The following is a 57671-nucleotide window of genomic DNA, read 5'->3' as shown; positions in this document are numbered from 1 at the left end:
GTGGTGGACGCACCGAGTTTGGTTGACTCGCGGGGTTGGGTGGTTCAGGCCGCGTGTGCGGGCCTTTTGACCGTCTCAATGCGATCGGTGTGAGTCGGCCGAGGCGTCGTTGGCGTCGTCGGCGGTGGTAGGTCCGTTCGATCCGGGTGGTCCAGCGTTGCCGCTCCAGGACGTCGCGTTGCGGCAGGGCGGAGAACGACTCCATCGCGGCGTTGTCACCGCAGGTGCCGCCGCGGCCCATCGAGCCGACCAGGCCGTTACGCCCCAACGCTTTGACGTACTTTGCGGGACCGGAATCGACTGCCCCTGTCGGAGTGCACGGTCATGCCGGCAGGGGAGCCGACAGCAGCGGCTGACATCACTCGTTGACATCAACGATGGCGGCCGGAGCTCGCCCGAGTCGTCCCCCCGTCGCCGACGATGCTCTCCATCCGGCGAGCGCTGTCCCTCATATGTAACGCCGGCCAGACCGACGACGCCGGATGAGTGGAGCCAGTTGATCTCCAGGGCGTCCCTTGCCCTTCGCGAGGGTCGTCACCTGCGACCTGAGGAACCTATGCGACCTCGTTCCCTGTCCCGCTCGATTCGACGTACCTTCTCCAGCTCGCTCACCGCCCTCGCCCTTGTCGGGGGCGCGGCGGTGCTCGCTCCGGCCGACGCGGTGGCGGCCGGGAAACTGCAGCCCGATCTGGCCGTCGACCTCATGATGACCGACGTGCTGAACCCTGCGGAGGGCGAGACCTTCAACGCAGAGATCGACGTCCGGAACTACGGCGCTGGCGGGTCGGACCCGGTCAGCGTCACTGTCTCGGTGCCCTCGGGGCTACGGACGACGAGCCCTTCCGGCACTGACAGCGGCTGGGCCTGCGCGGTGGCGAGCACGACGAGCTACACGTGCGCGTACCCGGAACTGGCGGCTGGCGGTCGGGCCATCCGGCTGCACGTGCCGTTCGTCGTGGCCGGCGCGACGCCGGGCAGCGCTGTGCCGATCACCACGACCATCGTCCCGCAGAGGCGGGAGGCGAACACCGACAACAACACCGGCTCCGTCACGGTTGCGATCTCCGGCACCTGCGTTATCCGCGGCACGGTCTGGTACGACCTGGACCGGGACGGGCAGCGCGAGGAGGGTGAGCCGGCGATAGCCGGAGGCCCGGACGGCGTGTTGAACGTGCGTCTGGGCGTTCGGCAGGGGCGGGCCGTCGGCGGCGGCTCTGCCGCCGTCAACCCGGACGGAACGTGGTCGATTACCGCCCGCACTGAGCTTCTGTACTCGGTCTGGCTGGAAGCGTCCGGCGCGTACGGCCGGACCGTCGCCGACGTCGGTGACGACGCCACCGACTCGGACATGGTGACGTCGTACCAGTTCGAGCCCACCCTGCTCGTCGCCAGCGGCGAGTTCGAGGCCGTGCACGGCGGGGAGTACGTGGTCGACGCCGGCCTGGTTCCCCAGAGCTGAGCGGGTAGCCACCCGCCCGGGGCACCTCGGGCTGGCGATGGTCCGTGCGATCCAGCGGCCGGCCCCCAGACAACTTCGCGGCAAGAGCCACCCCTCAGTCGCGGTCGCCTTCCGGCCGCACGAGCGGGGGCTGGCGGACATCAAGAACCATTGGAGGAGTAGGAATGCCAACGCCGTTCAGGCGGGTAGGGTCCGGTGCCATCGCGGTGGCGCTGCTCGGCGGGCTCGGACTCACGTCCTGCGCAAGTCCGGACCGGACCGACACGGTGGACGCCGGGTCGACTCCGGCCGATATCTCGGTGACCGCCGCCCCGAACCGACTGACTCCGCAAGTCCCTCCTCATCGCCGTCGGCTAGCCGGTCCCCGTCGCCTTCGGCGAGTCGGTCCACGAAACCGTCTCTCAGCCGGTCGCCGTCGCACGTCCCGACGAGCAAGGCCGCGACGCCGGCCGCAGAGAGCAACATCGCCTCCCGGCTACACACCATTCCGGCCAGCACCCGCCAGCTCATCGTCGTCCACAGCAGCGGCTACGGCACGAGCGTCGCGTCCCTCGAGACGTTCGAGAAGGTGAACGGCGAGTGGCGGCCGAAGCTCGGGGTGATGAGCGCGCGGATCGGCACCAAGGGATTCAGCGACAGCCACGTGGAGGGCGTCCCGACGACGCCCACAGGCGTCTACGGCTTCGGCTCCACCATGTACGGCGTGCACGCCAACCCCGGCGTCAAGTACAGCTACCACCAGCTTGAGACGAACGACTACTGGGATGAGAATCCCAGCTCGTCCACGTACAACAGCTTTGTGCATGGCACGAACCCGGGCGGTTACAGCGAGGCGTTGTGGCAGACCGTGCCGCAGTACAACTACTTCGCGGTCATCAACTACAACATTCCGGTGAGGGCAGCCACCCCGGCCCGCGGCAGCGGCATCTTCCTGCACGTCATGGGGAGCGGCGGTACCGCTGGCTGTGTGTCGTTGGCGCAGTCCAACCTGCTCCGGGTACTGGAGTGGCTCGATCCGGACGCCTCTCCACGCATCGTGATGGCGCCCAGCCAGAACCTCGGCCGTTACTGACCGCCCCGAGGCTGGTAGGCGTTACGGCTCTGGCGTCGTGGGCATGTCGGCGAGGTTGCGCTCCAGCCCGCGTTGCAGGAGCTGCCAGGTCGTGTAGGTCCTGGTGTCGAATGTTGGGTCGCCTGGACGGGCGATGGTGCTTCCAGCCCGTTCCAGCCCGGCGTCGTCGTAGTTGACCCGGTTGTTGACGGCAACGCGCCAGCTGGCGAACGCCCAGGACGGCAGTTGCCGTCCGTCGAGCCGGAATGGCGTTTCGGGCTGGTCAGCGAGGCCGTCGAGGTCGGGTTGGGGCGGCATGCGACTGCCGGTGAAGTCGAGGGCGACGAGGACGGGTGCGACGGAGTGCCGGTCGTCGTCGACACGGGCTACTCGCAGAAGAACCAGGCTGCCGTTGGCGGCGCGGTAGCTGAGCACGTCGCCCGGTTGCAGGTCGGTGACGTGTCGGCGGGGCCGGCGCACCTTCTTGCGCTGCGGCTGCGGGCCGGCCAGCTGCGCGCGGACCTTCTCGAGGACGTCCCGGCGCTTGGCGGCAAGGCGAGGGTTGTCCGACCATCTCGCCAGGTCGGCTGAGCTGTCGATGACGGCGATGGCGCGGTCGCGAATCGTGGCGTCGAGGCGGCCGAGCTTGGACTGGGTGACGGCTAATGGCAGCCAGATTGATGTCGCCTCGTCCGGGTCGCCGAGCACCTCAGCGTATGAGTCGAGGATGCGTCGGGTGGCCTCGTGGTCGTCCAAGCCGTCTTCGAGCATTTCGCGGTACTCGTCACGCACATCGCATGCCGTGTCGTCAGAGAACAGGCCAGGGCCCCAGGCGCCCATGGTCACCCTCCCCGAACGTCGAGGTTTCCACGCCTCGCCACCCTGCCACACGTTTTGCCGTCCGTCAGCCTGGGCGACGGGCGAGGTCGAGGTCCTGCGGACCGGTCTGCCGCAACAGCGTCACGGCCTCCAACGGTCGGCGCGGGCCGGAGCGGAATAGGCTTCAGCCATGAGTGGCCTGCTTGGTGGTGCCCGAAACGCGGTGAATCCCCTTCGCCAGCTCACGATCGACCAGCTCCGCCAGCGGACGAGCCTCAAGTGGCGGGAGTACCCCGACGACGTGCTGCCGCTCTGGGTGGCGGAGATGGACGTGCCGCTGGCCGAGCCGGTCGCGCGGGCGATCACCGACGCCGTCGCGCGCGGCGACACCGGCTACACCGCCGGCACGGCGTACCCGCAGGCCCTGGCGGAGTTCGCCCGGCGGCGGTGGGGTTGGGACGGGCTGGCCGTGGAGCGCACCGCGCTGGTGCCCGACGTGATGCACGGCGTCATCGAGGCGCTGCGGGTGGTGACCGAGCCGGGGGACGCGGTGGTCGTCAACTGCCCGGTCTACCCGCCGTTCTACGAGTTCGTGGCGCACGCCGGCCGCCGGATCGTGGAGGCGCCGCTCGGCGAGGACCTGCGGATCGACCTCGGCGCACTGGAGGACGCGTTCCGGCAGGCGCGGGCCGGTGGGCGGCCAGCGGCGTACCTGCTGTGCAACCCGCACAACCCGACAGGGGTCCTGCACACCGCGGACGAGTTGGCCGCCGTCGCCAGTCTGGCCGAGCGGCACGGGGTGCGGGTGGTCGCCGACGAGATCCACGCTCCGGTGGTGGTTGGGGGAGGGCGGTTCGTGCCGTACCTCTCGGTGCCCGGCGCGGAGAACGGCCTGTCGCTGATGTCCGCCTCCAAGGGGTGGAACCTGGCGGGCCTGCGCGGTGCGCTCCTCATCGCCGGCCCGGCCGCGGCCGGGGACCTCGCCCGCGTTCCCGTCGACGTCAGCGTCAGCACCAGCCACCTCGGCGTGATCGCCCACACCGCAGCCTTCCGCGACGGCGGCGAGTGGCTCGACGCCTTGTTGACCGGCCTGGACGACAACCGTCGGCTCCTCGCCGCGCTGCTCGCCGAGCACCTGCCGGCTATCCGTTACCGTCCCGGTCAGGCCACCTATCTCGCCTGGCTCGACTGCCGCGCCCTGGGCCTCGGCGACGACCCCGCCACCGTGTTCCTCGACCGTGGCCAGGTGGCGCTCAACTCCGGTTTGGCGTTCGGCACCGGCGGCGGCGGCCACGTCCGGCTGAATTTGGCTACCGCACCGGAGTTGATCACCGAGGCGGTACGCCGGATGGCCACCGCCGTCGCCTGAGAAGCCACTTCGGCCGCGTACCCATGTCGGTCAATCGGTCCTCACGCCCCCTTGCCCGATCCAGCGGCGCGGATCTACGCCTCTGGTTCAGTGGATCTGGCGGCGGACCCGGTGGAGGGTGACGAACATGGCCAGCCAGCTTAGGTGTTGACGGGCGGGACGGTCGGAGGGCGCCGACAATGGGAAGAGTGGCACGGGCCTTCGTCTTGCACCACCACCGCAAACCACGACCGCACTTTGACCTGCGGCTGGAGGAGAATGGTGTGCTGCGCTCCTGGGCGGTTCCTCGTGGCCTGCCGGACAGTCCCAGCGACAACCGGCTCGCGATCGCCGTGCCGGATCACCACCTCGACCACCTCACCTATGAGGACGCCGACAAGTCGATCGCCGACATTGGCACGTGGGAGGAGCACGACCGTACCGACCGCCGGATGCTGTTCACGTTGCAGGGCCGTACCGGCCGCAGGCGGTACGCGCTCATCCGCACCGGCGAGGGGTGGCTGCTCCACCTGACGAAAGAGCAGCCGCCGGACGAGCGCAGTTAGAAGTCTCCCGAGGTCCGTCCGTCCCGACCAATTGTTCACGGGCATCACCAGAGTGCCGCCGTTGCCCTCGCGGTGGGAGTCGGCATCGTCGCCGCAGAGTCCGAGGCCGGGCAACGGCTCCGCGATCTGACCTGCACCCGGCGTGGATCGCCGCGCGGACGGGCCGGTGCGAACACAGCGTATCGGGCTGTCAGCCGTCGGCAGGGCGGCGACTGCGCAACGCGGCGTCCCTGGGGTCGTTGACTATCGGGAGGCTGGCGGGGATGTCGGACGTGTGGGCGGGGCGACTGCTGCGAAATCCCCGTGGGTCACACCGGGCGGCGTTCCTTGAGCTCTTCTTCGATCTGGTCTTCGTCTTCGCTCTCACTCAGGTCGCGCAAGGGCTGATCACGGAGGTGACCGCGGCCGAACCCGAGCGCGACGTGCTGCGGGGTGCGGCCGAGACGTTGTTCTTCTTCCTGGTGCTCTGGCTGATCTGGATGTTGGCGGCCTGGGTGACCAGCCTGTACGACCCCGAGCAGACGTTGGTCCAGGTGTTGGTGATCGTCGTCATGTTCGGCACCCTGGTGCTGGCCATAACGATGCCCGACGCGTCCGGGCATCGAGCCGTCGTCTTCGCCGGCGCCTATGTGACGATCCAGCTTGGCCGCCCACTCGCGCTCACCCTGGCGTTACGCGACCATCCGCGACGCAAGGTGACCACCCGGATCACGATCTGGTCGGCGGTCGCCGCACTGCCGTGGCTTGTCGGTGCTGTGGTGAGCCAACCAGTCCGTCTCGTCCTCTGGGCAGGCGCGTTGGGTATCGAATACGTGGGGTTTGCCGCCGGCTGGCCGATACCCTGGCTCGGAGCCTCCCGGGTGAACCAGTGGGTGATCAGCGGAGAGCATCTGGTGGAGCGCTACCAGCAGGTGTTCCTGATCGCCCTCGGCGAAGCGGTCCTGGTCATCGGCTTGACCGCCAGCACCAGGCAGCTCACCCCCGGCGAGGTCGCCTCCTTCACGACCGCATTCGCGGTTACCGTGCTGCTCTGGCGGATCTACTTTCACCGCGCGGGCCGCATGTTGCCCGAGGCGATCCGTGACGCGCGGTCCCCGGCCCGACTCGGTGAGTCGGCGACCTACACACATCTGGTGACGGTGGCCGCGGTGATGACCACCGCGGTCGGATTCGAGCTGGTCATCGCGCACCCCACCGACCGGAGCGAACTGCCCTTGGTGGTCATCATGCTCGGCGGACCGGCGCTGTTCCTCCTCGCACGCAGCTGGGCGGAGTACGAGGTTTTCGCGCGGCTGCCCGTCCCCCATCTGGTCGGGACGCTGGTGCTGACAGCGATGATCCCGATCGCGTCCGTGCTGCCGCAACTGGCGGTACTGGTCACGGCCGCAGTGGTGCTCGTCCTCATCGCCCTGACCGATACGCTCCGAACCCGCGGCCGCCCCGCCGAGCAGCCCTCGTCGCCGCTGTAGCGACCGACTGTCAGCGGCCCGTGGTGCCCCGTCGGATACCGCGCCGGGCTGGCGGGCTCAGGCAACTGGCCGATCGTTCGGTCCGCTGGCTCAGATTGCCCGGTAACGAGACGCGAGTTGCGGGCTCTGGGCCGCAAACGCGGCGAGGTCCGCACTGAACACGGTCTCGAGGAGGCTGTAATCCTCGACGCTGGGGGCACTGACGACTTCGCCGAGTTCGATGCCAGCCAGAGCAGCGGCAACGACGTCCTCCGCGGACATCCGGGGCACAGCAGAAAGGTCCATCCCCTGGACCTCGTGGAATTCGGTGGCCACGACGCCGGGACAGACGACATGCACATTCACACCGGTACCCTCCAGCTCGGCGTGCAGGGTCTGCGACATGGCGACCGTGTGGGCCAGCGTTCCGGCATAGACGGCACGACGTGGCATCTGGGACGCCGGTGCGGGTCCCGAAAAGGCGATCATGCCGGCGACGTTCACAATCGTTCCTACGCCGCGTGTGACCATGCCGGGCAGCGCCGCGCGGGTCAGCATGGTCGGCGCGACGACCTTGACGTGGACCAGCTCCCGCGCCTTCTCGGCGGGCAGCTCCGTCATCGGCATGTAGTGCGCGACGCCGGCGTTGTTGACAAGCATCGTCAGCGGCTCGCTTGCGCACAGCCCAGCCACCTCGTCGATACCGTCATCGGTGGACAAGTCGCTGGCAACGATGCGCACCTCGACGTCAGGCAGTGCAGCCGCGAGTGCTTCCAGCCGATCCCGCCGCCTCCCGACGACGACCAGGTCGTAGCCGTCGGCGGCCAGACGCTCAGCGAACGCTTTGCCGATTCCTGAGGACGCACCGGTGACGAGTGCGAGTGAAGACACGGGTCACCTTCCCTGGACGAGAGCGCGCTGCTGGGCCGTTTGTTCCCACTGATCATGATGATGGGACATGTGCAATCCCTGTGTCTGCCTGTTGAGCCGATGACCATGCTGCGGCGGCGACCACCTCCGCCGGCCGCCACGAACTCGTCACCGCCGAGCAGGTGGGCATCCCCGTTCTGGGCTACGGCGGGCGCCGTCCGAGAGTACGCCTCGGGTGGTCCGGTTTCGCCGGCGCAGCACATCGACGAGCCTGCCGCCTCACGGTCCGATGCATTCCTCGACAAAGGCCGTCAGCTCATGCCGACGTCCGTGGGCGGTGCGCCTGGCCGCTCTACTGGCGGCGCCGGGCGTCGGCCTCGACGTCGAGCAGGTCGTTCAGCGCCAGTGCCGAGTTGATCAGGGAGAGGTGGCTGAACGCCTGTGGGTAGTTGCCGATCTGCTCACCGGTCGCGGCGATCTCCTCGGCGTAGAGGCCGAGGTGGTTGCTGAAGGTGAACATCTTCTCGAAGGTGAGTCGGGCGTCGTCCAGGCGACCGGTGCGGGCCAGCGCCTCGACGTACCAGAACGTGCACATGTTGAAGGTGCCCTCGTGCCCGGGAAGGCCGTCGGGGGAGTGGACCGGGTCGTACCGGTGCACCAGGCTGTCGGAGACCAGTTCGCGCTCGATCGCGTTCAAGGTGGACCGCCAGAGGGGGTCGCTCGGGGTCACGAAGCCGACCGCCGGCATGGCGAGCAGCGCCGCGTCCAGCACGTTCTCGTCGTACGCCTGCACGAAGCTGCCGCGTCCATGGTGGTATCCGCGGGCCATGACCTGGTTGTAGATCTGGTTGCGTTGCTCGGTCCAGCAGGTGATGTCGCCGGGGCGGCCGGTGCGGGTGGCCAGGCGGATGGCCCGGTCCAGCGCGACCCAGGACATCACCCGGCCGAAGGTGTAGTTGCGGGGGTGGTGGCGGCTCTCCCAGATGCCGGCGTCGGCCTGGTCCCAGTGGTGGCAGAGCCAGTCGACGAGTCGCACGGTGCTCTTCCACACCTGGTGCGAGACGCGGATGCCCTGTTCGTCGGCGAGATGCATGGCGTAGAGGGCCTCGCCGTGGATGTCGAGTTGGAGCTGGTCGGCGGCGCCGTTGCCGATCCGCACCGGGCGGGAGCCGCGGTAGCCCTCCAGGTGGTCGAGAATCTCCTCGTGCAGGTCGGAGGAGCCGTCCACCCGATACATGATCTTCAGTGGGTCCTGGTGGTCACCGGCCTCGCGGATCCGCTCGTCCAGCCAGTCCATGTATCGGCTGACCTCCTCGGTGAAGCCGAGGCCGAGCAGCGCGTGCACCGAGAACGACGTGTCGCGTACCCAGGTGTAGCGGTAGTCCCAGTTGCGGGTGCCGCCGACCAGCTCGGGTAGCGCGGCGGTGGGCGCGGCGATCATCGCGCCGGTCGGCGCGTACGTCATGAGCTTCAGCGTGATGGCCGACCGCTCGACCATCTCCCGCCACCGCCCGGTGTAGCGGGAGCGCTCGAGCCAGCGCCGCCAGTAGTCGCGGGTCCACTCGAACATCCCCTGCACCTCTGCCGCCGGGATGATCCGTGGCTCCGTGCCAACCGTCTCCAGGACCACCCCGCCGGTGTCACCCTCGTTCAGGGTGCCGTACGCGACCAGGTCGCCGTCCTCCAGGCGGACGTCGCCTCCCTGCGACATCAGTTGCCGCACCGGGTCGACCGGGTGGAAGGTGAGCGCCGCTGACCGGCTGCGGAAGACGTACCCGTTGCGGTGGCGCTCCAGTTCGTGCTTCTCCCGGGCGTAGTCGAACCGGGGCCGGCACTCCACCCGGAACCGCATGCTGCCCCGGACCATGTTGACGATGCGGACCAGGCGGTGGACATCAGTGGCCCGTTCGCCGGTGACCGGCATGAAGTCCATCACCTCGGCGACGCCGTCCGCGCTGATGAACCGGGTGATCAGGATCGGAGTGCCGGGCAGGTAGAGCTGCTTGGTGACGTACCGGACGTCGTGCGGGGCGATGCGAAAGTAGCCGCCCCGCTCGCGGTCCAGCACTGCGGCGAAGATGCTCGGCGAGTCGAAGCGCGGCGCGCAGAACCAGTCGATCGTTCCGTCGCACGTCACCAGCGCGGCGGTCTGCAGGTCGCCGATGAGCCCGTGATCCTCGATCGCCGGATAGCTCTCCACGTCGCCTCCCGGTCTCGACAGCCTCCTGCGCAGTAACCTAAGGGACGAATTGTCGAGTTCGGCTCGATTCGTGGTCAGCCACCCTGTCGCGCGCCCTGGCGCGCCTCGGGGCTGACTGCGCTACTGCCAGGTCCGGTCGATGATGCGGGACACGTCGTGGGTCGTGGGTGGCGAGGGAAGACGGCCATCCGCGTATCTGGCGGTAGGGTCCCCGGCGTGCTGCGGCGATGGACTCTGACGATCCTGATGGCGGCGTGCGGTGTGCTGGTGGCGGTGGCGCAACTGGCCGACGGTCTGCCCGCCGTCGGCGCCGCCGAACTGCTGATCTTCTTGGCGCTGGCGCTGCTGCTGTCGCCGTGGGCCTTCCCCCGCTCGGTGGACGCCGCCGGAGCGCAGCGGGCCAGCGCGGCGGACGGCCGGCCAATCGTGTACTGGCGCCCCGGCTGTCGCTACTGCCTCCAGCTCCGGTTCTCCCTTGGCCGGCTCGCCCGGCGGGCGCACTGGGTGGACATCTGGCACGACCCGGCGGGTGCTGCCGCCGTCCGGGCGGTGGCCGGCGGCAACGAGACCGTGCCCACCGTCGTGCTCGGCGGTCAGGCTGTCGTGAACCCTGAACGGGCCTGGCTCCGCGAACAGCTCCGCTCGTCCTGAGCACGCACGTCACCCGGCGTGGGTCGTCGGATTGTGCCGCCGTACCCGGAGCTTGACCACGACGGCACCGCCCAGGCGCCACTGCCTCGGTCGGGCGTCCCAGTCGCTGTCGAGGTGGTGGGTGCTGGCGTCCCGGAGTCGGGTGATCAGCCTTGTCGGGTCAGCGGGCGGGTGGGGGGACGGGCGGCGGTCGGCGCTGGCCCGGCGGCGCGGCCCCGCCGCGCGTCCAGGGCGAGCAGCGTGAGGGCGAGCAGCGTCAGCAGCCCGCCGACGAGTGCCAGCGGGCGTGCCCCCGAGGTGGGCAGGAGGGCACCGCCGAGCAGCGATCCGCCGGCGATGCCGGCGTTGAAGGCGGTGCTGACGCCGGCCGACGCGATGTCGGTGCTGCCCGGAGCCAGGTGCAGCATCCGGTTCTGCACGGCGGAGCCGAACGCCGCGTAGGCGAGGCCGACCCCGGCGAGGAGTGCGACCGCGCCGGGCCGGAGCGCGCCGAGCGCGTACAGGCCGAACAGCGAGGCTGTGCCGATGCTCAGCGGCGCCAGCAGGGAAGCGATCGGCCGGGTGTCCAGGGTCCGGACTGCGGCCAGGGTGCCAACGACGCCGGCCAAGCCGGAGACGAACAGCAGCGGCGCCAGCACCGCGTCGGCGAAGCCGCTGACGTCGAGCAGGAACGGTGTGACGTAGGTCTGCAGGGTCATGAAGCCGCCGATGCCGAGGGCGGTCGCGATCAGCAGCAGGCCGAAACGGCGCCCGTTCGGTGCGGTGCCCCGGGCGGCGCCACCAGCGGCCGGGGGATAGGAGGGAAGGAGGACGAGCACCGCGGCGGCGATCGCCAGACCGACCCCGGCCAGCACCGCGAACGCCACGCGCCAACCAGCCTGCTGCCCGAGCCAGGTGCCGAGGGGTACGCCGAGCACCGGGGCGAGCGTCGCCCCGGTCGAGAACAGCGCCACCACCCGGCCGCGCACCGCGACCGGGAAGGGCCCGGTCACGGTCGCCGTGGCGATGGACCAGAACAACGCCTGGGCGAGGGCGGTCACGACGCGGGAGCCGGCCAGCACGGCGTACGTCGGCGCGAACGCGGCGGTGGCGTTCGCGGCGGTGAACAGGAGCATCGTGACGCCGAGCAGTTGACGCCGGGGTATCCGCTGGGTCAGCCGGGCCAGCGGCACGGACGCCAGCACGACCACGACGGCGTACCCGCTGACCAGCAGGCCCACCTGCGAGCGGGACCGGTCGAGATCGGGTGCGATGTGGGTCAGCAGGCCGACGGGCAGCAGCTCGGTCGTGATGAACGCGAACGCGGCGAGGGACAGCGCGACGAGCACAGCCCTGGCCCTTCGCGGCGACACCTCCGGCGCCATGGCCCACCCCCCATTCACGGTCACCGTAATCGAGGGGCCGACCCCCGCTCAGAGCGGGTCTCAGCCGACCGTCGACCAGATCCGGGGCAGTCCCTTGGTGTCGTGCCTCCAGCGCGGTAGTTGCCCGCCGTCGCATGGCTTGCGGTGGTTGGGGGTCAGCGCGGGCCTGACAGTGGAGGTCAGTCGCCGTGTTGGCGGCCGGTGGAGTGGAGTGACCGGCGAGAGCTCTCCTGATCCGGCTCGCTGTCCGCCACCGGCTTGCCCAGCCGGGTCACCCAGTCGACGAACTCCGCGTCCTGCCTCGGCAGCGGCTCGCCGTCCGCGGGGGTGCCCGCGCCGTCACCGTCGGCCCGCGACCTGTTGCGCCGGAACAGGCCCAGCCGGCCGCTGGCCTGCCGGCTGGCCCGTCCCGCCTCGACCACGGATGCCGGGGCGGCCGGCGCGGCGTCGGTCGTGAGCGGGCGCGCCGCGCGTTGGGCGGTCGCGAGAGCGTCCCAGTTCGCGGCCTGGTTCAGGTTGGGCAGGGGCGGCCGGTGCCGAGGTGGGAGCGCCGGTTCGAGCCTCTCCTGCGTGCCGGCCGAGTGGGTCGCCTCGGCGCCCGGAGCGGGCTCGGTCGAGGGCGGCACCCGCCGCGCCGGAACGACCAGCCAGGAAGCCTGAACCGGCGTCCGGTCAGTTTTCGGCGGCTGGTACATCCGGCGGGTCCCTGGGGCGACGAGTGCCCCGTCGTGCGGTGTCGCGTCGAATTCGGTGTTGTCGGCCTCCGCCTCCGCCGTCCCGGAGCCGTCCCCGCCGGGTCCCGCGGGAAGGTGGGCCGCCGTCGCGCAGGCCGGTTCCGATGTCTCCGGGCTGTCGTCGAGGTCGGCCGCTGCGTCGCTGTCGGCGGGTGCGGCGAGGTCGGCGGGTGCGGCCGATGCGACGGTCTCGGCCAGCGCGGCGGTCCGCGTCGCGGGCTGGGCCGGTACGACGCTGGCGTCCCGGTCGCCAGCCGGCGCACCGAAGCCCAGCGGTTCGGCTGCGGTCGGGAGGATCGCCGCGGTCGCGCCGGCGACCAGCCCCGTGCCGGCCAGGTCGACGAGCTGCGGCTCGTCGGTCGTACCACCAGCGGCCGGCGTCATGGCCTGCGGCACGGCGGGGCCGGCGGACAGCGGACGGACGATGTCGGTCGGCTCGACGACCCGCGCTTCGGCGGCGCGCCGCAGGAGCGGCAAGCGGAACAACGCGGCGGCGGCCGAGCCGAGCACACCGGCGGCGACGGCGAGCAGCGCGGCGTAGTACGGCGTGATCTGGTACCGGTCGACGGCGTCGCCGGGACCGGCGGCCAGGTAGGTGAACGCGACCAGCACCGTGCCGGCCATGCCGGTCGCGCCGTTGACCAGCGGCGGATGCCCGCGCCAGCGGGCCAGCCCGCCGGTCGCCGCGCCGATGAGCAGGGCCACCGCCGGCAGAATCAGGATCGCCTGCCGGTGTGCCGCGTCGGCGTCGAACCCGGCCGGCTCCAGCACACCGAGCCGTACGGCGGGCAATGGCCCGGCGGTTGCGAGCGACGGGACGACCGAGACGAGCGCCAGCAGCCAGACCACGCCACCCACCGCCGCCATGTTCCAGCCGAGCGGGGGCTTCACCAGCGCGGCGATCGCGGCACCCGCGCCGACCAGCGCGCCGAGGGTCGCGCAGATGCCGACGGCCCAGATCGGGTCCACAGAGAAGCGCTCGGCGGCCTGGGCCGGGCGGACGCAGAGCGGCGCCACGACAGTGGCGCCCAGCGCGGCGGCGGCGCCGACGGCCACCAAACTGCCCGTGCTCCCCAGCACCCCGTACCGGCGGGCCAGGCGTGCGGTGACGACGGTGCCGGCTACGGCGGCGTGTGCCGCGAACCAGCCCACCCAGACGAGCTGGGCAGGCCACTGGTTGACGGCGGCGTCGGTGGAGGCGCCGGTGAGCTGGATGATGCCGAAGCTGAACGCAATGCCGAGCTGACCGGCGCCGGCGAGCACGCCCATCCCGAGCGCTGTGAGCAACAAGTTACGCCAGGTGCGAAAGAGCATGTCCGGCACGTTACGCACCTAATGCGCCGGTTTTTACGAGATTGCCGGATTTATCGTCGGGCCGCCGTGCCAGCGGACGTCAGGTTCGACCGGGCGCTGCGATGACGAAGGCGTCGTAGGTTGCTGTCCATGTCAGTTGCCCTTTGCGGCGCGGCCGAGGCGGAAGGCCGAGATGAGGAAGAAGATGCCGCCGGGGATGGCGTAGCCGGCCGCGTTGGTCAGCGTGGGGTCGTCCGCGCCGGCCATCACGACGAACGAACCGCCGGCAAGTACGGAGATGGCGCCGCTGATGATCATCGGCCACTGTCCGCCCATCTCGCGACGGGTGACACCCACGATGAGCTGGACCAGCCCCGCCACGATCGCCCAAGCGCCCCACACGCGCAGGACCGACGGGATACCGGACGTGCTGGCGATGGCCACGCCGATGGCGGTGAGCAGGCTGACCGCGATGTTCACGTACAAGAGGACAGGCGACCCGGTGCCACGCGACGAGCGAGCGTCGATGACCGCGGCCGCCACGTCGAACAGCGGGTACAGCACGAGCAGTGTGACGGCGAGCGGACCGAGCTCCGAGGCGGTGGTGAGCATCACGAGGGCCCAGACGATGGCGAAGGCGAAGCGGACGAAGTACAGCCGCCGCAGGGCGGACGCCGTCGTCGAGAAGATGCCGGGTGCAGCAAGGGTGGTCACGATGGTCCTTAGGTAGAACGAACGTTCTGTCGCGGTCACGATGACAGTACCCGTTGAACTTGTCAAGACCGAACGTTCTATCCGCTAGACTGGTCACCATGGTGCGCAGCGAATCCGAGAGCCGACCGTCCGAAGCGCGGTCGCGGCTGCTCAACACGGCGATAAGGGTCTTCTACGCGGAGGGGATCCACTCCGTAGGCATCGACCGGATCGTCGCGGAAGCGCAAGTGACCCGGGCCACTCTCTACAGGCACTTTCCCGGCAAAGAAGAACTCGTCGTCGCCTACCTGCGCCAGGTCGACGAAGCCATGCGCGGCCAGGCGAACGACGCTGTCGCCGCCGGCCTGCCGGCGGCCGACACCCTCCGGGCCCTCAGCAGGTCCATCGCCGAAAGTATCCAGTCCCCGGGCTTCCGCGGATGCGCCTTCCTCAACGCCGTCGCCGAGTATCCCGACCCCGGTCACCCGGTGCACCAGGCGGTGCTCGCCCACCGCCAATGGTTCCTGGACACCGTCACAGAACTGCTGGCGCACGTCGGGGAAGCGCCCGCCGAGCCCGCCGCCCGGCACTTCGTCATGCTGCGCGACGGCGCCATGGCCGCCGGCTGCCTGTTCGACCCGGTGCTGGTAACCGACACCTTCCTGCGCGGAGTCGAGGGGCTCCTGCAGGCTCACTCCGCGTCCGCCCACATCGGACGGGCGGAGGCCTGACCGAGCCGTTGCTACCGCCCAGTGTTCGGTGACGACGGCGTGCGGTGACGACCCAGGCACGCGAGTCGAAGTACAGGCCGCCGTCGGTGTTGGGGGCGTCGAGGGCGGCGCGTAGCCGCTTGCGGGCACGTGCGGACGCGGCGCCGGGACGTCGGTCGCTCCCCGCGGCCGTTCGCGTTATGGGGCAGTTGTCATGGCGCGAACGAGCGCAATCCAGGATACCCTTGCCGCATATGGCTACCTATCGCAGCGCCTCAGTGCTCCTCTCCTCGGACGGCACCAGGACCCCCGGCACCGCCGCTCTCTTCGCCGAGCCCGCCCGCAAGGGTGGGACGCCGCCGTGGGCAGGTGACTTCCGACCTGCCAACAGTGCCGGCAATGGCCCCAAAAACGCGGTCGGGAAGACCTTTACGTTGGAACTGCCGGACGGCAGCACCGGCAAGGTCGTGGTCCAGGGCCTCAAGAGTGGGAAGGGAGGCGTCGTGCTGGCGCTGATGGGCGAGGACGCACCCCCCTTCTGATCAGGAAACTGATCGCGGTCGACGCCACCGGTTGAAGACGGCCGGATGCGACCCTGTCGATGTCAATGCGTTCGGACAGCTTCCGGGCGCATTGCCTCACCGTTGGCCTGGGCGTCGACGAAGGTCAGGTGTACTGATCGCGGCTGGCGGCGCCCGAGCACGACGGGCTGGTGGCCACGACTGTTGCTCAGGCACGACCGAGCGGCACAATGCGACGGTGTCAGATCATTCTGAGCCGCTCGGCTACCGCCTTGTCACCGGACCCGATGACGCTGACTTCTGCGCCCGCGTCAGCGGTCTCCTCAACCAGGGCTACCGGCTGCACGGCTCACCCGCGCTGGCCTTCAATGGGGAACGCGTCATCGCCGCCCAAGCGTTGGTCCTGCCAAACTTCGCCCGGCCCGAGCCGGCCGAGGGCAGCCCCAGGTAGGGCGGACGCTCATGGTCGCCGACCGAGCGTCACGGTACGTGACGGGGAACGGCAGCGCCCGACGCGCGGTCCTGCCCCGATGAGGAGATCGGGCCCGCACGATGACCGGCGGGGTACATGCCGAAGGCCGGTGTCAGGACCTCTTCGTCCGGTCGGATCAGCAGGGGCGGACGGGCACGATTCGGCCTGGACCTGCCAGCGGCTCCGCCAGGCCCCGGACACGCGTCAGCGACGGCCGACCTGCTCCTTCTTCCCCGCGATGCTGGCAGCAACGGCGGCCAGGAACCCGGCGGTTGCCTCGGGGTCTGTCGGCTTCGGCTCCGGCCGCCCGCCGCTGCCCGTCGGGGTGGGGGTGAGGAAGGCGGTGGTGTCGGGTGCGGTGGGCGGCAGGGACTTGACGTCGTGGAGGACGAGCATGTCGGCCACCAGACAGGTGACCTCGCCGGCGGCGGTGCGGCCGATCCAGACCGGGTAGGAGCCGTCGCCTCTCCCGCTCGGATAGGCGATCAGATTCGTGCCGGTGGCCGGGTCGCCGACCTCCGTCGCCGTGTCATCGTCAGGGGAGTCGCTCTGCTGCCGGTGCTCGTACGCCGCGGCCAGGGCATCCCGCCCTGACGCGTCCAGGAATGCGCCCATGCCGCTGTCCACTCCGAAGCCGTAGAACTCGTCGTCGCCGAGCAGCCGTGTGTCCTGCCCGGGACGGACCGCGAGCTCCCAGCTCGCGGTGGGCTTGTCGAGGATCCGCAGCACGGCGGCGGTCGTCTCGTTCCAGCCTTCGCTCTCCCACCGCATGCCGGCGATCAGCACAGGGTGGTCTCCCACCGGGACCATTGCCGTGTACGGCTCATCACGGCTGCTGAGGGTGCCGGGGTCGGCGGCGATCACCGCGCCGGTAGGCACGCGCAGCACCCCGGCGGATTGGGGCTCGGTAACGATCGCGACGCCGAACTCGGTGTCAGAGAACCGGCTGCCCGGGGTGAACAGCGCCTCCAGATAGCGGGGCCGCATGCCCGACGGAGCCCTCCACAGCGGCGTTGCGGCCTCCCGATGCCCCTCGTCTTCCTTGAGCCTGGCGGGTACGAGCGCCACGTCGCCGGCGCCCCCCGCACGACGTCCGAAACCGAGCATCCCGCCGTCCGCGTACGCCGTCCAGTCGCCGAACGCGGCCCTGCGCAGCGTGCGGTGCCGCTCCGGCATGTCGTGGCTCGTCTGGAAAAGGCCGCCATGGTCCAGCTGCACGTCCGCGGTGTCACCGTCCGGCCGCGTCGTGAGGGTGAAGTGCCAGCCCCGCTCGGGGAATTCCGGCTCGTCCGCAGACGCGTAGCGCCACTGTTCGTACTGGCGCAGATCGAGCAGGCCCGGCTCGAGCTCCCGGTAGTCATAGGCACGGTCGCGGCGGCCGTGCTCGTCGAACAGGAACAGGCCCAGGTAGTGTCGCCCCCAGTCAATCTGCAGCAGCCCCCTCGGTCGGGCGTTGGCGGTGAGCAGCACCGCGTAGGGCTCGCCGGCCGAATCGCGCTTGCGCGCCCCGTCCACACCCATCACCCCGACGGGCTTCCGGCTCCCCGGATCCCACCCCGCGCAGTAGGTGACCTCGACCGCGCTCTCCTCGGCCACGCCCTGCTCCGCTCTCTCGACCGGTGCCGAACCGATCCGGACGGTAGCCGCCACGGAGAGTCCGCCCACCAGCGCCAGGCAGGTCAGGAACACCAGACCGGAGCGCCGCAAGCCGAAAGGCCCGCCGGCCGAACCGAGCCTCCGCAGAACTCCCCATGAACCACCACGGTCTGGATCTCCAGCCCGGTCGGTCGCCCGAGCGTCACCGGCGTCATGCTGGGTCGACATTCCGTCATGATCCCATGGGTCTCCAGCCCACCATTCGGCTCCCGCCGCCGCTGCGTTGTCCCTGTCAGCGCAGCGCTTTCTCCATGAGCTGTTCCCTGGTCACACCGTCGGACAACAGGCTCCCGAGCTCTCCGGTGACGACGAAACCGTTGCGTCGATAGAGGGCGATGGCGGCTTCGTTGCCCGGGATCACCGCGAGCTTCAACGTCCTAGCGTCCGACCGTAGGGCCCAGGTCTCGACGGCCGCTATCAGCTGGTCCCCAACACCGCGCCCCCGAGCCTTGGGACCAACCCACACGGACCTCAGCTCGCTGATGCCGTTGTCACCGGGAACGCCAGCAGCCATGCCAACGGCTTGGTCGTCGAGCAACGCAACGATGTTGTAGCTGCCCGGCATCTCCAGGCGCGAACGCCACCGCTCCTCACCACCGCTGTGCCATTCGGCGAGCCGAGACTTGAAGGCGTGTGGTGCCTCGGCGAGCGCCGCGAGGCGGACCTCCCGCCACAACGGCCAGTCGTCGATCGTGACAGTACGCAGATTCAGCACATCAAGGATTCTCCTGCACGGTCACCGGAACCCATATGGCGCTGGCCACCTCTGCGCCGAGACGCTGAGCGTCCGTTGCTGGGGGAGGGGCGTGCGAACGCCGTCAGCCCAGCAGGTACGTGGTCAGCTGGTCGGCCAGTTGCTTCGGGTGGCTGAGTGCCACTGAGTGGCCTCCGTCGATCTCGTCCGGGGCGGCGCCGAGCCGGTCGGCGGCCACCCGGCGCTGGAAGTCCGCCGGGAAGAACCGGTCGTCGCGGGCGATGAGGACCTTCGTCGGCACGTCCGGCCAGGCGTCCAGAGGCCACGGCTCGTTCTACTCCGCGCTGACCTGCTCCCGGCTGTGCGCCGCTGCCTCCGCGACGATCGCTGCCGGCACACCGTTGTAGAACTGCTGCTCCTCACTGAGCCCTTCCGCGCCGCGGTAACCGGTGTTGCCCCACCAGTCCGCGGGTCTCTCACCGGGCTCCGGGACCATCGGAGTGAGCAGGACGATCAGCCGAACAGGCAGCCTGTCGGCGATCAGCAGCGCGGTGAACGCACCATACGAATGTCCGACGACCACAAGGTCGCTCCGGTCGCCGACCCCCGTGACGACCGTTTCGCGGAACTCGACGAACCCCGCCGATCTGTCCTCGATCGGCAATTCCGGCACCACCACGTCGTGGTCGCGGCTGGCCAGCTCAGGGACCAGAAGATGCCAGTCCCAGGCGCTGCTCCCGCCGCCGTGGATCAGAACGAAAGTCGCCATGACCCGAAGCCTCACAGCTGGGTACGACAGCGAGCCACTCAACCCGGTTCGCCACGCAGGCCAGCCACCGAAAACCTCACTCGGCGAGACGGCGGGCCCCGCCGTCAACGCTGTCCCCGCATCGCCCCGACCTGCCGCCGAGAACGCGCGAACCGCTCGCTGCCGTCACAACACTGTGAGCGGCGGGCGTGCAGCGGCGCTGGTGGTGGCTCGGGTCCGGGCTGCCCTGGGTCGGCGGCGGCCCGCCGGCCCAGGGCCACCGGTCAGCGGCGGCCGGTGGCCAGGGCGACGAGGTACTGTCCGCCGCCTGCCTCGACGCTCGCGGTCACCGGCAGTCCGGGCACCAGCCGGGAGAACCGGTCGACCAGCCAGTCCGCCGCCTCCTGGGCGTCCTTCCTGCTCGGGCAGCGGGCGACCAGCTCACGGCCACCCTTGCGTTCGAGTCGCTCGGCGACGGTGATCAGCGGCGCGGGCTCCACCACGTGCAGACGGTCCGGCCAGGCGATGACCACCTTGACCGCGCCCTTGCGGGTGTTGCAGGCACGGTGGGCGAGTCGCTCGGCGACCTTGGCCTTCTTGTCGGCGGTACGGCTGTCGACGCTGGGACCACGCGGGTCGTTCACCGACATGTCGGCGTCGACCGGCTCGTCGCACACCCAGCATCGCCAACTGTCACGCCTCGCGACGTCATCGAGGAGACTCATCCGAGCAAACTAGCCTGTCAGGCCCCGGCCAAAGACAGCCCGGGCCGCGGCGAGCGCCGCCAGTCCGTAAAGGGGTACGAGGGATCCGCCCGTGTGTCATTCCGCAGGAAGCCCGCGCCGCCGGCCCGCATCTGGGCGTGCTGGCCGTCGGCGCAGCCGTCACTGGCACCAGCGCGACAGACGCCCGTCCGGACACCCGCTCCAGGGCCTCGCACGAGCAGCGCGGCAAGACCACAGGCATCCGGTCAGGCCGAATGCCACAGCCCTGGACTGCGCGACCGTCACCGCCCTGCCATGGCTACAAGACCTAAACGCTTGCCCTATCGGCGCCCGGCACACCTGGCCGAGACGGTACGGGCACTATCGTTCTGGCGTGCACATCCGTTTTGACGTCCCAGCCGATCCTGCCTACCCCGGCCGCGTGGCGGCTGCGCTCGGCAGTGTTCGGCTGCGCCGGTACGGCTATGTCGGGGCGGTGCTGGCGGCGGTCGGGGCGATTGGTCTGGCCGTGTCGCGGGGGTTCGCGTGGGGCGAGCAGGTTTCGCCGCTGTGGATGGCGATGGTCGTGGGTGGCCTGCTGTCGATGCTGTATTGGCCGTGGGTGCGTCTGCGCGCCCGGCGCCGCTCCGGTCGCTACGCAGTCGAGGGCGGCTACGACATCACCGATGACAACATCATGATGCGCAGCGGCTCGGAGTCCGGTGGCATCGCCTGGGACGGGGTCGACCAGGTACGCGATACCCGTGAGTTCTGGATCGTGTACGTCGGCCGGATGCCGGCGACGGTGATCCCACGCTGGTTGATGTCCGCCGAGGATGCCGAGACGTTGCGTGCCTTCATGGCCAAACGTGGGTTGCTCAAACGTCGGTGAACGCGGTGCCACGCGCTCACAGGACGGCCGGGAGGCTACCTCAGGGGGCGGAAGTAGTGCCGGACCGCGTAGCGGTAGACCTCCTCGCCGAGTTTCGCCCCCTCGACGTCAGCAGCGCGGAAGTGGACGCCGCCCCAGACGCGCGCGCCGATGAGCTCGTCGAGCGCTTGCGAAAAGCTGGTGAATTGCCTCGTCGTGCCGGAGTCGACGCTGGATCCGCTGAACGCGATGTCGTCTCGGCCGAAGAAGTGTTGGTACAGCGACATCCGCGCACCGGTGCCGCAGGCGTGGCCGGAGGGGTACTCGGGGAAGGGCGGCGTGACGAGCAACGACTGCCAGCCTGGGTCGGCGGTCGTCCTCGGGTTGCCGTCCGTGTCGGCCCGTTGGATCGCCGTGACCGGACGCCAGTAGCTCCAGAAGTCCTTCTGGCTGAAGCACGCCACTCCCGAGTCGGCCACGATGAGGTCGGTCATCGCGAAGAAGCGCGCGGTCTGCAGGGCGTCCAGCTGTTGGGTGGTGGCGAGCTGGCGTTTGATCTCCCAGGAGGCGGAACGCCGGTCGTGCCACCAGATCGCGGCCTCCGTCTGGTCCCGGGTACGCACGGTGCTCGTCGCCGAGCCGACCTCCTTCACCTCGTTGAGATCGCGGGTGTAGGTGTTGCCGGTCAATCGTGGCGGCTCGGGCGTGCGGAACATCGACGCACGGGGGATGAGAAACGGCCGCATGTGTCCGGTCCATGCGCCCTGGGACAGGAACAGCGGCGGCGTGGGTCGCCACTGTCCGGGCCGTGTCCCGTTCCTCCACTGCTGGTCCCCGAACGCGCCGTCGTCCTGCCGTGCGGCGACCATCGCGGCCGCGGCTCGTGCCCCGATCGTCTTGCCGCCCTGCTTCGACCGCCCGTCCGGAATCGCGGCGAGAGCCGCGTCGTACTGTGCCCGAAGCCGCTCCTGCTGACCGGGGAAGAGGGCGGCGAGTACGTCGTGGGCGGCGGCGGCGACGGCAGCGTCCGCCGACTCGGTCCCGCTCGACGGCGGTGCGGCGAGGTACGGCTGGTACGGGGTGCCGGCGATCGCGTTCAGCGCGTCGTAGACGGCTCCGCTCACCATCGCGAAGCTGCGCACCTGCTCGTTCGGTTGCTGAGCCGCGACGTCCCAGATCGCCGTCTGGGCGTTGAGGTCCCAGGTGACCACCGGATTGGCGGGGCTGGTGCCGGAGGTCGCGGCTGCGGCGAGGGGCGCCGGCCCGGTCATCGTGGACGCGACCAGCGAACCGAGCGCGATGGCTGCCGGAATGGTGCGTGACCAGATGGCACGGCGTGTGTGGTCGCGGCTCGTCATGATCTCCCCCGTCGGTAGGTTGTCGATGCTGGCTGTCGAAGGCACGCGGCGTACGAGGCGAAGTCGATGACGATCGAACATAGCATCGTCAGGATTCGATGGGTGGCGCCAGCGGCCGTACTCCGGGCTGCGTCGTTTCGACCTCGGCCACGATGGCCGGCTGGAGCCGGACGTAGGCAGTGGTTGTCACTCGTCAGTCGCGCGCTCCACGCTGTTGGCAATGGGCGGGCCGGGGGATGGTTGTGCTCGTGGCAGCCCGCCCTGCGGCACCTGGTGCGGTTGCCTGGGCGTGAGTTGTCGTTCGCTAAGAACGACGATCATCGATTGTTGGCCCGGGGCGTGACGACTTGACGAACGGCATGTTATCGCTCACAGTCGATGGCTAAGGACGACGACACCTGCGGCTTACCGGGCAAGCCTGCTTCGTCGACCTGGAATCAGGCGTGCGCTGGGGCATGCAGACGTCTTGTTAGCGCTGACAACTGTCCGACGCCTGCGCCCAGCCGCGCCCTCGCGGTGCTCCCGTCTTCGGGTAGACCGTTCGGCTCTTGGTCATGTGGAGGAGGATCATGTCTGCCTTGGGTAGGTCTCCAACAATCGCGCCGCCGCCGTCGCGGCGTCGTGGGTGGTTGCTCCGGGTCGTCGCCGCTGGCGTGATGACGGTGGTGGTCGGGGGTGCCGCCGCGGCGGTGGTGTCGACGCCCGCCGCCGCGGCGACGGTCGACACGAGCGCGTGGTACGTGCTGGTGAATCGGAACAGTGGCAAGGCGTTGGACGTGTACAACCTGGCGACCAACGACGGTGCGCGGATCACGCAGTGGGCGCGCAACAACGGCAACCAGCAGCAGTGGCAGTTCGTGGATTCGGATGGTGGCTACTACCGGTTGAAGTCGCGGCTGTCGGGCAAGGTGCTGGACGTCCACAACTTCTCGACGGCCAACGGCGCGAGCATCGTGCAGTGGAGCGACGGCAACGGGACCAACCAGCAGTTCCGATTGGCCGACTCCGACGGTGGCTACGTCCGCTTGATCAACCGGAACAGCAGCAAGGTGGTGGAGGTGCAGGGCGCGTCGACCGCCGACGGCGGGAACATCGTTCAGTACGACGACTGGAACGGCAGCAACCAGCAGTGGCAACTCGTCCGCGTCGACGGCGGCGGTGACCCCACGACGCCGCCGCCGGGCACGTGCGCTCTGCCGTCGACGTACCGCTGGACATCGACGGGCTCCCTGGCGAACCCGAAGTCGGGGTGGGTCTCGCTGAAGGACTTCACCTACGCCCCCTACAACGGCAGGCACATCGTCTACGCGACGACGCACGACACCGGGACGAGGTGGGGTTCGATGAACTTCGGCCTCTTCACGAACTGGTCCGACATGGCCTCAGCCAGCCAGAACACCATGTCTTTCTCCACCGTTGCGCCCTCGCTGTTCTACTTCGCCCCGAGGAACATCTGGGTGCTCGCCTATCAGTGGGGTGGCACCGCCTTCTCCTACCGGACGTCGAGCGACCCCACCAATGCGAACGGCTGGTCGTCGGAGCAGGTGCTCTTCTCCGGAAGCATCTCCGGCTCCGGCACGGGACCCATCGACCAGGCGCTCATCGGTGACAGCACGAACATGTACCTCTTCTTCGCCGGGGACAACGGCAAGATCTACCGGGCCAGCATGCCCATCGGGAATTTCCCGGGCAGTTTCGGCTCAACGTCGACGGTGATCATGAGTGACACGACGAACAATCTGTTCGAAGCCGTTCAGGTCTACAAGCTCCAGGGCCAGAGCCGCTACCTCATGCTCGTCGAGGCGATCGGCGCGCAGGGTCGCTACTTCCGCTCGTTCACGGCCACCAGCCTGGGCGGCTCGTGGACGCCGCAGGCCGCGACCGAGAGCAATCCCTTCGCCGGCAAGGCCAACAGTGGCGCCACCTGGACCAACGACATCAGCCACGGCGAACTGATCCGCGGCAACGCCGACCAGACCATGACCGTGGATCCCTGCAACCTGCAGTTGCTCTACCAGGGACGTTCGCCCAACTCCGGCGGGGACTACGGCCTCCTGCCGTACCGGCCGGGTCTGCTCACACTCCAGCGTTGATGCGAGGCCCCCGGGCGTCGCGGGCAGCGACGTCGCGGAACCGGTAGACGGTGCGGGGCGGGCTCGGTGCACGACCGAGTCCGCCCCCCCGGGCTGGTTCGACAGCGCCGGCCGCATCAAAGGATGGCAGGAGGCGCTGGTGTCGGCGGGCGTGGAGCTGCCGCCTTTGACACAGGCGGACTGGTCCGCCGCAGCCGGGTACCTTGCAGGAATCCCCTCCTGATGGGAGCAGCCGCCCTGAACGGCGCGTCCCGTGCCCGCCAGCGAGCGACTTCAGACCCGGGTGATCCGCACCGCGTCGGCGACCACGATTCCGGTGCCGGCGGTCCAGCGGCTCACGCCGACCTTGTTGCCGGTGCCCGCGGCGAGGGTGAACACGCCGATGGAGACCCACCGACCGCCGTTGATCCGCTGGTTGACGGCCACGGACCTGTTCCCGGTGGTGGTCGCCACGAGATAGGGCGTCTGGTTGTTGTAGCCGGCGTCGGCCGGGTACCAGACCGAGATCTCGTAGCTTCCGGTCGCCGGGATGGTCGACCGGTACCAGGCGACGTCGCTGGAGGACAACGGGTTGGCGAAGCGGTAGTCGGTGCCGAACCGTTGGCCGGAGTAGGTCGACGTGCCCCAGGCGATGCTCGCGGTGAACCCGTCCGCGGTGCTGTTGTCGATGGTTGCGGTCCACTGCTGCGGTGGGGTCTGGGCGACTGCCACGTCGAGGTAGTTGCGGTCGATGTTCATCGTCACGCCGCCCCACGTCTCGGTGACGTCGCCGGCGTACTGGTGCAGGCGCTGGTGGTTCGCGTAGTAGGCATCGGCGCAGTAACTTCCGGCGTCCGTGTCGGCCACCCCGTTCCACCAGGCGATCCAGATCTGGTCGAGCCGCGTGTAGGCCGGGTTGCCGTACGCGTCGCAGACATCCTTGATGCCGGACGAGCCGCTGGAGTACATGCCGGCGAGGTAACCGCGTGCGTGCAACTGCTCGACCCAGCCGGACAGGAACGACAGCACGGCGGCTCGGCACGACGTGTTCGACGGGTACTGCTCGATGTCGTTGTAGATGGTGCTCGCACTGCCGATGCCCAGTGCCTGGGCGGCATTCGCGGCGCTGTTCGCCGCGGAGACGCCCTGTGACCGGGCGGTGGTGGGATCGGCGGACATCTTCGGTGTGCGGGTACCGCACGGCGCCTGGTATCCCAGTTCGATGGGGATCAGCCGCCATCCGTTGCTCGTCTGGTTGGCCACCCAGGTCGCGGTGAGGTTGGGCTGGGCACAGGAGCGGCTGGCCCCGCTGATGTAGATGCCGATCGCGCCGTAGGGCGAGCTGGCCCGCCACGCGTCCATCGCAGCCTGTGACGGGGCGGTGCAGGTGTCGAATCCCCGGCCGGTGAAGGTGCCGGGTTGCGGCCCGGCGGCCGACAGCGTCACAGAGGCCGATGCCTGCGGGGGCGTCGCGGCCACAGCAATCGGGGCCGCCGGTGCCACGAGCCCAGCGGCAACGGTGAGACCCACCAGCCAACCGGCAATGCTTCTCATCGTGGCCTCCCTCCGAAGAAAATCTAGCTCGAAACCCGTGCGCACGAAGGATTTCTACCACGAATCGATGAGTAGCAATAGGGGTCGCCTCGGGCGCAGGAAATCAGACCCAGTGCACCGGGCCAGGACCGTGAGCTGTCGGACGCCGCGCGATCGCCGAGGTGGGGCGGCAAGCAACCGTCACTCCTGCTGCCAGCCCGCCTTTCCCAGGAGCCCTAGGACGGTCTGCGTCAGCGCGAGGAACATCCAGAGGAACGCCCAGTACTGCATGGGGATCGAGTACAAGCGGTGCTCGTTGTGGTAGATCATCCGGTCTTCGGTGCGGTTGATCCGGCGCCCGACGAACCACGTCGCGATGCCGGCCACGAAGAAGCCGCAGGGTACGCCGGGATAGCCGCCGATCTGGTAACCCGCGGCGACTGTGGCGGCGGGAAAGACGATCGCCAGGATGCCAACGCCCGACCACCACATGTCGTCTCCCAGCGCGATCGACGGCAGAACGATCTCACCCTATCCGGCCCACCGGCCAGCGATTCCATCCGAGTATGCGGATCGGACAATCGCTGAGGCGCCATCACCTCGGCTCGGAAGGGCCGGCTCGTGGTCGACTGCGGCGGGCAGGATTCGCCGCTGTGGATCGCGATGGTGGTGGGCGGCCTGTTGTCGATGCCGCCCAGGTACGGGATACCCGTGAGTTCTGGATTGTGTACGTCGGCCGGATGCCGGCGACGGTGATCCCAGGCCACCTGGCCAGGTCGGGTTAGCCCGACGTCGGATACGAGGGTTAGCACCATGGTGCGCTGGGGTATCGGCCCATACCGTCAAGGCCGTGATACCTGTCGAACAACCACGCGGTCAGGGCTCGCTCCACCACGATCACGCGAGCGAGGATGCCGCGGCGCAGGTACCGGCCCGATCGTCGGCCCCGCGCCTCAGGGGCCTCCTCGTCGGGTACGTGGTGGTTCTTGTGCTGCTGCTCATCCACGGAATCGGTCTGACCATCGCGACCCTGGTCATCGACGCGAACCCGTCCCTGGTGGGGATGACGGACCTCGGGCCTGAGAGCCACATCGTCTTTTACGTGGTGACGAACAGCTTCCTCGCCGTCTACATCCTCGTTCTGTTGTGGCTGATCTGCACCAGGCGTCGGGCCGCGATCGTCCACAACTACCTGTATTGCGCGATCTCGATCGGCTGTCTCGTGGCCTGGAACGTCCTGGGAATGAAGTCACCGGTCGGCACGGTCATCGACTCCGTGCCGAGCATCGTGGGCATTGTCTACTTCGCGAACTCGACGCGAGTGAAGCGGACGTTGACACGTTCCCTTCTCTGATCGGGCCCGGCTCGGCCGATGTTCCCTCCCCGGTCGTGTTCAACCCGTGCCGACGCCTGGCCGGTTTCTGGTGTGGTGCCGCGAGGGCCTCCCACCGACGAGCGGGCACGCGCCGAGCGCCCGCTCGCGGCGACGATGCGATGGCCAGTGACGTCGATCCGCACTGATCTGCCGCCACAGGGTGCACGCCAGGTGCACGAAGCGCATCGCGTCGCATACTCGGGATCCAAGGCGGCCTGTGCTGGGACTGGCGATGAACGCGTACATGATCGTGCGGCAAGGCGACGCGGCCACGCGGAGGAGGTGGAGGTCGGGGTCGCGCCGCGCGCTCATTGAAGCTGGGAGCGTCACCGGCGTATCGTCGCGGTTCGTCCGCTATGCCTGGAGACTGCCTCCATGTACCCGGCTCGAATATCTTCGAAAAGATGTGGGCGTGCCTGTCGATTGGGGCTGGTCCTTTTCGTAGCCCTGGTGAGAGCCCGGCACAGAGACGGGCCGTACACCCACTGGAGGGCACGATGACCACCACTGTGAACGCGACCCACGCCACCACTTCGACCTTCGGTGCGCTGACCCGGGCCGGTGTCATCGCGACGGTTGCCGCGAGCGGCGCCACCATGGCTGTCGCCGCCGCCGGCCACGCGGCGGGGATCAGCCTCGACATGGGCGGCGCCCCGATTCCGGTGACGGGGTTCGGCGTGCTGACCGCTGCCTTCTCGCTGATCGGCGTGGTCATCGCCGCGCTGCTGTCCCGTTTCGCCCGGCGTCCGCGGCGCGCGTTCGTCCGCACGACGGTGGTGCTGACCGTCCTGTCGCTGGTGCCCGACGTGATCGCCGACGCCGGGGTGGCCACCAAGGCTCTGCTGATGCTCACCCACCTGGTCGCGGCCGCGATCGTGATCCCCGCCGTCGCGCGCCGCCTGGCCGCCTGACCTGTCGCCATCCCACATCGAGCTACCGGAGGACCGTCATGAAGCAGTACCTGCTTTCCGTGCATTTCGTCGAGGGCGCACCGGCGCCGTCTGACGAGGAGATGCAGACCATGTTCAGGGAGACCGATCGGATCGGCGAAGAGATGCAGGCCGCGGGTGTCTGGGTCTTCGCCGGAGGGCTCCTGTCGCCGGACAGCGCCACCGTCGTCCGGATCGAGAACGGCACCACCACCATGAGTGATGGGCCGTTCGCCGAGACGAAGGAGCACATCGCCGGATTCTGGGTCATCAAGTGCGCGGACCTGGACCAGGCGCTGGCCTGGGCCGAGAAGTGCGCGGCGGCCTGCGGCCCGGTCGAGGTGCGCCCCTTCGACGACCTGTCCCAGGCCTGAACAGGAGCCGGGCACCCGACATGGACCTGGCGAGCATCTACCGCGCGGAGTACGGCCGCTGCGTCGCCACCCTGGCCCGCCTTCTCGGTGACATCAACCTCGCCGAGGAGGCGGTCCAGGACGCGTTCACCACGGCGCTGCAGAAGTGGCAGACCCCGCCGCCGAACCCGGGCGCCTGGATCGTGACCACCGCACGCAACCGGGCCGTCGACCGGCTCCGCCGGGAGTCGACCCGCGAGGCCCGGCACGCCCAAGCCCTGCTGCTGCACCAACCGGACGAGCCCCAGGAGGTGGGACCGGTGAAAGACGACCAGCTGCGACTCATCTTCACCTGCTGCCACCCGGCGCTCGCTCCCGACGCGCGGACCGCCCTCACGCTCCGCCTGCTCGGCGGCCTCGACGTACCGGAGATCGCCCGGGCCTACCTCATCCAGGAGGCGACCGTCGCCCAGCGAATCGTGCGCGCCAAGAAGAAGATTCGCGACGCCGGCATCCCTTACCGGGTACCAGCCGAACACGAGCTGCCGGACCGGCTGCCGCCCGTGCTCACCGTGCTCTACCTGATGTTCAACGAGGGCTACACGTCCACCGCCGGACCGCTGATCAGAACGGACCTGTGCACCGAGGCGATCCGGCTCGCCCGCGAGCTCGCCGCGTTGATGCCCGACGAGCCCGAGGTCCTCGGCCTGCTCGCCCTGCTGCTGCTGACCGAGGCGCGCCGACCGGCCCGGCTCGACCCGGCCGGCGAACTGGTGCTGCTGGCCGACCAGGACCGGTCGTTGTGGAACCGGACACTCATCGCCGAGGGTCACGACCTGGTCCGCCGTTGTCTGCGGCGTAACCGGCCCGGCCCGTACCAGATCCAGGCCGCGATCAGCGCGGTGCACACCGACGGCGCCGCCACCGACTGGCCGCAGGTCCTGGCGCTCTACGACCAGCTCCTCGCGCTCGCGCCGACCCCGATCGTCGCGCTCAACCGTGCGGTCGCCGTCGCCGAGGTGCACGGACCGGCGGTAGCCCTCGCCGCGTTGGAGGACGTCGATCTCCCGGGCTACCACCGGCTGCCCGCCACCCGGGCCGAACTGCTGGCCCGGCTCGGACGCGACGCAGACGCCCGAGCCGCCTACGACCAGGCCATGGCACTGGCCACCAACGAGACCGAGCGGGCCCACCTGCGGACTCGTCGTACCGAACTCACACGTGAATGGAGAGCACCATGACCGCCACCTACACCTTCGACGTCTTTTCCAGCCTCGATGGCTTCGGCACCACCAGCGGCAACTGGGGCGGCTACTGGGGTAAGCAAGGCCCCGAATTGCTTGCGCACCGCCTCGCCGTGTACAGCGAGGAACAGCGCATGGTCTTCGGGGCCGGCACGTACCGGGTGTTCGCGCGGATGCTGGCAGCGAGCACCGAGGAGTCCGAGGTTCGTGACGCCTGGGTCACCCGGATGAGGAACCTCCCGGCGACGGTGGTGTCGCGCACGCTGGACGGACCCCTCGACTGGCCGGACGCGACCGTCGCGAGCGGTGACGCAGTCGAGGTCGTCGCCCGGCTCAAGAAGGAGTCCGAGGTGCCCTTGCGATCGCACGGCAGCCTGTCGTTGAATCGCGCGCTGATGGCCGCCGGTCTCGTCGACTTCGTCCAGGTGACGCTCTTCCCGGTGATCACCGGTCAGACCGGGACAGAGCCGATCTTCCAGGGGGCGGCCGACTTCGACCTGGAGCTGCTGGAGAGCCGGACACTCGACGGCCGCTCCCAGGAGCTCATCTACCGGCCCACCCTGCATGTCTGAGTCGTCCGTGCACCCCAGGCTCGACGCCAGACAGTCAAGCCCGACCATTTCCGGCTCGTGACGTCGCGATTCCTTCGATCCAGGCACATGGATCTAGCTGTCCGTCGATAGCTGGGCTAACGTTCGGCCTTATCAGACCAAGGAGGCGTGCCGTGACTCAACCTCCCGACCCGTCCGCGACAGGCGCCCAGGTCGAGCAGTTCGGCTACCGACAGGAACTGAGCCGGACCCTCAGCTTCACCGACCTGCTCATCTACGGACTGATCTTCATGGTGCCGATCGCCCCCTTCGGCATCTTCGGGAGCGTGTACGCCGGCTCCGGCGGCATGGTCGCGCTGGCCTACATCATCGGCATGGTGGCGATGATGTTCACCGCCCTGTCGTACGCGCAGATGGTCCGCGCGTTCCCCATGGCCGGCTCTGTCTACAGCTACACCGGTCGCGGCATCGCACCGCCCGTCGGCTTCCTCGCCGGCTGGGTGATCCTGCTCGACTACGTCCTCGTGCCCGGTCTGCTCTACCTGGTGGCCAGCGTGGCCATGCACTCCCTCGTGCCCAGCGTGCCGGTGTGGGCGTGGCTGGCGGCCTTCGTCGTGCTCAACACCGTCGTCAACTACTTCGGCATCAAGATGACCGCCCGGGTCAACCGGGTGATGCTCGCCGCTGAGTTGGTCATCCTGGTGATCTTCCTGGTCGTCGGCGTGACCGCGCTGGCGCAGGGCAAGGGCGCCGACTTCTCGCTCGGGCCGCTGTTCAACGCGGACACCTTCTCCTGGCCGCTGGTCTTCGGCGCGGTGTCGATCGCCGTGCTCTCCTTCCTCGGCTTCGACGGGATCTCCATGCTGGCCGAGGAGAGCCGCGAGGAGGCCCGGCAGATCGGCCGAGCGATGATCGCGGCGCTGCTGCTGGCCGGTGCCCTGTTCGTCGTGCAGACGTGGGTCGCGGCCCTGCTGGTGCCGGACGCGGCCGGCCTGCTCGCCAACGGCGACGCCGAGGGAACCGCGTTCTACGACGCGGCGCGCGCGGCCGGCGGGGGTTGGCTGGCCGGGCTGACCGCCCTGGCCACCGCGATCGCCTGGGGCTTCGCCAACTCCCTGGTCGCCCAGGCCGCGACCTCCCGCCTGCTGTACGCGATGGCCCGCGACCGGCAGATGCCGCGCTTCCTCGCCCGGATCAGCCCGAAACACAAGGTGCCGACCAACGCCACCCTGCTGGTCGCCGCCATCTCCCTGGCGCTCGGCCTCTACATGGCCAGTCGGGACGACGGCATCTCTCTGCTGTCCACACTGGTCAACTTCGGCGCCATGACGGCGTTCCTGGCGCTCCACGTCTCCGTCGTGACCCACTACGTCGTGCGCAACGGCAGCCGGGACTGGTTGCGGCATCTGGTGGTGCCGGTGATCGGGTTCCTGATCCTGCTCTACGTCGTGATCAACGCCAAGGTCGCCGCCCAGGTGCTCGGTTTCGTCTGGTTGGGCGTCGGGCTGCTGGTCCTGCTGACCTCCTACCTGACGGGCCGGCGTCCCGAGCTCCCCGCGCTCGTCGACGTCCCCCACGACAGCACCGACGAGCCGGTGAAGGAGCCGCAGTGAAGACCGACGTGGTGAGGTACCGGCCGGAGCCGGACGAGCTGTCCTACACCTTCGGCGGGCGCGAGGCGGTGCTCCGGGTGCGCCCGGGCACGATCCTCGAGCTGTACACCGAGGACTGCTTCGGCGGGCGGGTCCGGAGCACCGACGACCTGCCGTCGCAGGTCTGCCAGTTCCCTTACCTCAACCCGGTGACGGGGCCCATCCACATCGAGGGGGCCGAGCCCGGGGACACCCTCGCCGTGCACTTCGTCTCCATCGAGCCGGCCCGGGACTGGGCCGTGTCCACCACCTTTCCGCACTTCGGCGCCCTCACCGGCACCCACACCACGGCGACCCTGCACCCCCCGCTGGACGAGGTGGTCTGGCGGTACGACGTCGACGTCGCCGCCGGCACGGCGACGTACCGGGCACGCCGGGGCGACTACACCGTGGCGCTGCCGCTGGATCCGATGCATGGCACCGCGGGGGTGGCGCCGGGTGCCTTCGAGGCGCGGATGACGATCACCCCGGACGCGCACGGCGGCAACATGGACACCCCGGAGCTGCGGGCCGGAGTCACCGCGTATTTCGGCGTGAACGTGTCCGGAGCGCTCTTCGCCCTCGGCGACGGGCACTGCCGGCAGGGTCATGGCGAGGTCTGCGGCACCGGCATCGAGGCGGCCATGAACACCACGGTTGTGGTGGACGTCGTCAAGGGGGTCGGCACCCCGTGGCCGCGGCTGGAGTCGGACGACGCACTGATGTCCACCGGCTCTGCCCGTCCGCTGGAGGACGCCTACCGGATCAGCCAGCACGACCTGGTCACCTGGACCGCCGAGCTGGTCGGGCTGGACCAGCTCGACGCGTACCAACTGGTCAGCCAGGCCGGTGAGGCTCCGGTCGGCAACGTGTGCGACACGAACTACACGATGGTGGCGAAGGTGGACAAGCGCTACCTGGGTGGGGTCGGCGGGTACGACGGGGTCCACGCCCGGCTGCGTGAGACGGCCCGCCACTATCTGACCCACCGCTGACCGGGGCAGGAACGGCCGTCCGGCCGTGCGCGGGCCCACCATCGCGGACAGGTCCGCGGCGGTGTCGAGCCGGCCGACCATCGCCAACGGCTCGCAGGATGCGGCTGTGCAGGTGTTGGAGATCGGACCGGGCTCGACTCCCACCTCGTCGCGGAGTAGTCGGCGTAGCTGCCGGTACGTCGCCAGCGCGTCCGCGCGCCGTCCGGCCCGGGCCAGGGCCACCATCAGTTGCCCCCATGGGCGCTCCCGTAGCGGATCCCCCTCGATGTGTGTCCGCAGCGGCTCGATCAGCTCGTTGTGCCGTCCGTCGCGCAGACGGAGGTCCGCGACCTCCTCCAGCAGACTCGACCGCTGTTCCTGGAGCCGCGCCCGGACGGAGAGCAACACCCCCGATCCGGGAAGGCCCGCGAACGGCTCCCCGCGCCACAGCGCCAGCGCGGCCTCGAACGCCCGCAGAGCATCCGAGCAACGGCCCTGCCGCAGTGCGTGATGCCCGCGCTGGGTCAGGTCGTCGAAGGCCACGCCGTCCGTCGCCTGAGCGTCGAGGACGAGACGGTAGCCGGTGGCCCCGGCGAGGATGGCGGGGTCGGGGGAGCCCGGGGACCGCAACAACCGGCGTAAGGCCCAAACATAGGTCTTCACGTTGCCCGGCCGCCGTCTTCGGCGGGCGGCCCTGCCACAGCTCGTCGACGAGTTGGTCGATCGACCACCCGGTGCCCGGCTGGGACATCAGGATGGCCAGCAGGCGCACCTGCATCGGCGTGCCGAGGGCCAGCCGTTCCCCGGCGAGAGACCACACCTCGACCGGCCCGAGCAGTCGGTACCGCATCGCCGGCGGCCCCCCCGCAGGGTCCATCGCCCCATCGTACGGGCCTGACCCTCCTGCTTCATCGCCTGGACGGCTGGTGTCCTCTACCAGCGGGGCGTGCGCGAAGGTCCCTCATCACTCGACGTCGATCACCATTTTGCCGGCGCTGGCACCGCTCTCCACGGCGGCGTGGGCGTCGGCCACGGTGGCCAGGGTGAACCGCCGGGGATCGACGCGCGGCTTCAACGCTCCCTCGTCAACCAGGGCGGCGGCCTCGCGCAGAATCTCTCCATGGTGCTCACGGCCCTGACCGGTCAGCATCGGCAGCAGGGCGAAGACCCCGGAGTAGGTGGCACCACGGAACGACAGCGGCGCGAGGCTGTGGGTGCCCCAGCCCAGAACGCTGACGACGTGCCCGGTATAGGTGCGGACCGCAGTGAACGACAGGTCGAGGCTGGTGCCGCCGATGGTGTCCAGGACCACATCGAAGCCCTCGCCGCCGGTGTGCTCGGTGACATAGTCCTCGACCGCTGTGGTGGTGTAGTCGATTGGAGTCGCCCCGAGGCGAGCGATGGTCTCCAGGCTCCGGGTCGATCCCGTGGCGAAGACCTCAGCGCCCCGGGCGCGGGCGACCTGGATGGCGACCTGCCCGACGCCGCCGGCACCCCCGTGCACCAACACCTGTTGGCCCGCCGTGACCCGCGCCCGGTCCACCAGCGCTTCCCAGGCGGTGATGACGGCCAGCGGCAGAGCCGCCGCCTCGCGCAGGCTCAGCGACTCCGGTTTGCGGGCGAGCAACCGAGCGTCCACGGCCGCGTACTCGGCAAGCGACCCCTGAAGATCACCGACGCCACCGGTCAGTCCGTACACCTCGTCCCCGGAGTCGAAGCCAGTGACCCCCGGGCCGACCTCCACCACGACACCGGCCAGGTCCAGACCGAGCACGGCCGGCGGGTGATTCCGGGCGTGGGCCGCCTTTCCAGCTCGGATCTTGATGTCCAGCGGGTTGACACCGCTCGCTGCGACCCGGACCAGTACCTGTCCGGGACCCGGTACCGGCTCTTCGATCTCCGTTAGGACGAGCGGGGCGCCGAATTCCTCGAGCATGACCGCGCGCATGTTGCTACCTCGCCTTCCAGTTTCTGATGTAGTGCAACTGATGGATGTGTCCCGGCACCGCGACGCGATCCCGGTCAGGTTCCGTGGCGACCCGCTCGACAGCGAACTCACCACTCGATGACCAGTCGGCCCCGGACGCCGCCCGCCGCCAGGAGCCGATGGGCTCGCGCCGCGTGCTCGGGCGAAAAGGTGTCGGCGACCCGGAGGCTGAGCCGTCCTTCGTCGGCGAGCCGGCGGAGCAGGTCGAGTTTGTCGCGTCGCCCGTCGTAGTCGTGCACGTACGCGTGGACGAGGGTCACGCCGCGCGTCGCGGCCGTCCGCTCGAACGCCGGGTGGTCCGCCCCGCCGCGTACGTACGCCAGGGAGCCGCCGCGGCGAATGGCCGTGAGCAGCGGGGCGCCGATGATCGCGGTGTCGACGACCCCGTCGACGCCGTCGGCGGTGAGCGCGCGGAAGCGATCGGCGACCCCGGGTCCGCGGGCGACGGTGCGGTCGGCGCCCAGCGACGCGACGAGGTCGGCGTCCTGTGGGGCGGCGTCGGCCAGCACGCGGTGCCCGGCGGCCGTGGCCAGTTGTACGGCGAAGCCGCCGACCGCCCCGACCGCGCCGGTGACGGCGAGGGTGCTGCCCTCGGTCAGGCGTAGCTGGGCGAGGGCGTGCAGGGCGGTGAGCCCGTTCATCGGCAGCGTGGCCGCCTCGGCGTGACTCGCCCCGGCCGGCGCCGGGACGACCCACGACTCGGGGAGCACGACCCATTCGGCGTACCCGCCGCCGGCCGGGCGGGTGGGGTTGACCATGGCCATCACGCGGTTGCCGACGGCGAGGCGGGAATTGGTGCCGGGGCCGATCTCGTCGATGGTCCCGGCGACGTCCAGGCCGGGGATGACCGGTTCCGTTCCGCGTTGCCGGATGGGCGTGACGCCGGCCCGGATCAGGGTGTCGGCCGGGTTGACGGTTGCGGCGCGTACCCGGATCCGGACCTCGCCCGGTCCGGCGTGCGGGGTCGGCCGCTCGACGACCTCCAGCACCTCGGGTCCGCCGTGGCGCAGCAGCCCTATCGCTCTCACGTCATTGACTCCATCTGGCCGGGCGGCCGGCGCCCGAGAGCGCCGGCCGCGGGTCGGTCACTTCAGGGACTGGGCGACGCCGGTGGCCGAGGCGCGCTCGACGGCGTCGATGAGGCGGTGCCGGCTGAGGGCGTGCTCGAAGTCGGGCACGGTGTGGGTGCCGTCGGCCAGGTCGCGCGCCAGCTGCGCGTAGAGCCGCGCAACGCTTCCGGCCGGGGTCTGGGCCAGGCCGGTGGGGATCCCGTCCGAATAGGACGTGGGAACGTCGATGGTGGTGGCGGTGGTGTCCGCGCCGCGGCCACCGGCGAGGGCGAGCTGGGCGACTTGCATGTTGCCCCAGGCCGCGGTCAGAACGAGGTCGCCGTCGGTGCCGTTGATCTCCCATCGGAGGTTGTCGCCGCGTGACGCGCCGCCCCGATAGAAGACCGAGGCGGCCGCACCGGAGGTGAGCGTGCCGATCAGGGCGACCTGATCGGGCACCGTGACCGGGATCCTGCTGCCGTCCTCGGTGACGGTCGCCTCCTTGCGCCCCACCACGAGGTTGGCCGCGACCGTGTCGAACTCGCCGAGTACGAAGTGCAGCGGGTCGAGGGCGTGCAGCGTGGCGGAGGTGAGCGGGGTGGCGCCGTTGGCGTTGTCGAACCAGTAGGCCTGACTGTGGCTGGCCACCTCGCCGCCCCAGACCATGCCGGAGCCGACCAGGGTGGTGCCGAGCACCTCGCCGACGTACCCGTCGCGAACCAGGTCCGCGGCGTGCTCGACCTCGGGGGCGTAGCGTCCCTGGAGGCCGACCACGGTACGGACGCCGGCCTGGCGGGCCAGTTCGGCGAGGCGCTCCGCTTCGGCCAGGCCGTTGGCGAGCGGCCACTCGCTGTAGACCATCTTGCCCGCCTCGAGCGCCGCGGAGATCAGCTCGAAATGCTGGGCGACCTGCACCGCGACGACCACCACATCGACCCGGGGGTCGGCGAGAAGGCGGCGGTGGTCGTCGTATCCGGGCACCCCGTGCTTGGCCGCCGCAGCCTCCGCCGAGCTACGGCGGGACGTGCTGACCGCACGCAGTTCGAACGCCGGCGACGCCGCGATCACCGGGATGTGTGAGACCGACGCCCACGCGCCCGGCCCGATGATGCCTACGCCTGTCGGTGTCATTCCTCTTCCTCCGAAATTATCTTGAGCGTTCGTTACAGTATCTGGATACGACAAAGGGCCGCACCGGTCCGGGACCGGTCAGTCCAGGCAACTCAGCGCGACCTCGGCGGAACGCATCAGGGTGGCCCGGTCGGCGTTGATCCCGCCCATCACCCGCAGGCCCTGGAGGCTGGTCACCAGGAAGGTGGCAAGGTCGGTGGCACTGCGGTCGGCGGCGATCTGACCGCGGAGCTGTCCCTCGGCGAGCACGTCGAAGAGGGCGGACTCCAGCGATCGAGTCGTCGACCGGAGCCGCTCGGCAACCCGCAGGTCGTCGCGGGCCCGCTCGACGGTGGCGCCGACGATCAGACATGCCAGGCGTTTCCCGTCCCGCGCGATCTCATCCACCGCACCGACAAAAACCTCGCGGATCACCTCCCGGGCGTCGTTGCCCGAGCGCAGCATGTCGATCAGTGGCGCCGCGTACCGCTGCCGGTAGAGGTCGAGCGCGGCCAGGTACAGCCCTTCCTTGCTGCCGAAGGCGGCATAGATCGAGCCGCTGCCCAGGCCGGTCGCCTTGGTCAGGTCGCGGATCGAGGTCCCCTCGTAGCCATTGCGCCGGAAGGCCTCCATGGCGGCGGCCACCGTCGCGTCAAAGTCGAACTCCCGGGTACGGGCCATGCGCCCACCGTACGGGCTAACTGGAACGACCGCCAAAGAACTGTGCCGGCGCTCACCCTCGTCGCGCGCCGCAAGATCCACGCACTCTCCGAGCGTTATGCCCGGGTCGGGCCCGTGGTCGGATGACCCGGGATGAGTTCGGCGAGGAGCCTCTCCACCCGGGTGCGGATCTCGTCGCGAATGGGGCGGACGGACTCGACGCCCCTGCCGGCCGGGTCGTCGAGCTTCCAGTCCTCGTAGCGCTTCCCGGGGAAGACCGGACAGGCGTCGCCGCAGCCCATGGTCACGATGACGTCCGACGACTCGGCGGTCGCGTACTCGAGGAGCTTTGGCGTCTGGTCCGTGATGTCGATGCCGACCTCCCGCATGGCCTGCACCGCGGCGGGGTTGACTGTTTCGGCCGGGGCGGAGCCGGCGGAGCGGACCTCGACGGTGTCCCCGGCGAGGTGCCGCAGCCACCCGGCTGCCATCTGGGAGCGGCCGGCGTTGTGCACGCAGACGAACAGCACGCTGGGCTTGTCGGACATCAGGAGCCTCTCTTGCGGTACGGGTCGCGGGGCCGGTTGACCGGCGCCAGCTCAGGAATCGCTGGCAGGGTGCTGGCGGGGTCGCTGTCGCGGTCGAGCAGCTGGTAGCGGCCGGCGACCAGGCTCCGGTGCGCCCTGCCGCTCCGACGTCTGTTGCTCATGGACGATGGCCGAGCACCGGATCGCGCTCGCCCGTCGGGGCGACAACCTGGTCGGCGGCCGTCCCCGCGTCGGGGTGAAGGGCGGTCAGAAGACAGATACCGACGGCGAGGCCGACGAGCTGGGCGGCGACGAAGCCGGGTACGGAGGCGGGAGAGATCCCGGCGAAGGTGTCGGTGAACGCCCGCCCGATCGTGACGGCCGGGTTCGCGAACGAGGTGGACGAGGTGAACCAGTAGGCCGCGCCGATGTAGGCGCCCACGGCGGCGGGCGCGACCGGCGCGCGGCCGGAGCGGGCGAGGGCGAAGATCAGCAGGATCAGTCCGGTGGTGGCGACGACCTCGCCGAGCCACAGGTGTCCCGCCGCGCGGTCCTTGGCGGCGAAGTCGACGGCGGCCAGGTCGAACATGAGGTTGGCGAGGATCGACCCGCCGATCGCCCCGAGGGTCTGGGCTGCGACGTAACCGGCGAGGTCACGGCCGGTGAGGCCGGTGCCGGCGCTGCGGCCGAGGAACCAGTCCGCGACGGAGACGACCGGGTTGAGGTGCGCCCCGGAGACCGGCCCGAAGATCAGGATCAGGGCGCCGAGAGCGAACGCGGTGGCGACCGAGTTCTCCAGCAGCTGGAGGCCGACGTCGTCGGGGGAGAGGGTGGTGGCCATGATGCCGGAGCCGACCACGGCGGTGACCAGCAGCGCGGTGCCGGTGAACTCGGCCAGCAGGCGCCGCCGGAGTGCGATGGTCATCAGACTGTTCTCTCCCATTGCGGTGAGGGTGTGGGCCGGGTGCGGTGATCCACCGGTTCACGGCGACGTTCAGGTGGGTGGCGCGCTGGTGTCGGTCATGGCGATCTCCCCGGACTCATGGCGGGGTGATGACGGGTGCGACGCGGTCGACGCGGGCGGCGAGGTCGGCGAACGCGGCCCCGCGCTCTGCCCGAGGGCTGCGGCGCCGGCGGTGGCCTACGCGGCGGGGATCGGTTCGACCGAGAGCAGCGCGGCGAGCTGGCGCAGGATGGCCGGGCGGGCGCGGTAGTAGACCCACGTCCCGCGCCGCTCGGCGTCGACGAGACCGGCCTCGCGCAGCGTCTTGAGGTGATGCGAGATGGTCGGCCCGGTGAGGTCGAAGGCGGGAGTGAGGTCGCAGACGCACGCCTCCCCGCCCTCCGCCGAGGCGATCATCGACATCAGCTGCAGTCGCACCGGGTCGCCCAGGGCCTTGAACGCCGGAGCAAGCACTGCGGCGGTTTCGGCCGGCACCCGGCGCTGAGCCAGTGGTGGGCAGCATGGCGTGTCTGCGGTCAGATCCACGAGGGCGAGAGGCCGGCCTTGCTTCGACATTCCTCTAGGTTGACATCCTTCTAATCAGCGTGCAACTCTCTGCTTAGACAGGCGTCAAGACAGGCGTCCTGGGAAGGGGCCGTCATGTTCTCCAGAAGAGGCCTCGTCCTCGTCGAGCCGGTCGGCACTGCCCGCCACTACCGGATCAACGACGCCTGCGTCGACTGCTTCCCCTCCGCCGCGGACGTCGTCATGGGCCGACCCGCCCCCCACCCGAACGGAGCCTGCTGATGGCCGACATCACGGTGCGCCCCCTGCGGGACGACGACGCCGACCGGGTCCTGGCGATCTACCAGGCCGGACTCGACGCGGGCGACGCCAGCTTCGAGACGACGGCACCCACCTGGGCGGCGTTCGACGCGGCGAAGCTGCCCGCGCACCGCTTCGTGGCGGTCGACGGGAACAACACGGTGGTCGGCTGGATCGCTGTGGCGCCCACCTCGGGCCGCACGGTCTACGCCGGCGTGGTCGAGCACTCCGTCTATGTCGACCCCGCCGCGCAGGGCCGCGGCGTCGCCCGGCTGCTGCTGGACACGCTGATCGCCTCCACCGAAGCCGCCGGCATCTGGACCATCCAGTCCGGGGTCTTCCCCGAGAACGCCGCCAGCCTCACCGTGCACGAGCGGGCCGGCTTCCGTGTCATCGGCGTACGCGAGCGGGTTGGTCGCCACCACGGACGCTGGCGCGACGTCGTGCTGCTCGAGCGCCGCAGTCCCGTCGTCACCTGACCAACCCTGGCCCCTCGCGCGCGGGCCCCGTCCGCCGACTTGATTCGACAATCTTCAACACAAGGAGTTTGACTGATGAGCACCCTGAACCAGCTGCCCGTCGTGGTCATCGGCGCCGGCCCGGTCGGCCTGGCCGCCGCCGCGCACCTGCACGAGCGGGGCATCGCCTTCACCGTCCTCGAAGCCGCCGACACCCCCGGCGCCGCCGTGCGGCAGTGGGGCCACGTGCGGGTCTTCTCCCCGTGGCGCTACAACATCGACCCGGCCGCCCGCCGGATCCTCGACGAGGCGGGCTGGGTCGTCCCCGACCTGGAGGCCCTGCCCAGCGGAGCGGAGCTGGTCGGCGACTACCTCCAGCCCCTCGCGGAGCTGCCGCAACTCAAGCCGCACCTGCGCTACGGCGCCCGGGTCGAGGCGATCAGCCGCCTGGGCCGGGACCGGCTGCGCACCGCTGGCCGTGAGTCCACACCGTTCCTGATTCGCCTCGCCGACGGCGACGAACTCCTCGCCCGCGCGGTGATCGACGCGTCCGGCACCTGGGGCACCCCGAATGTCCTGGGCGCGTCCGGCCTGCCCGCCCGCGGCGAGACCACTGTCGCTGCGTTCCTGGAGCACGCGCTGCCCGACGTTCTCGGCGCGGCCCGGGACCGTTTCGCCGGCCGGCACAGCCTCGTCGTCGGGGCCGGCCACTCGGCCGCGAACACGCTGCTGTCCCTGGCCGAACTGGCCGCCACCACGCCGGGCACCGAGGTGACCTGGGCGATCCGGACCGCCTCCCCGGCGCGTACGTACGGCGGCGGCGACGCGGACGCGCTGCCCGCCCGCGGTGCCCTCGGCGCGCGGCTGCGCGCGCACGTCGACGCCGGCCGCATCCGGCTGCTCACCGGCTTCTCCGTGCACGCGCTCACCCCGACGGACGGGCGGGTGACCGTCGTCGTGCGGCATGCGGACGCCAGCGAAGAGTCGGTCACCGTGGATCGGATCGTTGCCGCGACGGGCTTCCGCCCCGACCACTCGATCGCCGCCGAGCTGCGCCTCGACCTCGACCCGGTGCTGGGCGCCACCCGAGCCCTCGCGCCGCTGATCGACCCCAACGAGCACTCCTGCGGCACCGTGCCCCCGCACGGTGTCGACGAACTCGCCCACCCGGAGGCCGGCTACTACGCCGTCGGCATGAAGTCCTACGGCCGGGCGCCGACGTTCCTGATGGCCACCGGCTACGAGCAGGTCCGTTCCGTCGTCGCGGCCCTCGCCGGGGACTGGACCGCCGCCCGCGACGTGCAGCTCGACCTGCCCGAGACCGGCGTCTGCAACAGCAACCCCGCGGACTCCGCCACCGGCGACAGCTGCTGTGGGCCGGCGCCCACCGCCGAACCGGCAGCGCGTGGACTCGCCACCGGCATCTCCGGGGGCCTGCTGTCCGCACCGTTGAACCTGGTCACCCTCGACGCCGCCCCCGCCGACGGTCAGGCCGGCGGCTGCTGCGGCAGCTGATACCCACCACCACGAAGGTGCCCGCGTGATCAGTGGCACCGACCCCGACGCCCTTCGTGCCGGGTGCGGGTCTGCCGCCGCACCAGCGCGGCGTACCGGCCGCCGAGCACCATCAACTCCTCGTGATCGCCTCGCTCGATGATCTCGCCAGGAGCCTCGGCTTCACATGGATGTCGCCCTGCCGGCACGCCGGATCAGCACATCCTCCTAGGATGCTTGAGAGGGTGTGCCGCATACCGCTAGGCCCCGCAGGGCCGGCGTTGAGGGTCGACGGGGTGCCGGCGAGCGGCCGGACAGTCCCACGGCCGGTTACCAGTCGCAGGCGTCGATTTCGGCACCCGGGCCGGCCAGGGTGCCGACAATGAGGAAATGAGAGCGCAGAGGTTTCTGAAGAGGCAACAGGACGCGGCTCGTCGTCGTGCTCCGAAGAAGCAGAAAGTCGTGGCTCGTCGTCGTACTCCATGGCCACTGATGGCGGCGCTGCTCGCGGCGGGAGCGGCCGGAGCCGCGGCGGCACGGCGTCGCAAAGCCGCCGGGCGCACCGGAACCGGCGGAGCCGGGGCGACAGGTGATGTCAGCCAGGCCGGGCAGGCCAACCGCTCCGAAGGAGCCACCCAGGGCCGGTCCCAGGGACGGTGAAGCAGCGCGTCCCCTCCGGGGTCGTCGAACCGGGAACCTCCCGATCGTCAATCCGGCGCTCTACCGCCTGAGTTCGGAGGGCAGGAGAAGGGCCGACCGACTCGGTGCGCCGCGTATCTCTTGTCCACGCGATCAGCTCGGACCGGCGACGCTAGCCCGGTCGGCGGGCCATGACGAGGGGACGGAGTTTGGCCGTGAGTTCCTCGGTGAGCACCAGTTGGTAGTACACCCCACCCGCCGCGCCGTAGGCGATCGCCGGACAGGAGTTGACTCTGCCCAGCAACGTGAAGCGGCCGACCTGCTTACCTGTCCTGGCCTCGAAGATGCGGTAGATGAAGCGCGCCGACCGCAGCTCGGCGGTTTTCTTTCCGCCGGTGCTGGTGGTGTAGGTGCACGTTTCGACCTTCTTGCTCGGATATTCATCGTCGAAGTACTCGCAGGCGACGAGCTGAGTGTGCTGTTCCGGGTACATGCCCGGCTGCCACTGCGGCTGCCACTCGCCAGGCAGCTCTGACTCCAGCTCCCGAGAGGCATACGGGTGCATGACGAAGAGTGCCGTCAGGTGGATGGGGGCCCCGGCGTAGGCCGGACCGTCCGGGTTGTAGGGACGCACCGCTCGCGGGTTGAAGGTCGAGCCGCCGCACGCCTCCTCGCTCGTTCTGATGGTCGGGCGCGGTGGCGGCCAGGTCGGGCTGGCTGCTGTCGACGCGGACGGCGCCGGCGTTGTCGGGGCCCGCGGCGGGTCGGGTTCGCCGGTGCACGCGGTGAGCCCGCACAGGGCGCCGGCGATCACGGCCAGGAGTCGTGTCAACCGCTGCGAACCGGTCACGCCGCCCCAATCGCCTGCTGTCGGCTCCACCGGAGCATCTATCGGTGCTCAGGTCACGTCTGCTGGGTCTCGACGATGTTACCGGCGGTACCGGTCGGCGCTGCGGTCCGATCCCATCACGTGCCTGGACTCTCGCGGCGCTGAGGCGCACCCATGCTGCCGATCCGGTGCGTCGTCCGCGACGGCGCCCAGTCGACCGAGGGGCCGTGGTCACGCCTGTCAATGGGCAAGCGGAGGATTTCTCGAGAATCAGGGGAGGGTGACGGCTGCTTCCTGCATCCCTCGAAACCGGACGGGCAGGTATTGACAAGTATCGAAGGGGGCAGTTTACTGCTCGCCGAGCAATCGATTTCCTGTCGGGCTCGGACGGCACTCCCGAAGGGGGACACCAATGAGGCTCCGTACCCCCTGCTGGCTCGGCGCCGCCGCTGCGGCGCTGCTGGCCACGACTGCGGCCGCCCCGCCGACCGCCGCCGCGCCCGGCGCGGCCGGTGTGACCGTCCTCGCGACCGCCGACGACAAGGGCCCGGTCGGCTGGGACGCCTATCGCCGCCTGGACCGGCTCCCCGAGCTGGCCGCCGGCACCCGCACCCGGCAGTTCTCCAGCTTCGGCCGCGACGGATCCAACGACGACGGGTTCGTCGGCACCTACTCGTGCCTGCGCCAGGCCGGCGGCTGCGTCATCGCCGAGGACCGTGGCCCCGGCGAGGTGCAGTCGATCTGGTTCACCCGCGACGGCGGTAACGTCAGCGCCACCGGTTGGATCCGCATCGAGCTCGACGGGGTCACCGTCGTCGACACCGGGCTGCAGAACCTCGTCAACGGCGGTCTCGGCAGTCCGTTCGTCGCCCCGCTGGTCAGCAACGCCGACCAGACCTCGGGCGGGGTCACGGTCAAGGTGCCGATGCCCTACCGCGACTCCATGCGGATCACCACCCAGAACAACCCGCTCTTCCACCACGTCACCTACCGCGAGTTCGGCGACCCGACCGGGATCTCCCGGTTCAACCCGGCCGATCCGGCAACCGACGTGCTGGACAAGCTGCGTGCCGCCGGCACCCGGGACCCGAAGCCGGCCCAGCCCGGCGCGACCACCGCCGGTGCCACGGTCACCGTCCCGGCCGGCGGGCAGGCCACCCTCGCCACCCTCACCGGGCCGCGGGCGGTCACCGCGCTGCGGCTGCGGGTGCCCGACGGCGCGGCGACCGAGCCGAACCTGTCCGGCCTGCGGCTGCGCATCACGTTCGACGGCCGGACAACCGTGGACAGCCCGGTCGGTGAGTTCTTCGGTGGAGGGCTCGGCGAGCGCGGCGTCCGCTCCCTGATGTTCGCCATGGACGCCGCTCCCGGCGGCTGGTACAGCGCGTGGTGGCCGATGCCGTTCCGCTCCACCGCCACCGTCGCGCTGGCGAACACCACCGGCGCCGCCGTCAGCGGCGTCCAGGCCGAGGTGACCTCGGCGCCGGGCACCCAGTGGACGGCGGCGCTCGCCGCCGACGGGGTCGCCGGTTACTTCACCACCCAGTCCCGTCGGGCGGAGACCGTCGGCGGCAGCGACTGGATCGTCGCCGACCGGACCGGCCGCGGCCGGTTCGTCGGCGTCTCCCACACCATGCGCGGCCACATCACCGGTGGCAACACCCGCAACTACCTCGAGGGCGACGAGCGGGTGCACGTCGACGGCTCACCGACGCCGCAGCTCTACGGCACCGGCACCGAGGACTTCTACGAGTCGGGGTGGTACTTCAACCGCGGCGAGTACAGCGGCGTCTTCACCGGCAACACCGCCCACCTCTTCCGCGCCGGCGGTTGCGTCGACGAGTGCGACGCCACCTACCGTCTGATGATCGGCGACGCCGTGTCGTACGCCAGCGCCCTGCGCTTCGGCATCGAGCACGGGCCGGCCAACGACATGCCGGCGAACTACGCCTCGACCGCGTTCCTCTACACCCAGCCCACCGTCGCGGTGCGCCGGACCGACACGCTGGTCACCGGCGACGCCGCCAGCCGGGCCGCCCACGGCTACACCGACGCGACGGCGACCCAGTACGCGCTCACCGCGCCGTTCGAGGGCGACGACGACAACCTCACGGTGAGCGGGCAGGTCCGCGCCACCACGGCAGCGGTCAGCTTCCGGGTCGCCATCGACCCGGCCAACCAGGGTGTACGGCTGCGCCGGCAGGGCGACCAGCAGAGCGGCTACCAGCAGGCAGCCGTGGCGGTGGACGGCGCACCGGCCGGCGTGTGGCTGCAACCGTTGGGCAACGGCCGGCAGCGCTGGTTGGCCGACGAGTTCGTGCTGCCGGCGTCGCTCACGGCGGGCCGGTCGACGGTCACCGTCACGCTGACCCCGGTCGCCGGCGCGCCGGCCTGGACCGCGGCCCGGTATCTCGCCGAGAGCATGGTGCCGCCGTTCGCCGACACCGCGGCACCCGGTGCGGTGGCCGGCGTGGCGCTGGCCGGCGGGCGCGTGCACGCCCTCGGCCTGTCCTGGTCCGAGCCGTCGGACAACGTCGGGGTCTCCGGCTACCGGGTCTACTCCTCGAGCGCGCCCGGGGTCGCGATCACCCCGGCCAACCTGGTCGGCACGTCCCGGACGACCGGGTTCCGGCACGGCCCGCTGCCGGCCAACCAGACCCGCTACTACCGGGTCGTCGCGGTCGACGGCGCGGGCAACACCGGCGCCGCGTCGGCCGAGGTGTCGGCGACCACCCGACCGCGCGCCGCCAGCGACGTCGACGGCGACCGCCGCGACGACGCCGTGGTCTTCACCCGCGGCACCGCGGCCGACGTGTTCGCCTCGCTCTCCGACGGCGGCCGGTTCGTGCAGGACGGCTGGCTGTGGAACGACTTCTTCGCCCCCGGCGGGGAGCTGCCGTTCACCGGGGACGTCAACGGCGACGGCCGGGCGGACGCCATCACCTTCACCCGGGGTGACCTCGCCGACGTCTACGTCGGCCTCTCCACCGGGTCCGGGTTCGCCGGCGGGGCCAAATGGCACGACTTCTTCGCCGTCGGCACGGAGATACCGGCGGTCGGTGACGTCAACGGCGACGGTCTGACCGACATCATCACCTTCACCCGGGGCGAGAACGCCGACGTCTACGTGGCCCTGTCAACCGGTTCCGGTTTCGGGCCCGGCATCAAGTGGCACGACCGCTTCGCCCTCGGCACGGAGGTGCCGGCGGTGGGCGACGTCAACGGCGATGGGCGCGACGACATCGTGACGTTCACCCGTGGCACGAACGAGCAGGCGGACGTCTACGTCTCGCTCTCCGACGGCACCAGGTTCGCCGAGGAGGGCTGGAAGTGGCACGACCACTTCGCGGTCGGCAGCGCGCAGCCCGCGGTCGGCGACGTCAACGGCGACGGGCGTGACGACGTCGTGGCGTTCACCGGGGGCACGGCCGGCGACGTGTTCGTGTCCCTCTCCGACGGCGGCCGTTTCGTGCAGGACAACTGGAAGTGGCACGACCTGTTCGCCGTCGGGACGGAGTTGCCGGGCGTCGGCGACTTCGACGGGGACGGACGGGCGGACGTCGTGACGTTCACCCGCGGCGCCCCGGCGGACGTGTTCGTCTCGCTCTCCGACGGTGGGCGGTTCGTGCAGGCCACCTGGAAGTGGCATGACCACTTCGCGACCGGCAGCGAGCTGCCCCGGCCGAGCGTGTGACCATGCGCGCCCTCCGGATGCTCGGCGTTCTCGTGCTCGGGGCGGCCCTGCTGGCCGTCCCGGTGGGGCCGGCGGCCGCGGCCGACGAGCCGGTACGGGTGGAGGCGGAGTCACTGCCCGTCGTCTCGGCCAGCGCACCGGTCGAGTCGCAGCCCGACTGCTGCGGGGTGGCCTGGTCGGGCGGCAGGCAGCTCTGGCTGCGCGCCGCCCGGGCCGGTGACTCGGTGACCGTCACGCTGCCCTCGGTGCCCGCCGGTCAGTACGACATCGGGGGCGTGCTGACCCGGGCCCGCGACTACGGCACGCTGCGCTTCGCCGTCGACGGGGTGGCCGTCGGCCAGCTCTTCGACGGGTACGCGCCCGCCGTGCAGCGCACCGGTGCGGTGCCGCTGGGCTCGGCGTCGCTCACGGCCGGCAGCCACCGGCTGACCGTGACGGTGACCGGGCGAGCCGCGTCCTCAGTCGGGTTTTTCGCCGGTCTCGACACCGTGACCCTGCGCCGCGTCGGTCCGCTGGCGGCCGTCACGACCACGCCGTACGAGACGGTCGGCGAGACACCGGTGCGGGGCGCGCTGACGCGGGTCTACGACCCGAGCGTCGGCGAGCCGGTGTCCTGGTACTACAACGACCACACCATCGTGAAGAACCAGCAGACCGGCGTGTGGCACGTCTTCGCCATCACCCATCGGGAGCCGGCCGCGCCGCTGGACGAGAAGCTCTTCGGCCATGCCACGGCATCGACCCCGAACGGGCCGTGGACGAAGCAACCGCCCGCCCTGGCCGCCGACCCGGCGGCGGGGGAGCAGTGGATCTGGGCCCCGCACATCGTCTACGACGCCGGCGTCTACTACATGTTCTACGCCGCCGGTAATCCGGACTTCGCCAACTACCGCATCCACCTGGCGACCTCGACCGACCTGTTCGTCTGGACCCGCAGCCCCGCCAACCCGTTGTTCACGGACGGCTGGGAGGGCCGCGACCCGATGGTGACGCGGCAGGGCGACCGCTGGGTCATGTACTACACCGCGACATCGAGCCCGACCGGCGGCAACCACGTCGTCGCCTACCGGACCAGCACCGACCTGCGGACCTGGAGCGCTCGCGCCGTCGCGTACTCGTCGCCGTTCACGGGGCAGGCCGGCGGGCAGACCGAGTCGCCCTTCGTGGTGCGCCGCGGCGACTGGTACTACCTCTTCGTCTGCTGCGACGGCACCGACTACGGCGCGGCCTACCGGCGGACGGCCGTCTACCGCAGCCGCGACCCGCTGCGCTTCGACGGCGCGGAGAGGGTCGCCGTGCTAGACGCGCACGCCGCTGAGGTCGTCGTGGACGGCGCGAACTGGTACCTGAGCCATGCCGGCTGGGGTCAGGGCGGGCTGTGGCTGGCGCCGCTGACCTGGTCGGCGGGGGTGGTGGCCCGCGGCTACACGGTGAGCACCGGTTTCCTCCGCGCCGACGTGCGGACGTGGCCCGACACCCGGATCGCGTCGCTGGCGGTGGACCCTGCCGGGGGCGGCGCCTACCGCCCGGCGCTCGACTCGTCGCACCGCGGCACCGGGCCGTACCTCGCGATCGGCCGCTTCGACGTCACCGATCGGGCCGGTGCCCCGGCCAGGGTCGACGTGTCGGCCGACGGTTCCCGGATCAACCTGGTCGGCATTCCGTTCGGCGACGAACCGGTCACCGCTGACTGGTTGCTGACGGTCGCGCCGCGGTGGACCGGCCCGTCGTTGCAGAGCGACGTCACGTGGTCGGTCAACGGTTCGACGACGGCGGCGGTGTGGGAGGCGGCCTTCAACGTCGACGGCGCGTTGCCGGCCGTCGGTGACCCGGCGGTGGAGGGGCGGCCGACCGGCGACGTGGTCGGGATGCCACCGTGGACGATGACCACCGGCCCGGGCCTGTCGGTCGTCGCCGTGCACCGGTGGGCGTCGGCCTGGCGCGGCGACAACACCTGGTACGACGCCGGCCACGCGATGGCCGCCTGGCAGGTGTTGTGGCGCCCGGGCGGCACGTCGTGGGCGTCCGGGCAGTATGCCGGTGGCACGTGGCGCTTCACGGCGAGCGGGTCACGTCGGGACGTGAGCTTCGCCGACGCCGCCTACGCCGCGATCAACGCGACCCCGTGAGCCGAGTCAGTGGCTGGCGGAGGCGGTCGAGCGTCCGAGCCGCTGCCGACGACCGGAGACGGCCTGACCGACTGGGCCGCTCGGCGCTCGAGCACCTTCTCAGGCCCGGGTCTGGGTCGACGAGGGTTCGGCCGGGCGTCGGCGGCCGGAGAGAAAACGTGAGCGCTCGGCCTTGATTCGGAAATCGATTGCTGGAACAGTGGCGCCATGAAGGTCGCGGCTGTCCTCGGCGTGGACATCGGCACATCGAGCAGCAAGGGCGTGCTCGTCGACGTCGACGGCCGCGTCCTGCGGTCGTCCACCCGGACCCACGAGGTGAGCCGGCCACGGCCCGGCTGGGTCGAGATGGACGCCGACGTCTGGTGGCAGGAGTTCGTCTCGCTCACCGGCGACCTGCTGGCGCCCGGCGACGCCGAGGTCGTCGCGGTCGGGGTGAGCGGCATGGGCCCGTGCGTCCTGCTCACCGACGCCGCGAACATCCCCCTCCGCCCGGCCATTCTGTACGGCATCGACACCCGCTCGACCGATCAGATAACCCGGCTCAACGAGCGGTTGGGCGCGGACGAGATCCTCCGTCGGTGCGGCTCGGCCCTGTCCAGCCAGGCAGCGGGCGCGAAGGTGGCCTGGGTCGCCGACAACGAGCCGGACGTCTACCGGCGCGCCCGTCGGCTCTTCATGCCCAGTTCGTGGCTCGCCGTCAAGCTCACCGACGAGTACGTGCTGGACCACCACTCGGCGAGCCAGTGCACGCCGCTGTACGACACCGACGGCCACGACTGGTACGACCCGTGGGCGGCCGAGATCGCCCCCGGGCTGGTCCTGCCTCCGCTGCGCTGGCCCGGGGACGTGGCGGGCCGGGTGACGGCCCAGGCGGCGGCGGTGACCGGACTGCCGCCGGGCGTCCCCGTGATCACCGGGACCATCGACGCCTGGTCGGAGGCGATCAGCGTCGGCGCTCAGGGCGTCGGTGACCTCATGCTGATGTACGGCACGACGATGTTCCTGGTCCACACGGTCGCGGCCCGGGTCACCGACCCGTCGCTGTGGGGGACCGTCGGCGCCCTGCCCGGGACCCGCAACCTCGCAGGTGGTCTGGCGACGTCCGGAGCGATCACGGCGTGGCTGCGGGAGCTGTTCGGTTCGCCGGACTATCCCGAGCTGCTCCGCCTCGCCGAGGCCTCGGGCCCGGGCGCCCGAGGGCTGCTCATGCTGCCGTACTTCGCCGGCGAACGTACGCCGATCCTGGATCCGCAGGCCCGCGGCATCCTCGCCGGCCTCACCATCTCGCACGACCGCGGTGACCTCTACCGCGCCGCGCTCGAGGCGACCGGCCTCGGTGTACGCCACAACATCGAGACCATCGAGGCGAGCGGCGGTGACATCCGGCGCGTCGTCGCCGTCGGCGGGGGCACCCGGGGCGGGCTCTGGACCCAGATCGTCTCCGACGTCACCGGACGCGCCCAGGTGATCCCCGCACAGACCATCGGCGCCAGCTACGGCGCGGCGTTCCTGGCCGCGCAGACAGGGTGGACCGTCTCGATCGAGGCGTGGAACCCCGTCACGGAGGTCTGCGAGCCACGGGCCGAGTTCGCCGCCGACTACGACGAGCTCTACGGGCTCTATCGCGAGCTGTACACGAGTAGCAAGCGGGTCGCTCACGCGCTCGCCGCACGTCAGATCCGTTTCCTGGCCGCCGCTCGGACGGACGCCAGTGAACAGCAACGCACCGAAGGAGTCGCCCCATGACCAGTTACACGCTGCCCGTGCCCGCCAACCCGCCGTCGGTGGCACCCGGCACCGTCTACACGGTCGCCAGCGGCGATCTCCGGCTCAGCGCGAACGTCACGTGCTGGCCCACGCAGCAGCAGCTGGAGGCCGACCTCACCGCGGCGGTCAACGCGCTCGGCTGGAAGGTCGAGCGCGGGCACCGCGTCGATCCGGGCAAGGGACACGGCTTCATCGACAGCCAGCGCGCGGGCATCGAGGTCTTCAAGCAGATCCCCGCCGACGCGCCACTGATCGTGGTCGAGGCCGTCTGGCAGTACAGCCACCACGTCCTGGCCGGGCTGCGCAGCCACCGGGGGCCGATCCTCATCGTGGCGAACTGGAGCGGCGAGTTCCCCGGCCTGGTCGGCCTGCTCAACCTCACCGCGAGCCTCACCAAGGCCGGCGTCCCGCACTCCGCGCTGTGGAGCCGGGACTTCACCGACGAGTGGGCGGTCGGCGGGCTGCGGACCTGGCTCGAGACGGGCCAGCTGCGCCACGACACCAGTCACGTACGTGACCTGCCCGCCCTGCCCGACGACCCGGAGGTCGCGCTGGGCCGGTCGCTGGCCGGCCAGCTCGCGACGGAGAAGGCCATCATCGGCGTCTTCGACGAGGGGTGCATGGGGATGTACAACGCGATCTTCGACGACGAGTTGATCAATCCGCTCGGCATCTACAAGGAGCGGCTGTCGCAGAGCGCGCTGGTCGCCGAGATGGCGCGCGTCTCCGACGACGAGGCCCGAGCGGTCCGCCGGTGGCTGGACGACGCCGGCATGACCTTTCACGTGGGCGCCGACGAGGCCAGCGAGCTGACCGAGGCGCAGCTGCTCAGCCAGTTCAAGATGTACGTCGCCGCCCTGCGCATCTCCGACGACTACGGCCTGGACGCGGTGGGAATCCAGTACCAGCAGGGCCTGAAGGACGTCGTACCGGCCAGCGACCTCGCCGAGGGCCTGCTGAACAACGTCCAGCGGCCGCCGGTGCTCAGCCGCGACGGGAGCCGCGAGCTGTACCCGGGGGCGCCGCTGCCGCACTTCAACGAGGTCGACGAGGGGGTGGCGGTCGACTCGCTCGTGACCAACCGGATCTGGACGGCGATGGGCCTCGACCCGGCGACGACGCTGCACGACATCCGGTGGGGCGAGCGGTACGGCGACGACTTCGTCTGGGTCTTCGAGATCTCCGGCTCGGTGCCGGCGTCACACAACGGTGGCTACGACAGGTCGTACAGCATGCGGCAGCCGCCGATGTTCTTCCCGCTCGGTGGGGGCACCCTGAGCGGGGTGTCGAAGCCGGGGGAGATCGTCTGGTCCCGGGTGTTCATCATGGACGGCGTGCTGCACGTGGACCTGGGCCGGGGCACCGTCGTCGAGCTGCCGGCCGACGAGACCCAGCGCCGGTTGGACGCCACCACCCCGCAGTGGCCGATCATGCACGCCGTCCTGCACGGGGTCGACCGGGACCAGCTGATGGCACGGCACAAGGCCAACCACGTCAACGTCGCCTACGCGCCGGACGCGGCGACCGCCGACAAGGCGCTGCGCGTCAAGGCGGCCATGTTCGCCGAGCTCGGCGTCCGGGTGCACCTCTGCGGTGAGGTCAACCTCTGACGGCTCAGGCCGGTCGGTCCTGCACCGTTGCGGGTGGCTCACCCGAGTGACGGCGAGACCGCCGGCACTGCGGATCGGAGCCGGTGGAACACGGACGGGGAGCCTGACGGTGTGCCGGGGGCGGGCTCCCCGGCCCCCACCGCGGGCGGCCCGGCCGCCGGCTCCGACAGCGGCGGCAGTGGGCCCGCCGGCTACGAGGTTCAGCGCGGGCGGCTGGAGCTTTCGCGTACCTGGAGGCCCGTGCTGAGGGTGACGGTCGACGGCGGTCGCGCCGGGTTGGCGATCCGTTCGGTGAGCAGCACCGCGGCCGCCCGCCCCAGGTCGTACGTCGGCTGGGAGACGGTGCTCAGCGACGGCCTGACCAGGTGGGCCCAGGGTATGTCGTCGAACCCGACCACCCCGAACTCGGCCGGCACCCTGACCCCGCGGTCGACGAGGCACTCGACGGCGCCGACGGTCATCAGGTTGTTCGTCGCGAAGACGCTGTCGGGCGGGTTGTCGCTGTCGAGCAGCGAGGCCATGGCCCGGTAGCCACCCTCTTCGCGGAAGTCCGCGTACCGCACCAGGTTGTCGGTCGTCTCCCGGTCGTGCGACCGCAACGCGCGCTGGTAGCCGCGGAGCCGCTGGGCGGCGGTGGAGATCCGACGTGGACCGGTGATGCAGGCGACCCGCTGGTAGCCGTTGTCGAGCAGGTGCGTGGTCGCCATCTCGGCGCCCTGCACGTTGTCGACGAGCACGGTGTCGATGTTGACGCCGCGCAGCTGGCGGTCGATGGCCACGACCGGGATGCGCGCCTCGACGAGCCGGTTGATGACGGTCGGTCGGCCCGACGTGGAGATGATGACACCCGCCATCCGCTCGGCCAGGGCCGCGGCGATGTACCGGGACTCCTTCTCCGGATCCTCGTCGCTGTTGCACAGGACCACCGAGTAGCCGGCGCCCTGCGCGACGTCCTCGACCCCTCGCACCATCGAGGTGAAGAAGGGGTTTCCGATGTCGGAGATGATGACCGCCCAGAGGCTTGTCTGACTCAGGCGCAGGTTGCGGGCGACGGCGTTGGGGCGGTAGTCGAGGTCCTGCATCGCCTGCTGCACCCGCGCGGCCATCGCCGGATCGACCGTGGTCCGCCCGTTCAGCACCCGTGACACCGTGGCGGGCGAGACCTGAGCCTGCCGCGCCACGTCATAGATCGTCGCCATTCGCCTCCGTTCGCTCGACTCTCCTGATGCTGTGCTTCGGCCCGGTCGCCCAGCCGGTGCCGGAACCCGGCATCCTACGGGTGGGTAGTGACCGAACCGTTACGGGTGCTACCCGCCGGTCTATGGCGCCGACGCGGTCGTCGATCGGGCCTGCCGCGGTCAACCGTTGACGGTGAGCCGCAGGGCATCACCCCGACCTACCACCGCCTCGGCGTTCAACGTCACGAGAATACGCCCGTCCCGGTACGAGCAGTCACGGACCGGCAGCGCACGGTTGCCCAGGCGTACCGTCACCGTCGCGGGGTCGCTGCTCACCGCCAGCGCCACGCTGGCCACCCGGAGCCGGCCGTACCGGACCTCGATGGTGCCCGCGAGGTGCCGACCGTGCCGCTCCTGCCGGAAGAGCCCCCATCCCTCGGCGGCGGTGAACGCGGCGGCGAACCTCTCCGGGCCGATCCGGGGCGCGAAACCGATGTGACCCCGGGGACCGTCGTACTCGAAACCGCACGCCGCGAGGTAGACGCCGTGGCTGGCCATCGCGCGCGCGTAGTGGTCACCACATTCGATCTCGTTGTACGGATTGCGCTTCCCGGCCGCGTACCGGTCGTGCACCGCCCGGGTGAGCGTCAGCCCCTCCTCGACGAGGCCCTCCTGGAGCATGTGCGCCGCGACCTGGTACTCCTGCCCGGTCCACACCTCGTTGAAGTACATCGCCGCCCAGCTGGCCGGGTTCCCGGCGGCCGTGTCGTCGCCCCCGTGCGGCCAGGTGCTCATCAGCATCCCGTACTCGTGGTCCATGGCGAACCAGCGGCCGCCGGGGATGGCGCTCTCCTCCCGGTAGGCGACCTGGTCCGGGGTGAAGTTGTACCGGTAGAGACTGGCCAGGGCGCTAACCGCCTGCTCCTGCGGCACCACCCGCGGCAGCCCGAGCTGGCCGGCGAGACTCTGCCCGAAGAGCTGGTCGATGTGACAGCCGCGGTTACTGTTGATCACGTCGGCGTGCGCCGGATCCACCTTCTGGATGAAGTACTCGCCGTTGAACAGCTCGGTGGACAGGTGCCGGCTGCCCGATTCGGCGAGGGCCCGGCACCGGCCGGCGAACTCGGCCTGGCCCATCTCGTCGGCCATCGCCGCGCCGGCCAGCAGGGCAGCCACGTACATCCCGGTGATCCAGGCGATCTCGCCGTACCAGATCGTGTCGAGGGTGTTCGGCTGCGCACCGTCCACTGTGCCGTCAGGCCCCGCGTCGTGCTCCACGATCCATTCCAGGGCCCGCCGCAGGCGTGACCAGTTCGCCCGCAGGAACGTGTCGTCCGGCGCGGTCAGGTGTTCCCGGTAGCAACGCAGGATCGTGCCGCACTGCCCGTCGGTGGCCCAGCTCATGTCGGCCTCCGCGCGGTTGCCGATCTGGCCCGTGTCGGGATGGAAACCGATGCCGAGGTCCACCCGGCCGCGGGTGTCGCGTTCCAGCTGGGGGAAGAGCCGGGCGATCGACTGGGCGTAGTTCCACACGTGCTCGCAGGTGCCCGGGCAGCAGTACACGCCCTCCCACCCGTAGAACCGTCCGTCGTCGAACAGGTAGCAGGTGCTGGTGGCGAGCGTGGACGCGGGCGCGAGGGTGCGTTCCAGGAACCAGTGCGGCAGGGTGGCGTCGGTGTACCAGGTGTCCACCCAGCTGCGGGTGTCGGCTTCCAGCCGGTCCAGGTGGTCGGCGACGTGCCGCACCACGGCCCGGGCGTCGGCGAACCGGCCGGCGTAGTGCCGACGGAGCGTGTCAGAGCCGCGCAGGAACGCCAGCGACACCCGGTCCGGCACCCCGAAGTGCCAGCCGAGCACGAACCGCACCGTCCGGCTCTGGCCGGGCGCCAGGTGGACCGGCACGGCAACGGAACCGGCCTGCCCACCAAGGGAGCCGTCCACCTCCGCGGGGCCGTCCTCCGACGCGAACACGTCGTCCAGGTCGGCCCACCTGGCGAGCGACGGTCGTACGGTCGCCCGCCCGTCCAGCGCGGCGAGCACGAGCGTGCCGTTGTCGGGCACCTGGTCGAGCGGCCGGGTGTCGGTCGGCACGTCGCTGAACACGATGCGGTCGACGTTGACGTGCCCCCAGCCGCCGGTGTCGGCGTCCACGATCTCGACGACCGCGGTGCGGCCGTGGTACGCGGAGAGGTTCACCGTCGCCATGCTCACCGGCTCCGCGTCGCGCCCGGCCACGCTGGCCACCACCGTGCCGTCGATCAGCAGGTTGACGCACGTCTGCCCGTGGTGGCTGCCGCCACCCACGGCCACGTTGACGTATCGGCGCTCGACCGTGAACGGCCGGCTGGTCAGCTTGCCGGTCGCGGCGTCGGCCCGCCCCGCGTCCCCGCCCGAGCCCCGGAAGTCGTGGGACGTCACGAACCGCTGCCCGGTCACACCCAGGTCACCGAAGCGCTTCATGTAGTCGGGCACCTCGGCGACGAGCACGGGACCGGCGCCGAACGCGCTGCCCTCGACGGTCCAGCCCTCGAAGCTGTCCCGCTCCCAGTCCTCGAAGACGATGTCCGGGCGCGGTGCGACGTCGGTGAACACGATCCGGTCACAGTTGACGTGGCCCCAGGCGCCGCCGTGAGCGTCGACGATCTCGATGACCGCGGACTTTCCCTCGTGCGCGGCGACGTCCAGGAACACGGTCTGCATCGACTCGGCGTCGCGGCCGGTCGCGGTGGCCACCACGGCGCCGCCGACCCGCACGTTCACGCAGATCTGCCCCGGGTGGTTGCCGCCGCCGACGGAGAGCCGGACCGACTTGCGCTCGATGGTGAACGCACTGCTGATGAGCTTGCCGGTAGCGGCGTCGGCGCGGCCGATGTCGCCGTCGGCCCCGCGAAAGTCGTGCGAGGTGACGAACCGCTGTCCGGTCGCGTTGAGCGGCCCGCCGCGCTTCATGTAGTCCGGCGCCTCAGAGACCAGCACCGGGCCGGCGCCGAACGCGGTGCCCTCGACGGTCCAGCCGTCGTAGCCGTCCCGCTCCCAGTCCTCGAAGACGACGTCGGGTCGGCCGCCTGTCTCCACCTGCTCGGCGGCCGAGAACTGGACGCCGCGCAGCGACCGGTCGCCGAAACCCGCCGAGCGCAGCGTGATCCCGCGTTGGGTCCTGGTGTCCAGGCAGGCCGGGTTCTCCACGTACCCCAGCAGGGTGGCGTCCACGGCGCTGTCCGAGGTGTTGCGCAGCGTGTAGGCCAGGACGGTGGCCGGCAGGGTCGAGTCCGCCACCGACAGCGGCACGAACGGCGAGAACGCCTCCAGGGTCACCTCGACCGGGGCGTCCTCGGCGCGGTACCGGACGCGGCCGATCGGGTACTGCCCGGTGAAGCGCACCTGGTCGAAGCCGGCGGCGTCCAGCGCCCGGGTCTGGGTCCGGCCCCCGGCGCGGGTGCGCAGCGCGAAACCGTGCCGGATCGGCGAGGCGGGCTGCCGCGGGTTCGCGTAGCCCGCGTCGGTGGTGCCGGCCGCGGGCCGGTTGAAGATGTCCCAGCACCAGAGCCGGCCGTCGCCGCCGAGATACAGCTGGCCCGTGGCACCGCCTCCGACGGGCATGCCGAGCCAGCGGAGGTCCGGGCCCGTGTAGCTGGTGGGTTCGCCCCGGCGGTACAGATCGGCCGACCAACCGGGTGGCAGTTCCTTGTCGACGGGCACACCGATCAGCCGCTCCTCGGGTACGCCGAGGGCGGCGGCGGCCTCCGCCCGGGAGCCGGCCAGCACGGTGCCGGCGGCGACCCCGAGGGAGAGGGTGAGGAACTGGCGACGGTTGGGGCTGCAGGCGTTGCCGGGACAGCACTCGTCGTACTGGTTGACGGCCAGCCTCTTATACACATCT

General features: G+C 70.5%; 47 protein-coding genes and 4 pseudogenes (1 of these 51 running past the window's edge). 25 read left to right on the top strand and 26 right to left on the bottom strand.

Annotation, left to right across the window (positions count from 1 at the left end):
- Positions 1–353: pseudogene (locus DKT68_RS09895) on the bottom strand (hypothetical protein) (its annotated part extends 14 nt beyond the left edge of the window); the annotation flags it as partial.
- Between the two features lie 203 nt (positions 354–556).
- On the opposite strand from DKT68_RS09895, the gene DKT68_RS09890 reads away from it, so the two are divergent.
- The gene (locus DKT68_RS09890; RefSeq protein ID WP_109817124.1) at positions 557–1459 is read left to right on the top strand and encodes an SdrD B-like domain-containing protein; all 903 of its coding nucleotides are present in this window, start codon (positions 557–559) and stop codon (positions 1457–1459) included.
- Positions 1460–2027: 568 nt separating this feature from the next.
- A complete protein-coding gene (locus DKT68_RS09885; RefSeq protein WP_109817123.1) occupies positions 2028–2531 on the top strand; it encodes a L,D-transpeptidase family protein in 504 nt (167 codons plus the stop codon).
- A gap of 21 nt (positions 2532–2552) precedes the next feature.
- Here DKT68_RS09885 and DKT68_RS09880 read toward each other — a convergent pair whose 3' ends face one another.
- The gene (locus DKT68_RS09880; protein ID WP_146218326.1) at positions 2553–3350 is read right to left on the bottom strand and encodes a hypothetical protein; all 798 of its coding nucleotides are present in this window, start codon (positions 3348–3350) and stop codon (positions 2553–2555) included.
- A gap of 169 nt (positions 3351–3519) precedes the next feature.
- On the opposite strand from DKT68_RS09880, the gene DKT68_RS09875 reads away from it, so the two are divergent.
- The 3 genes from DKT68_RS09875 (at position 3520) to DKT68_RS09865 (ending at position 6712) form a co-directional block, all read left to right on the top strand.
- Entirely contained in the window at positions 3520–4698 is a 1179-nt protein-coding gene (locus tag DKT68_RS09875; RefSeq protein WP_109817121.1) for a MalY/PatB family protein, read from the top strand.
- A gap of 179 nt (positions 4699–4877) precedes the next feature.
- A complete protein-coding gene (locus DKT68_RS09870) occupies positions 4878–5243 on the top strand; it encodes a DNA polymerase ligase N-terminal domain-containing protein (RefSeq protein WP_109817120.1) in 366 nt (121 codons plus the stop codon).
- A 263-nt stretch (positions 5244–5506) separates the two neighbouring features.
- Positions 5507–6712 carry a low temperature requirement protein A gene (locus DKT68_RS09865; RefSeq protein ID WP_109817119.1) on the top strand — a complete coding sequence of 402 codons (1206 nt, stop codon included), beginning with the start codon at positions 5507–5509 and terminating at the stop codon, positions 6710–6712.
- A gap of 90 nt (positions 6713–6802) precedes the next feature.
- Here the strand turns inward: DKT68_RS09865 and DKT68_RS09860 are convergent, their stop codons facing one another.
- Both DKT68_RS09860 and DKT68_RS09855 read right to left on the bottom strand, forming a co-directional pair.
- The gene (locus tag DKT68_RS09860; protein WP_109817118.1) at positions 6803–7582 is read right to left on the bottom strand and encodes an SDR family NAD(P)-dependent oxidoreductase; all 780 of its coding nucleotides are present in this window, start codon (positions 7580–7582) and stop codon (positions 6803–6805) included.
- A gap of 331 nt (positions 7583–7913) precedes the next feature.
- On the bottom strand, positions 7914–9761 hold the full coding sequence (locus DKT68_RS09855) for a glycoside hydrolase family 15 protein (protein ID WP_109817117.1): 1848 nt from the start codon (positions 9759–9761) through the stop codon (positions 7914–7916).
- Between the two features lie 216 nt (positions 9762–9977).
- On the opposite strand from DKT68_RS09855, the gene DKT68_RS09850 reads away from it, so the two are divergent.
- A complete protein-coding gene (locus tag DKT68_RS09850; protein WP_201748977.1) occupies positions 9978–10412 on the top strand; it encodes a glutaredoxin domain-containing protein in 435 nt (144 codons plus the stop codon).
- 146 nt (positions 10413–10558) lie between these two features.
- Here the strand turns inward: DKT68_RS09850 and DKT68_RS09845 are convergent, their stop codons facing one another.
- The 3 genes from DKT68_RS09845 to DKT68_RS09835 form a co-directional block, all read right to left on the bottom strand.
- Positions 10559–11776, bottom strand: a complete 1218-nt coding sequence (locus tag DKT68_RS09845; RefSeq protein WP_109817115.1) for an MFS transporter — start codon at positions 11774–11776, stop codon at positions 10559–10561.
- A gap of 179 nt (positions 11777–11955) precedes the next feature.
- The gene (locus DKT68_RS09840; protein ID WP_146218325.1) at positions 11956–13824 is read right to left on the bottom strand and encodes a hypothetical protein; all 1869 of its coding nucleotides are present in this window, start codon (positions 13822–13824) and stop codon (positions 11956–11958) included.
- A 132-nt stretch (positions 13825–13956) separates the two neighbouring features.
- A complete protein-coding gene (locus DKT68_RS09835; protein WP_236646810.1) occupies positions 13957–14556 on the bottom strand; it encodes a hypothetical protein in 600 nt (199 codons plus the stop codon).
- Positions 14557–14615: 59 nt separating this feature from the next.
- Here DKT68_RS09835 and DKT68_RS09830 point away from each other — a divergent pair, with 59 nt between their 5' ends.
- The 3 genes from DKT68_RS09830 to DKT68_RS09815 all read left to right on the top strand — a co-directional run bounded on the left by DKT68_RS09830 (position 14616) and on the right by DKT68_RS09815 (position 16178).
- The gene (locus tag DKT68_RS09830) at positions 14616–15227 is read left to right on the top strand and encodes a TetR/AcrR family transcriptional regulator (RefSeq protein ID WP_109817112.1); all 612 of its coding nucleotides are present in this window, start codon (positions 14616–14618) and stop codon (positions 15225–15227) included.
- A gap of 233 nt (positions 15228–15460) precedes the next feature.
- Positions 15461–15748, top strand: a complete 288-nt coding sequence (locus DKT68_RS09820; protein WP_225851988.1) for a hypothetical protein — start codon at positions 15461–15463, stop codon at positions 15746–15748.
- Between the two features lie 217 nt (positions 15749–15965).
- A complete protein-coding gene (locus tag DKT68_RS09815) occupies positions 15966–16178 on the top strand; it encodes a DUF1737 domain-containing protein (protein ID WP_109817111.1) in 213 nt (70 codons plus the stop codon).
- Positions 16179–16403: 225 nt separating this feature from the next.
- On the opposite strand, the gene DKT68_RS09810 is transcribed toward DKT68_RS09815, so the two are convergent.
- The 4 genes and pseudogenes from DKT68_RS09810 to DKT68_RS09795 all read right to left on the bottom strand — a co-directional run bounded on the left by DKT68_RS09810 (position 16404) and on the right by DKT68_RS09795 (position 20022).
- Complete coding sequence (locus tag DKT68_RS09810; RefSeq protein ID WP_161556638.1) at positions 16404–17795, bottom strand: DUF4241 domain-containing protein; 1392 nt, start codon at positions 17793–17795, stop codon at positions 16404–16406.
- Positions 17796–18087: 292 nt separating this feature from the next.
- On the bottom strand, positions 18088–18570 hold the full coding sequence (locus DKT68_RS09805; RefSeq protein WP_109817109.1) for a GNAT family N-acetyltransferase: 483 nt from the start codon (positions 18568–18570) through the stop codon (positions 18088–18090).
- 103 nt (positions 18571–18673) lie between these two features.
- A pseudogene (locus tag DKT68_RS09800) lies at positions 18674–19318 on the bottom strand (alpha/beta hydrolase).
- Between the two features lie 263 nt (positions 19319–19581).
- Complete coding sequence (locus tag DKT68_RS09795; RefSeq protein ID WP_109817108.1) at positions 19582–20022, bottom strand: hypothetical protein; 441 nt, start codon at positions 20020–20022, stop codon at positions 19582–19584.
- Between the two features lie 373 nt (positions 20023–20395).
- On the opposite strand from DKT68_RS09795, the gene DKT68_RS09790 reads away from it, so the two are divergent.
- Positions 20396–20893 (top strand): YcxB family protein, encoded by a 498-nt coding sequence (locus DKT68_RS09790; protein WP_109817107.1) that lies wholly within the window; start codon positions 20396–20398, stop codon positions 20891–20893.
- Positions 20894–20928: 35 nt separating this feature from the next.
- Here the strand turns inward: DKT68_RS09790 and DKT68_RS09785 are convergent, their stop codons facing one another.
- Complete coding sequence (locus tag DKT68_RS09785) at positions 20929–22230, bottom strand: vanadium-dependent haloperoxidase (protein ID WP_201748976.1); 1302 nt, start codon at positions 22228–22230, stop codon at positions 20929–20931.
- Positions 22231–22799: 569 nt separating this feature from the next.
- Between DKT68_RS09785 and DKT68_RS09780 the strand changes: the two genes are divergently transcribed.
- On the top strand, positions 22800–24323 hold the full coding sequence (locus DKT68_RS09780; RefSeq protein ID WP_109817106.1) for a non-reducing end alpha-L-arabinofuranosidase family hydrolase: 1524 nt from the start codon (positions 22800–22802) through the stop codon (positions 24321–24323).
- Between the two features lie 273 nt (positions 24324–24596).
- On the opposite strand, the gene DKT68_RS09770 is transcribed toward DKT68_RS09780, so the two are convergent.
- Together DKT68_RS09770 and DKT68_RS09765 are read right to left on the bottom strand one after the other, a co-directional pair.
- Complete coding sequence (locus DKT68_RS09770) at positions 24597–25748, bottom strand: glycoside hydrolase domain-containing protein (RefSeq protein ID WP_236646807.1); 1152 nt, start codon at positions 25746–25748, stop codon at positions 24597–24599.
- Between the two features lie 288 nt (positions 25749–26036).
- Positions 26037–26327, bottom strand: coding sequence for a hypothetical protein (locus tag DKT68_RS09765; RefSeq protein WP_109817104.1), 291 nt, complete (start codon positions 26325–26327; stop codon positions 26037–26039).
- 358 nt (positions 26328–26685) lie between these two features.
- On the opposite strand from DKT68_RS09765, the gene DKT68_RS09760 reads away from it, so the two are divergent.
- The 7 genes from DKT68_RS09760 (at position 26686) to DKT68_RS09730 (ending at position 32913) form a co-directional block, all read left to right on the top strand.
- On the top strand, positions 26686–27189 hold the full coding sequence (locus DKT68_RS09760) for a hypothetical protein (RefSeq protein ID WP_109817103.1): 504 nt from the start codon (positions 26686–26688) through the stop codon (positions 27187–27189).
- 518 nt (positions 27190–27707) lie between these two features.
- A complete protein-coding gene (locus DKT68_RS09755; RefSeq protein ID WP_109817102.1) occupies positions 27708–28121 on the top strand; it encodes a DUF6069 family protein in 414 nt (137 codons plus the stop codon).
- 38 nt (positions 28122–28159) lie between these two features.
- Complete coding sequence (locus DKT68_RS09750; RefSeq protein ID WP_109817101.1) at positions 28160–28513, top strand: YciI family protein; 354 nt, start codon at positions 28160–28162, stop codon at positions 28511–28513.
- A gap of 20 nt (positions 28514–28533) precedes the next feature.
- Positions 28534–29733, top strand: coding sequence for an RNA polymerase sigma factor (locus DKT68_RS09745; protein ID WP_109817100.1), 1200 nt, complete (start codon positions 28534–28536; stop codon positions 29731–29733).
- Positions 29730–30308: a dihydrofolate reductase family protein gene (locus tag DKT68_RS09740; RefSeq protein ID WP_109817099.1), complete on the top strand. Its 579-nt coding sequence runs from the start codon at positions 29730–29732 to the stop codon at positions 30306–30308. The genes DKT68_RS09745 and DKT68_RS09740 overlap by 4 nt, the downstream gene beginning before the upstream one ends.
- Positions 30309–30460: 152 nt before the next feature.
- The gene (locus tag DKT68_RS09735) at positions 30461–31900 is read left to right on the top strand and encodes an APC family permease (protein ID WP_109817098.1); all 1440 of its coding nucleotides are present in this window, start codon (positions 30461–30463) and stop codon (positions 31898–31900) included.
- A complete protein-coding gene (locus tag DKT68_RS09730) occupies positions 31897–32913 on the top strand; it encodes an acetamidase/formamidase family protein (protein WP_201748975.1) in 1017 nt (338 codons plus the stop codon). Before DKT68_RS09735 ends, DKT68_RS09730 begins: the two co-directional genes overlap by 4 nt.
- A 135-nt stretch (positions 32914–33048) precedes the next feature.
- On the opposite strand, the pseudogene DKT68_RS32635 reads toward DKT68_RS09730, so the two are convergent.
- The 9 genes and pseudogenes from DKT68_RS32635 to DKT68_RS09690 form a co-directional block, all read right to left on the bottom strand.
- Positions 33049–33435 (bottom strand): annotated as a pseudogene (locus tag DKT68_RS32635) (AfsR/SARP family transcriptional regulator); the annotation flags it as partial.
- 421 nt (positions 33436–33856) lie between these two features.
- Positions 33857–34840, bottom strand: coding sequence for a zinc-dependent alcohol dehydrogenase family protein (locus tag DKT68_RS09720; protein WP_109817097.1), 984 nt, complete (start codon positions 34838–34840; stop codon positions 33857–33859).
- 107 nt (positions 34841–34947) lie between these two features.
- Positions 34948–35907 (bottom strand): NADP-dependent oxidoreductase, encoded by a 960-nt coding sequence (locus tag DKT68_RS09715; RefSeq protein ID WP_109817096.1) that lies wholly within the window; start codon positions 35905–35907, stop codon positions 34948–34950.
- A gap of 57 nt (positions 35908–35964) precedes the next feature.
- Positions 35965–37059, bottom strand: a complete 1095-nt coding sequence (locus DKT68_RS09710) for a Gfo/Idh/MocA family protein (protein ID WP_109817095.1) — start codon at positions 37057–37059, stop codon at positions 35965–35967.
- 78 nt (positions 37060–37137) lie between these two features.
- Positions 37138–37719 carry a TetR/AcrR family transcriptional regulator gene (locus tag DKT68_RS09705; protein WP_109817094.1) on the bottom strand — a complete coding sequence of 194 codons (582 nt, stop codon included), beginning with the start codon at positions 37717–37719 and terminating at the stop codon, positions 37138–37140.
- Positions 37720–37814: 95 nt separating this feature from the next.
- Positions 37815–38246, bottom strand: coding sequence for an arsenate reductase ArsC (locus tag DKT68_RS09700; RefSeq protein WP_109817093.1), 432 nt, complete (start codon positions 38244–38246; stop codon positions 37815–37817).
- Entirely contained in the window at positions 38246–38407 is a 162-nt protein-coding gene (locus DKT68_RS31130) for a hypothetical protein (protein ID WP_161556637.1), read from the bottom strand. Before DKT68_RS31130 ends, DKT68_RS09700 begins: the two co-directional genes overlap by 1 nt.
- Positions 38404–39150 (bottom strand): aquaporin, encoded by a 747-nt coding sequence (locus tag DKT68_RS09695; protein WP_109817133.1) that lies wholly within the window; start codon positions 39148–39150, stop codon positions 38404–38406. The genes DKT68_RS31130 and DKT68_RS09695 overlap by 4 nt, the downstream gene beginning before the upstream one ends.
- Before the next feature lie 216 nt (positions 39151–39366).
- Positions 39367–39744, bottom strand: a complete 378-nt coding sequence (locus DKT68_RS09690; protein WP_109817092.1) for an ArsR/SmtB family transcription factor — start codon at positions 39742–39744, stop codon at positions 39367–39369.
- A gap of 105 nt (positions 39745–39849) precedes the next feature.
- Here DKT68_RS09690 and DKT68_RS09685 point away from each other — a divergent pair.
- The 3 genes and pseudogenes from DKT68_RS09685 to DKT68_RS09675 form a co-directional block, all read left to right on the top strand.
- Positions 39850–39975 (top strand): annotated as a pseudogene (locus DKT68_RS09685) (transcriptional regulator); the annotation flags it as partial.
- The gene (locus DKT68_RS09680; protein ID WP_109817091.1) at positions 39975–40472 is read left to right on the top strand and encodes a GNAT family N-acetyltransferase; all 498 of its coding nucleotides are present in this window, start codon (positions 39975–39977) and stop codon (positions 40470–40472) included. The pseudogene DKT68_RS09685 and the gene DKT68_RS09680, both read left to right, overlap by 1 nt.
- A gap of 75 nt (positions 40473–40547) precedes the next feature.
- Complete coding sequence (locus DKT68_RS09675; RefSeq protein WP_109817090.1) at positions 40548–41966, top strand: FAD-dependent oxidoreductase; 1419 nt, start codon at positions 40548–40550, stop codon at positions 41964–41966.
- Positions 41967–42756: 790 nt separating this feature from the next.
- Here the strand turns inward: DKT68_RS09675 and DKT68_RS09670 are convergent.
- A complete protein-coding gene (locus tag DKT68_RS09670; RefSeq protein WP_146218324.1) occupies positions 42757–43398 on the bottom strand; it encodes a hypothetical protein in 642 nt (213 codons plus the stop codon).
- Positions 43399–43825: 427 nt separating this feature from the next.
- Here DKT68_RS09670 and DKT68_RS09665 point away from each other — a divergent pair, with 427 nt between their 5' ends.
- The 4 genes from DKT68_RS09665 (at position 43826) to DKT68_RS09650 (ending at position 52613) form a co-directional block, all read left to right on the top strand.
- Complete coding sequence (locus tag DKT68_RS09665; RefSeq protein ID WP_109817088.1) at positions 43826–47107, top strand: DUF2961 domain-containing protein; 3282 nt, start codon at positions 43826–43828, stop codon at positions 47105–47107.
- A 2-nt stretch (positions 47108–47109) separates the two neighbouring features.
- Positions 47110–49236: a family 43 glycosylhydrolase gene (locus DKT68_RS09660; protein ID WP_109817087.1), complete on the top strand. Its 2127-nt coding sequence runs from the start codon at positions 47110–47112 to the stop codon at positions 49234–49236.
- A gap of 207 nt (positions 49237–49443) precedes the next feature.
- Positions 49444–50982 carry an FGGY-family carbohydrate kinase gene (locus DKT68_RS09655; RefSeq protein WP_109817086.1) on the top strand — a complete coding sequence of 513 codons (1539 nt, stop codon included), beginning with the start codon at positions 49444–49446 and terminating at the stop codon, positions 50980–50982.
- On the top strand, positions 50979–52613 hold the full coding sequence (locus tag DKT68_RS09650) for a fucose isomerase (RefSeq protein ID WP_109817085.1): 1635 nt from the start codon (positions 50979–50981) through the stop codon (positions 52611–52613). The genes DKT68_RS09655 and DKT68_RS09650 overlap by 4 nt, the downstream gene beginning before the upstream one ends.
- Positions 52614–52813: 200 nt before the next feature.
- Here DKT68_RS09650 and DKT68_RS09645 read toward each other — a convergent pair whose 3' ends face one another.
- Together DKT68_RS09645 and DKT68_RS09640 are read right to left on the bottom strand one after the other, a co-directional pair.
- On the bottom strand, positions 52814–53812 hold the full coding sequence (locus DKT68_RS09645) for a LacI family DNA-binding transcriptional regulator (RefSeq protein WP_109817084.1): 999 nt from the start codon (positions 53810–53812) through the stop codon (positions 52814–52816).
- Between the two features lie 159 nt (positions 53813–53971).
- The coding region (locus DKT68_RS09640) for a GH116 family glycosyl hydrolase (protein ID WP_201748974.1) at positions 53972–57671 on the bottom strand (3700 nt) is incomplete at its 5' end.

The sequence above is a fragment of the Micromonospora acroterricola genome (assembly GCF_003172955.1).
In the GTDB taxonomy this organism is placed as follows: Bacteria; Actinomycetota; Actinomycetes; order Mycobacteriales; family Micromonosporaceae; genus Micromonospora; species Micromonospora acroterricola.
The sequence above is the reverse complement of the archived record's forward strand: the minus strand, read 5'-3'. Positions and strand labels throughout refer to the sequence as shown.

Excerpts from the sequence above, each read along its gene's own strand:
- DKT68_RS09890 (WP_109817124.1), top strand. The coding sequence starts at position 557 with ATGCGACCTCGTTCCCTGTCCCGCTCGATTCGACGTACCTTCTCCAGC.
- DKT68_RS09880 (WP_146218326.1), bottom strand. The coding sequence starts at position 3,350 with ATGGGCGCCTGGGGCCCTGGCCTGTTCTCTGACGACACGGCATGCGAT.
- DKT68_RS09875 (WP_109817121.1), top strand. The coding sequence starts at position 3,520 with ATGAGTGGCCTGCTTGGTGGTGCCCGAAACGCGGTGAATCCCCTTCGC.
- DKT68_RS09870 (WP_109817120.1), top strand. The coding sequence starts at position 4,878 with ATGGGAAGAGTGGCACGGGCCTTCGTCTTGCACCACCACCGCAAACCA.
- DKT68_RS09865 (WP_109817119.1), top strand. The coding sequence starts at position 5,507 with ATGTCGGACGTGTGGGCGGGGCGACTGCTGCGAAATCCCCGTGGGTCA.
- DKT68_RS09845 (WP_109817115.1), bottom strand. The coding sequence starts at position 11,776 with ATGGCGCCGGAGGTGTCGCCGCGAAGGGCCAGGGCTGTGCTCGTCGCG.
- DKT68_RS09840 (WP_146218325.1), bottom strand. The coding sequence starts at position 13,824 with ATGCTCTTTCGCACCTGGCGTAACTTGTTGCTCACAGCGCTCGGGATG.
- DKT68_RS09830 (WP_109817112.1), top strand. The coding sequence starts at position 14,616 with ATGGTGCGCAGCGAATCCGAGAGCCGACCGTCCGAAGCGCGGTCGCGG.
- DKT68_RS09820 (WP_225851988.1), top strand. The coding sequence starts at position 15,461 with ATGGCTACCTATCGCAGCGCCTCAGTGCTCCTCTCCTCGGACGGCACC.
- DKT68_RS09795 (WP_109817108.1), bottom strand. The coding sequence starts at position 20,022 with ATGAGTCTCCTCGATGACGTCGCGAGGCGTGACAGTTGGCGATGCTGG.
- DKT68_RS09785 (WP_201748976.1), bottom strand. The coding sequence starts at position 22,230 with ATGACGAGCCGCGACCACACACGCCGTGCCATCTGGTCACGCACCATT.
- DKT68_RS09780 (WP_109817106.1), top strand. The coding sequence starts at position 22,800 with ATGTCTGCCTTGGGTAGGTCTCCAACAATCGCGCCGCCGCCGTCGCGG.
- DKT68_RS09765 (WP_109817104.1), bottom strand. The coding sequence starts at position 26,327 with ATGTGGTGGTCGGGCGTTGGCATCCTGGCGATCGTCTTTCCCGCCGCC.
- DKT68_RS09755 (WP_109817102.1), top strand. The coding sequence starts at position 27,708 with ATGACCACCACTGTGAACGCGACCCACGCCACCACTTCGACCTTCGGT.
- DKT68_RS09750 (WP_109817101.1), top strand. The coding sequence starts at position 28,160 with ATGAAGCAGTACCTGCTTTCCGTGCATTTCGTCGAGGGCGCACCGGCG.
- DKT68_RS09745 (WP_109817100.1), top strand. The coding sequence starts at position 28,534 with ATGGACCTGGCGAGCATCTACCGCGCGGAGTACGGCCGCTGCGTCGCC.
- DKT68_RS09740 (WP_109817099.1), top strand. The coding sequence starts at position 29,730 with ATGACCGCCACCTACACCTTCGACGTCTTTTCCAGCCTCGATGGCTTC.
- DKT68_RS09720 (WP_109817097.1), bottom strand. The coding sequence starts at position 34,840 with ATGCGCGCGGTCATGCTCGAGGAATTCGGCGCCCCGCTCGTCCTAACG.
- DKT68_RS09710 (WP_109817095.1), bottom strand. The coding sequence starts at position 37,059 with ATGACACCGACAGGCGTAGGCATCATCGGGCCGGGCGCGTGGGCGTCG.
- DKT68_RS09705 (WP_109817094.1), bottom strand. The coding sequence starts at position 37,719 with ATGGCCCGTACCCGGGAGTTCGACTTTGACGCGACGGTGGCCGCCGCC.
- DKT68_RS09700 (WP_109817093.1), bottom strand. The coding sequence starts at position 38,246 with ATGTCCGACAAGCCCAGCGTGCTGTTCGTCTGCGTGCACAACGCCGGC.
- DKT68_RS31130 (WP_161556637.1), bottom strand. The coding sequence starts at position 38,407 with ATGAGCAACAGACGTCGGAGCGGCAGGGCGCACCGGAGCCTGGTCGCC.
- DKT68_RS09695 (WP_109817133.1), bottom strand. The coding sequence starts at position 39,150 with ATGACCATCGCACTCCGGCGGCGCCTGCTGGCCGAGTTCACCGGCACC.
- DKT68_RS09690 (WP_109817092.1), bottom strand. The coding sequence starts at position 39,744 with ATGTCGAAGCAAGGCCGGCCTCTCGCCCTCGTGGATCTGACCGCAGAC.
- DKT68_RS09680 (WP_109817091.1), top strand. The coding sequence starts at position 39,975 with ATGGCCGACATCACGGTGCGCCCCCTGCGGGACGACGACGCCGACCGG.
- DKT68_RS09675 (WP_109817090.1), top strand. The coding sequence starts at position 40,548 with ATGAGCACCCTGAACCAGCTGCCCGTCGTGGTCATCGGCGCCGGCCCG.
- DKT68_RS09665 (WP_109817088.1), top strand. The coding sequence starts at position 43,826 with ATGAGGCTCCGTACCCCCTGCTGGCTCGGCGCCGCCGCTGCGGCGCTG.
- DKT68_RS09660 (WP_109817087.1), top strand. The coding sequence starts at position 47,110 with ATGCGCGCCCTCCGGATGCTCGGCGTTCTCGTGCTCGGGGCGGCCCTG.
- DKT68_RS09655 (WP_109817086.1), top strand. The coding sequence starts at position 49,444 with ATGAAGGTCGCGGCTGTCCTCGGCGTGGACATCGGCACATCGAGCAGC.
- DKT68_RS09650 (WP_109817085.1), top strand. The coding sequence starts at position 50,979 with ATGACCAGTTACACGCTGCCCGTGCCCGCCAACCCGCCGTCGGTGGCA.
- DKT68_RS09645 (WP_109817084.1), bottom strand. The coding sequence starts at position 53,812 with ATGGCGACGATCTATGACGTGGCGCGGCAGGCTCAGGTCTCGCCCGCC.